At 56.3% G+C, this 44,107-nt stretch carries 44 protein-coding genes and 1 pseudogene (1 of these 45 running past the window's edge); 41 read left to right on the top strand and 4 right to left on the bottom strand.

The window, feature by feature from the left end:
• The 14 genes and pseudogenes from FH08_RS0113160 to FH08_RS0113090 all read left to right on the top strand — a co-directional run.
• Nucleotides 1-218 (top strand): annotated as a pseudogene (locus FH08_RS0113160) (glyoxalase); the annotation flags it as partial.
• Between the two features lie 293 nt (nt 219-511).
• On the top strand, nt 512-2,842 hold the full coding sequence (locus FH08_RS0113155; protein ID WP_031358763.1) for a xanthine dehydrogenase family protein molybdopterin-binding subunit: 2,331 nt from the start codon (nt 512-514) through the stop codon (nt 2,840-2,842).
• On the top strand, nt 2,829-3,710 hold the full coding sequence (locus FH08_RS0113150; protein ID WP_031358762.1) for an FAD binding domain-containing protein: 882 nt from the start codon (nt 2,829-2,831) through the stop codon (nt 3,708-3,710). Before FH08_RS0113155 ends, FH08_RS0113150 begins: the two co-directional genes overlap by 14 nt.
• Nucleotides 3,707-4,183, top strand: coding sequence for a (2Fe-2S)-binding protein (locus tag FH08_RS0113145; RefSeq protein ID WP_031358761.1), 477 nt, complete (start codon nt 3,707-3,709; stop codon nt 4,181-4,183). The genes FH08_RS0113150 and FH08_RS0113145 overlap by 4 nt, the downstream gene beginning before the upstream one ends.
• Nucleotides 4,173-4,973 (top strand): CoxG family protein, encoded by an 801-nt coding sequence (locus FH08_RS0113140; protein ID WP_031358760.1) that lies wholly within the window; start codon nt 4,173-4,175, stop codon nt 4,971-4,973. Before FH08_RS0113145 ends, FH08_RS0113140 begins: the two co-directional genes overlap by 11 nt.
• A 606-nt stretch (nt 4,974-5,579) precedes the next feature.
• On the top strand, nt 5,580-6,878 hold the full coding sequence (locus FH08_RS0113135; RefSeq protein ID WP_035566064.1) for an aromatic ring-hydroxylating dioxygenase subunit alpha: 1,299 nt from the start codon (nt 5,580-5,582) through the stop codon (nt 6,876-6,878).
• 157 nt (nt 6,879-7,035) lie between these two features.
• Nucleotides 7,036-7,995 carry a PDR/VanB family oxidoreductase gene (locus FH08_RS0113130; protein WP_031358758.1) on the top strand — a complete coding sequence of 320 codons (960 nt, stop codon included), beginning with the start codon at nt 7,036-7,038 and terminating at the stop codon, nt 7,993-7,995.
• A gap of 294 nt (nt 7,996-8,289) precedes the next feature.
• The gene (locus tag FH08_RS0113120; RefSeq protein WP_031358757.1) at nt 8,290-8,568 is read left to right on the top strand and encodes a DUF4148 domain-containing protein; all 279 of its coding nucleotides are present in this window, start codon (nt 8,290-8,292) and stop codon (nt 8,566-8,568) included.
• Between the two features lie 502 nt (nt 8,569-9,070).
• Complete coding sequence (locus FH08_RS0113115; protein WP_051888234.1) at nt 9,071-10,114, top strand: porin; 1,044 nt, start codon at nt 9,071-9,073, stop codon at nt 10,112-10,114.
• Between the two features lie 68 nt (nt 10,115-10,182).
• On the top strand, nt 10,183-10,518 hold the full coding sequence (locus FH08_RS0113110; RefSeq protein ID WP_035566061.1) for a BON domain-containing protein: 336 nt from the start codon (nt 10,183-10,185) through the stop codon (nt 10,516-10,518).
• A 427-nt stretch (nt 10,519-10,945) separates the two neighbouring features.
• Nucleotides 10,946-11,245 (top strand): sigma factor, encoded by a 300-nt coding sequence (locus tag FH08_RS54350; RefSeq protein WP_081889462.1) that lies wholly within the window; start codon nt 10,946-10,948, stop codon nt 11,243-11,245.
• Nucleotides 11,246-11,351: 106 nt separating this feature from the next.
• Nucleotides 11,352-12,344, top strand: a complete 993-nt coding sequence (locus tag FH08_RS0113105; protein WP_051888230.1) for a LysR family transcriptional regulator — start codon at nt 11,352-11,354, stop codon at nt 12,342-12,344.
• 576 nt (nt 12,345-12,920) lie between these two features.
• Nucleotides 12,921-13,787, top strand: coding sequence for an alpha/beta fold hydrolase (locus FH08_RS0113100; protein ID WP_051888228.1), 867 nt, complete (start codon nt 12,921-12,923; stop codon nt 13,785-13,787).
• 1,770 nt (nt 13,788-15,557) lie between these two features.
• Entirely contained in the window at nt 15,558-16,496 is a 939-nt protein-coding gene (locus tag FH08_RS0113090) for an alpha/beta fold hydrolase (protein ID WP_051888226.1), read from the top strand.
• A 111-nt stretch (nt 16,497-16,607) separates the two neighbouring features.
• Here FH08_RS0113090 and FH08_RS51850 read toward each other — a convergent pair whose 3' ends face one another.
• Nucleotides 16,608-17,030, bottom strand: coding sequence for a hypothetical protein (locus tag FH08_RS51850; RefSeq protein ID WP_152602817.1), 423 nt, complete (start codon nt 17,028-17,030; stop codon nt 16,608-16,610).
• A 282-nt stretch (nt 17,031-17,312) separates the two neighbouring features.
• Between FH08_RS51850 and FH08_RS0113080 the strand changes: the two genes are divergently transcribed.
• The 3 genes from FH08_RS0113080 (at nt 17,313) to FH08_RS54345 (ending at nt 19,489) form a co-directional block, all read left to right on the top strand.
• The gene (locus FH08_RS0113080) at nt 17,313-18,455 is read left to right on the top strand and encodes a porin (RefSeq protein ID WP_031358751.1); all 1,143 of its coding nucleotides are present in this window, start codon (nt 17,313-17,315) and stop codon (nt 18,453-18,455) included.
• 504 nt (nt 18,456-18,959) lie between these two features.
• On the top strand, nt 18,960-19,316 hold the full coding sequence (locus FH08_RS51360) for a LysR family transcriptional regulator (RefSeq protein WP_160172465.1): 357 nt from the start codon (nt 18,960-18,962) through the stop codon (nt 19,314-19,316).
• Complete coding sequence (locus tag FH08_RS54345) at nt 19,226-19,489, top strand: LysR substrate-binding domain-containing protein (RefSeq protein WP_081889459.1); 264 nt, start codon at nt 19,226-19,228, stop codon at nt 19,487-19,489. Before FH08_RS51360 ends, FH08_RS54345 begins: the two co-directional genes overlap by 91 nt.
• Nucleotides 19,490-19,879: 390 nt before the next feature.
• Here FH08_RS54345 and FH08_RS0113070 read toward each other — a convergent pair whose 3' ends face one another.
• Nucleotides 19,880-20,776, bottom strand: a complete 897-nt coding sequence (locus tag FH08_RS0113070) for a LysR family transcriptional regulator (protein WP_031358750.1) — start codon at nt 20,774-20,776, stop codon at nt 19,880-19,882.
• 181 nt (nt 20,777-20,957) lie between these two features.
• Between FH08_RS0113070 and FH08_RS0113065 the strand changes: the two genes are divergently transcribed.
• The 10 genes from FH08_RS0113065 to FH08_RS0113015 all read left to right on the top strand — a co-directional run bounded on the left by FH08_RS0113065 (nt 20,958) and on the right by FH08_RS0113015 (nt 30,846).
• Nucleotides 20,958-21,725 carry a chlorocatechol 1,2-dioxygenase gene (locus FH08_RS0113065; protein ID WP_031358749.1) on the top strand — a complete coding sequence of 256 codons (768 nt, stop codon included), beginning with the start codon at nt 20,958-20,960 and terminating at the stop codon, nt 21,723-21,725.
• Nucleotides 21,722-22,834 (top strand): muconate cycloisomerase family protein, encoded by a 1,113-nt coding sequence (locus FH08_RS0113060; protein ID WP_031358748.1) that lies wholly within the window; start codon nt 21,722-21,724, stop codon nt 22,832-22,834. The genes FH08_RS0113065 and FH08_RS0113060 overlap by 4 nt, the downstream gene beginning before the upstream one ends.
• A gap of 71 nt (nt 22,835-22,905) precedes the next feature.
• Complete coding sequence (locus FH08_RS0113055; protein ID WP_031358747.1) at nt 22,906-23,610, top strand: dienelactone hydrolase family protein; 705 nt, start codon at nt 22,906-22,908, stop codon at nt 23,608-23,610.
• Complete coding sequence (locus FH08_RS0113050; protein WP_031358746.1) at nt 23,607-24,671, top strand: maleylacetate reductase; 1,065 nt, start codon at nt 23,607-23,609, stop codon at nt 24,669-24,671. Before FH08_RS0113055 ends, FH08_RS0113050 begins: the two co-directional genes overlap by 4 nt.
• Before the next feature lie 111 nt (nt 24,672-24,782).
• Complete coding sequence (locus tag FH08_RS0113045) at nt 24,783-25,817, top strand: AraC family transcriptional regulator (protein WP_051888221.1); 1,035 nt, start codon at nt 24,783-24,785, stop codon at nt 25,815-25,817.
• 376 nt (nt 25,818-26,193) lie between these two features.
• The gene (gene andAc / locus FH08_RS0113035; RefSeq protein ID WP_035566058.1) at nt 26,194-27,441 is read left to right on the top strand and encodes an anthranilate 1,2-dioxygenase large subunit AndAc; all 1,248 of its coding nucleotides are present in this window, start codon (nt 26,194-26,196) and stop codon (nt 27,439-27,441) included.
• 2 nt (nt 27,442-27,443) lie between these two features.
• Nucleotides 27,444-27,920, top strand: a complete 477-nt coding sequence (gene andAd / locus FH08_RS0113030; RefSeq protein WP_031358743.1) for an anthranilate 1,2-dioxygenase small subunit AndAd — start codon at nt 27,444-27,446, stop codon at nt 27,918-27,920.
• Nucleotides 27,921-27,932: 12 nt separating this feature from the next.
• Entirely contained in the window at nt 27,933-28,259 is a 327-nt protein-coding gene (gene andAb / locus FH08_RS0113025) for an anthranilate 1,2-dioxygenase ferredoxin subunit AndAb (RefSeq protein WP_031358742.1), read from the top strand.
• 28 nt (nt 28,260-28,287) lie between these two features.
• Entirely contained in the window at nt 28,288-29,559 is a 1,272-nt protein-coding gene (locus tag FH08_RS0113020; RefSeq protein ID WP_051888219.1) for an NAD(P)/FAD-dependent oxidoreductase, read from the top strand.
• Between the two features lie 291 nt (nt 29,560-29,850).
• On the top strand, nt 29,851-30,846 hold the full coding sequence (locus tag FH08_RS0113015; RefSeq protein ID WP_235210349.1) for an HTH-type transcriptional regulator ArgP: 996 nt from the start codon (nt 29,851-29,853) through the stop codon (nt 30,844-30,846).
• Between the two features lie 200 nt (nt 30,847-31,046).
• Here FH08_RS0113015 and FH08_RS0113010 read toward each other — a convergent pair whose 3' ends face one another.
• Nucleotides 31,047-32,321 (bottom strand): hypothetical protein, encoded by a 1,275-nt coding sequence (locus tag FH08_RS0113010; RefSeq protein ID WP_051888216.1) that lies wholly within the window; start codon nt 32,319-32,321, stop codon nt 31,047-31,049.
• The gene (locus FH08_RS0113005; protein WP_031358738.1) at nt 32,314-33,258 is read right to left on the bottom strand and encodes a fatty acid desaturase; all 945 of its coding nucleotides are present in this window, start codon (nt 33,256-33,258) and stop codon (nt 32,314-32,316) included. The genes FH08_RS0113010 and FH08_RS0113005 overlap by 8 nt, the downstream gene beginning before the upstream one ends.
• A 199-nt stretch (nt 33,259-33,457) precedes the next feature.
• Between FH08_RS0113005 and FH08_RS0113000 the strand changes: the two genes are divergently transcribed.
• From FH08_RS0113000 to virB10, 14 genes are all read left to right on the top strand, one after another.
• Nucleotides 33,458-33,856 (top strand): ACT domain-containing protein, encoded by a 399-nt coding sequence (locus FH08_RS0113000; RefSeq protein WP_031358737.1) that lies wholly within the window; start codon nt 33,458-33,460, stop codon nt 33,854-33,856.
• A 251-nt stretch (nt 33,857-34,107) separates the two neighbouring features.
• On the top strand, nt 34,108-34,644 hold the full coding sequence (locus FH08_RS0112995) for a hypothetical protein (RefSeq protein ID WP_031358736.1): 537 nt from the start codon (nt 34,108-34,110) through the stop codon (nt 34,642-34,644).
• A gap of 125 nt (nt 34,645-34,769) precedes the next feature.
• A complete protein-coding gene (locus FH08_RS0112990; protein WP_031358735.1) occupies nt 34,770-35,003 on the top strand; it encodes a helix-turn-helix transcriptional regulator in 234 nt (77 codons plus the stop codon).
• Nucleotides 34,996-35,280, top strand: coding sequence for a hypothetical protein (locus FH08_RS0112985; protein WP_031358734.1), 285 nt, complete (start codon nt 34,996-34,998; stop codon nt 35,278-35,280). Before FH08_RS0112990 ends, FH08_RS0112985 begins: the two co-directional genes overlap by 8 nt.
• A gap of 332 nt (nt 35,281-35,612) precedes the next feature.
• Nucleotides 35,613-36,188: a hypothetical protein gene (locus FH08_RS49465; RefSeq protein ID WP_051888214.1), complete on the top strand. Its 576-nt coding sequence runs from the start codon at nt 35,613-35,615 to the stop codon at nt 36,186-36,188.
• Nucleotides 36,188-36,841, top strand: a complete 654-nt coding sequence (locus FH08_RS0112975) for a lytic transglycosylase domain-containing protein (RefSeq protein ID WP_031358732.1) — start codon at nt 36,188-36,190, stop codon at nt 36,839-36,841. Before FH08_RS49465 ends, FH08_RS0112975 begins: the two co-directional genes overlap by 1 nt.
• A 50-nt stretch (nt 36,842-36,891) precedes the next feature.
• Nucleotides 36,892-37,233, top strand: a complete 342-nt coding sequence (locus FH08_RS0112970; RefSeq protein ID WP_268810827.1) for a TrbC/VirB2 family protein — start codon at nt 36,892-36,894, stop codon at nt 37,231-37,233.
• A gap of 16 nt (nt 37,234-37,249) precedes the next feature.
• Nucleotides 37,250-37,606, top strand: a complete 357-nt coding sequence (locus FH08_RS0112965) for a type IV secretion system protein VirB3 (protein ID WP_235210348.1) — start codon at nt 37,250-37,252, stop codon at nt 37,604-37,606.
• 1 nt (nt 37,607) lies between these two features.
• On the top strand, nt 37,608-40,046 hold the full coding sequence (locus tag FH08_RS0112960) for a VirB4 family type IV secretion/conjugal transfer ATPase (protein WP_031358729.1): 2,439 nt from the start codon (nt 37,608-37,610) through the stop codon (nt 40,044-40,046).
• Nucleotides 40,043-41,203, top strand: a complete 1,161-nt coding sequence (locus tag FH08_RS0112955; protein WP_031358728.1) for a type IV secretion system protein — start codon at nt 40,043-40,045, stop codon at nt 41,201-41,203. The genes FH08_RS0112960 and FH08_RS0112955 overlap by 4 nt, the downstream gene beginning before the upstream one ends.
• A 16-nt stretch (nt 41,204-41,219) precedes the next feature.
• Nucleotides 41,220-41,915 carry a P-type DNA transfer protein VirB5 gene (gene virB5 / locus FH08_RS0112950; protein WP_031358727.1) on the top strand — a complete coding sequence of 232 codons (696 nt, stop codon included), beginning with the start codon at nt 41,220-41,222 and terminating at the stop codon, nt 41,913-41,915.
• A 213-nt stretch (nt 41,916-42,128) separates the two neighbouring features.
• On the top strand, nt 42,129-42,833 hold the full coding sequence (locus FH08_RS0112945; protein WP_031358726.1) for a virB8 family protein: 705 nt from the start codon (nt 42,129-42,131) through the stop codon (nt 42,831-42,833).
• Entirely contained in the window at nt 42,830-43,660 is an 831-nt protein-coding gene (locus FH08_RS0112940) for a TrbG/VirB9 family P-type conjugative transfer protein (RefSeq protein WP_031358725.1), read from the top strand. Before FH08_RS0112945 ends, FH08_RS0112940 begins: the two co-directional genes overlap by 4 nt.
• Nucleotides 43,653-44,107, top strand: the 5' portion of a protein-coding gene (gene virB10 / locus FH08_RS0112935) for a type IV secretion system protein VirB10 (protein ID WP_031358724.1). 811 nt of this gene lie beyond the right edge of the window; the window shows 455 of its 1,266 coding nt (coding positions 1-455); the start codon lies at nt 43,653-43,655; its stop codon lies beyond the right edge, outside the window. The genes FH08_RS0112940 and virB10 overlap by 8 nt, the downstream gene beginning before the upstream one ends.

Raw genomic sequence — 44,107 nt, 5'->3', positions numbered from 1 at the left:
CGTACTTCTGGTATTTCGACAATCCAGCCGGCGGGTTGATCGAGTATTACTCGGACGAGGATATCTTGACTTCGAAGTGGCAGCCGCGGGAGTTCGAGCCGAGCCCGACGATGTTTGCGGAATGGGCGATCGATGGCGGCCTCGATGGTCACACGCGCCGTCAGAAGAATGCCAAGGCCCCCGACGGACGCTTTATGACTGAGAAAGTGCCTGACTGAGCAATCGGAATGGATCTGCGCACGCGCTCGCAGGGGGCGTGTCGCTACGCGCGCAGGCGTGAATAAGAACAAGAAAAGGATTCGCTCTGCAGTGCTTTCAGGAGGTCCGCACGGATACGAGTTCTCGGACGTTCGGCAACCTTTGAGGGTCTTGCGGTGGTTGCTTGCCGGATTTTCGCTAGCAAGAATGAGTGGCCAACGGCGGTGCCGCACCCGGCCACACACATGCTGCGAGTCAACGGTGCATTCAGGGACAGCGTGTCCTTTAAGCCGCCGCTTCACTGGAGTCAGAAATGAAACAAACAACCATTGGCCATGAGACACCGCAGGTGACTGCGCGTGACAAAGTCATGGGCGTCGCGCTATACGGAGGCGACCTCAAGATGCCGGGGATGCTGCACCTCAAAGTGCTGCGAAGCCCGCACGCACACGCACGCATTGTGCATATCGACACTGCCGCCGCCCGTGCGCTTCCGGGGGTGCACCTTGTTCTGACGGGCGAGGACACACCTGAGCGTCTCTCTGGTGTAATGCATAAGCAACATCGCGTTCTTGCCACGGGCAAGGTGCGTTTTATCGGCGAAGAAGTGGTGGCCGTTGCTGCAGTGGACGAAGATACCGCAAAGGATGCACTCGATTTAATACGCGTCGAATATGAAGAACTGCCCGCTGTCCTGAACCCGGCACATGCCCTATTGCAAGGCACAATAGAAGTCCATCAAGGCACTGGCAACATCGCTCATGAATACGATATCTGCAAGGGCGACGTAGACAAGGCGTTCGAGACCGCAGTTGCCGTGTACGAAGCCACATATGAAACCCATTCTCAATATCCTGGCTATCTCGAGCCGATGGCTACAGTCGCGTGGGTGGGAAGCAATGACCGGCTGAACGTTTGGACTCCGACCCAAATGCCTTTTCTGCAGCGCATGCGGTTTGCCGAGGCGCTGGATCGCCCGGTTTCCAGCATTCGTGTCATTCAGGCGACCACCGGGGGTGGATTTGGGGGGAAGACGGTTGAGGAGTGCAATAGCCTCATTTGTGCATGGGTCGCGACAAAAACACGTCGGCCCGTCCGATTTCTGAACAGTCGCCTCGACGACTTTCAGGGGGCGAGAGCAAGCGTCCCCGAACGCATTTGGCTCAAGATGGGCGTGGATGCGCACGGTGTCATCGTAGCAAAGGACGTGCGAATCATAGCCGAATGCGGGGCATATGCAGGCTTGGCGCCGGAGGTACTGCAAGTGTCGGTGATGCGCAGTGACAACATGCATCACACGCTGAAGAACGTCAGGTCGCACGCCACGCTTGTCTACACGAACTGTCCGCCACGTGGTGCTTTTCGGGGCTTCGGCGGAACGCAGATGACCTTTTGCGTAAGTAGCCATCTGAGCGTTCTGGCGGACAGAATTGGCATGGATCCCATTGATTTGCACACGCTGAACGCGGTGAGGTCAGGTGATGTGACCGTGCATGGGTTCCAGGTCGGCAGCAGCGGCCTGACCGAGTGCCTGGCACAGGTGCGCAAGGAGATGGATTGGGACGAGAAGCGGCGCAGGTCCAAAGGAACTGGTTCTAAGCGCCGAGGCATTGGTGTTGGCGCTGCGATACATGTCAGCGGAAACCGGGCAATGGGCAATTGGGACGGCTCGACCGTCGTCCTCAAAATGAGTCCCGATGGCCGCGTCATGCTATTCACCGGAGAAGCGGACATAGGGCAGGGCGCGAATACGATGCTTGCCCAGATTTGTGCTCACGAGTTGTCGATACCGATCTCCCACGTGACCGTGATGGCCCTTGACACGGATTCGTCGCCCTATGGACTCGGTTCTGTCGCGTCACGGGTGACCGTCACGGCAGGCCCGGCGGCCATCAAGGCTTCAAAGGAGGTCCTTGGCAAGTTGCTCGCCTTGGCCGCTATCAAGCTCGGTGTGCCTGAAGCGAAGTTGCAATTCGAGAACGGCGAGATCTTTGGCGAATCGTCTGGCACATCCGAATCGGGACTTGTGCGAGTCTCTTATGGCGATCTCGCGCGCCTGCACATCTATCGACACGGCGGCGAAGGACTTCAGGTCACGGCGACCTATGATCCACCAACGGTGCTAGCGAACTCGGAACAGTACGGCAATGTCGCGCCCGCTTATTCGTTTGCAGCGCAAGGCGTCGAAGTTGAGGTGGACGTGGAAACGGGCAGAGTTTCGATTGTGGACACCTATATTTCTGACGATTGCGGTAAGGCGTTGAACCCCCTCGCCGTCCACGGCCAGAGCTGCGGAGCTGTCACGCAGGGCATTGGATGGACCCTCTATGAGCATCTCCATTACCAGGATTGCCAGTTGATGAACGGAAACTTTGCGGACTACACGATGCCGACCGCAGATTCAATTCCAACTATTCGATCGGGAATCATTGAGTCGATCGACCCCAATGGCCCCTATGGGGCCAAGGGCGCGAGCGAGACTTCCATCGTTCCGGGCGCGGGTGCCATCGCAAACGCTGTGTTCGACGCCATCGGTGTTCGGATCAATGCACTGCCGATTACGCCTGAAAAGATCCTTGCAGGGCTCGCCGAATTGAAGAAACTAGAGGTCAGCGAGACGGAGTCGGAACATGCGGGAGTTTGAGTATCTCGAGCCGACGTCGGTGCAAGAGGCATGCAAGATGTTGGTGGACCACCAGGACGATTGCCGGATGATCGCCGGAGGAACGGCGCTGATGTTGGCTATGCGCCAGAGGATGCTGAGCCCGGCGTATCTCATTGCACTTGGCAAGATTAGAAAGCTTCGCGGCGTGTCATACGATGAGAAGTTCGGTCTGCACATTGGTCCGCTGACCCTTCATGCCGAGGTCGCCCGTTCGAAGTTGATTGGCGATAAATTTCCGATGCTTGCAGAGATGGCGGCCCACGTTGCCAACCCGCAGGTTCGCAACCAAGGGACGATCGGCGGCAACTTGTGTTATGCCGATCCGGCGACGGATCCGCCGAGTTGCTTGATGGCGCTAGACGCGCGCGTCGTATTGGAAGGCGTTGGCAGACAGCGGGAATTGTCGATCGAGGAGTTTCTCGTCGACTACTACACGACGGCATTAGAGCCTGATGAGATCGTCACGGAAATACGCGTTCCGCCGGCCTCATTTACATCGGGCCGCCACGTGCGGTTTTTACGGACTGCCGCGGAGCATCGCCCGCTTGTCAATGTCGCAATCACCGTCACTCAGGCGGGAGGAGTTTGTCAGGGGGCGCGAGTCGTGGTTGGCGCGTCGACGCCGGTTCCGACCCGGGGACGGCGCTGCGAAACCTTCCTTGCGGGTAAGAGGGTGACGGCCGATGTGGCCGCCGAGGCGGCACATATCCTCGCGAGCGACATCGAACCCATATCCGACATGAGGGGTGCGGGCGACTATCGTCGCAAGATGATCGAGGTGGTCAGTCGCCGGTCACTTCAAGATCTGTTTGACGTACAAAACGCGGCGGAGGACGTTACATTGTGAGTAAGAGTTCGATTGACTTGGTAGTGAATGGCCAGGCGCATACGGTCGAAATACCGTCTCGCCGGTTGTTGTCCGATCTGCTTCGCGATGATTTGCATTTAACCGGCACGAAACGCGGATGTGAGACCGGCGTCTGCGGTGCGTGCACGGTGCTAATCGACGGCGATGCGGTGAAGTCCTGTTTGACGCTGGCGCTTCAGGCAACGGGACGTGAAGTGACGACTGTGGAGGGACTCGCACAAGACGGCGTTCTTCATCCGTTGCAGCAAGCCTTCATGGAGCACGGCGGTCTGCAGTGCGGATACTGTACGCCAGGCTTTCTGATGACTGCTTGCGCAATGTTAAACGACAATCCGAACCCGACGGAGGAGCAGGTGCGTGACGGCTTGAATGGAAATTTGTGCCGCTGCACCGGCTACGTGGGAATAGTGGAATCGATATTGGTTGCTGCGGAGAAGATGCGTGGACTTTGACAAGAAAGTTGTAATCGATGCCCCGATTTCACGAGTTTGGGATCTGTTGCTTGACCCGCAAGTCATGGCGGGATGTGTGCCGGGAACAGAATCCGTCGAGGTGCTCAGCGACGTCGAGTATCTGGCAAGCGTGAAGGTGAAGATTTCATTTATTGCCGCACGGTTCAAGATCAGAACTACTGTGCTCGAGACGAGGGCCCCCTACTACCTCAAAAGCGAAGGAACGGGCGAGGATTCGTCCGTGGGGAGCTCGCTCAAGCAGTCGAGCGAGTTGATGCTGGCGGAACAGTCTGACGGTCGCACCGAACTGACGATGAAGATCAAAGTCGAGGTTTTCGGCCGACTTGGGAGCTTTGGCCTGACGGTCATGAAAACGAAAGCCGACCGCATGTGGGAGGAATTTGGCGCCAATCTTAACGCCCGTGCTCGTGCTGGTACATCGCCATCCCTTGATGCATCATCGGTCGATGCGCCATCTGCATCGCTAGCCAATGGCGTTTCGTCCGGGCATGATGCTGCCCCGACACCTGAGGTGGCCGTGTCCGGCATATCGTCGTCACGCGATCGGTCGCTCGGAGCTCGGACTTCAGCAGTACCGGCTACGCCTAGAGCATCCTGGTGGACGAAATTGATGCCGAGCGCCCGAGGCAGTGGTGACTTGAATGATCTACAGAGGCTCTCCACCGACATCTACATTGAAGTGCAAAAAGGCGACGACACAGTAAGAGTGCTGTGGCCCGCGCAGGATTCGCGAGAATGCGTGGCGTGGCTCAAGGATTACCTGAAATAGCGATTGCGACAGAGCCGGACGAAGACGAAAAGTACTACTAGAAAGCACTTCGATCCGCTGTCTATTTTGAAAGCACTGATCGGCCTGGTAGCCGATCCAGTTGTGCTCGACATTTTCCTGTCAAGTTCATCCCCTCTCTCGCAATACAAATCCTGGCGAGAGAGGGTTTCGTCTCGCTGCCTGCATACGAAAAGATCCCGAAGGCGTTGTGCACGCGCTCCAGTGACTGGGCGATCATTGTCTGAACACGCTTCATCAGCGCATCGTTCGCGGCCCGTACTCTCGATTTTTCTCGCTGGCGAAGCCGGTGTGATTTCTTGCGATAAGAGCCGCCGTACGCGCGGCCTGCGTGGCATTTGAGTTTTTGTTGTCCACTAGTCCAAGGGAGGTATTCGCTGCCGTGGCGGGCGTGTGTCTCCTTATCGCTATATCCAGTGGAATATATCGACGATCCGCAACCCAAACGAATGTCCCGGTGGTTGTGGGCTATTTTTCGGCGAGTGAAGATTTATGCACACTCAGACGGGCGAGCCAGTACGCGGCTTGCGCCGTTGACGCGAGACATTCAAACGTTACGCTGAATCTATTATCCGAGGGTCGTCAAAAATGTTGAGCGAAGAAAAAAACAAACTATTGACTGAAGTTGGACTGGGCAAGCCGATGGGAGACTATCTGCGGCGGTATTGGCACCCGGTTGCAGGTGTGAGCGAGTTCGACGATAAAGCCGTTCGCCCGATTCGCCTGTTTGGCGAAGATCTTGTCTTGTATAAGGATTTGTCCGGCGAGTACGGACTGATGCAACGGCACTGCCCCCATCGTTCAGCGGACTTGGCGTTCGGTTACGTGGAGAAGTGCGGCTTGCGCTGCGCTTATCACGGCTGGGAGTTCGACAAGGCCGGCCAGTGCACGCACCAGCCGTACGAGGAAATCATCGATTCCGAAGCCAGGTTGCGCAAGAAAACCAAGGCCACCGCTTATCCGGTTCGGGCGAAGGCTGGGATGCTGTGGGTTTATATGGGGCCGATGCCTGCGCCTGAGCTGCCCGACTGGGAGCTTTTTAACTATAAAAATGGCTTCGCCCAAGTGGTGCTCGCCGAATTGCCGTGCAACTGGTTCCAGTGCCAAGAAAACTCCATCGATCCGATCCATTTCGAATGGACACACAATAATTGGACCGCGCGCCTGCAGGATCCAACTGCCGAATATGTCCCCACTCACCTCAAAGTTGAATACGAAGAATTCGAGTTTGGCTTCGTCTACAAGCGCTTGCGCGCAAGTGAATCTGAACACCACCCTCAATGGACGATCGGTCGAGTGACGCTATGGCCCAACGGCTTTTATCTAGGACACCACTTCGAATGGCGAGTGCCCATTGACGATCAAAATACCTTGAGTGTCATGTGGGTCTTCAGTCGTGTGCCCAAAGAACAGGAGCCGTATGTCCAGAAATCGATCCCTGCCTGGTATGGGCCGTTACACGACGAGAGCGGTGACTGGATCAAGTCGCACGTCGCGAATCAAGACTTTGCGGCCTGGTTCGGTCAGGGAAGAATCACGGACCGCACCCGAGAAACACTTGGCGCGAGCGACCGGGGCGTAATCATGATGCGAAAGCGGTTCTTCGAGGAACTGGAGGCGACCGCTCAAGGGAAGCTGCCCAAGGGCCTCATCACGGATGCTGCAAAAAACCAGAATGTAGTCTTGCCGTCCGCGTGTCGAGATGAGCTGATCAACGGTATGCCTCGCGCAGAGCAGGCTGCTCATCCCCTGCTGGGGCCTTTCCTGCTCGATTATATCGGCCAGTATGGCCAGCCGGACGCGGTTCGTGAGGCATACGAAGCGGCGATAGGGCAAAAAACGCAGAGGGCGAAGTATTTCGTTGTCCACGGAGCACAAGGTAATTGACTGAGTCGGCGCAGCTTTGTCAACGCATGCGCTGAAATTGCGAAGCATGAGCTGCTTGCGACCGTCTGCCTCCTGCTTCCCCCGATTTTAAATCCGTCGACGGACTCGCACCGTCGACATTTTCTATGCGCTGCCGCAACGCCGGCACCTTAAGATCATGAGCACCAAGCAAGCATTATCCGCACTCATACGCTCCCTGAGGCATGAGGCGGACGGCGTATTGAGCGTCGAACTCGTTCCTGGGCCAGGAGCGCATTTTCCCGGCTTCGAGGCCGGTGCCCATGTCGACGTACACCTTCCCAACGGTCTCGTGCGCAGCTATTCACTTTCCAACTCCTCCGCAGATATCGATCGTTATGTGCTCGGGATCCTGGAGGATCGGCAAAGTCGCGGAGGATCGAAGTACATTCATGCGAATTTCCGATGCGGAATGGCCGTAGCGATCGACGCTCCCCGCAATAACTTTCGGTTGGATGAGAACGCGGCGTCGTCTATCCTGATCGCCGGCGGTATCGGGATCACCCCGATTTTGAGCATGTATCGGCGGTTAATCCAATTAGGGCGGCCGGTAAAGTTAGTATATTGCGCTCGCAGCCGGAAGCAGGCCGGGTTCGTCGAACATTTGCTCGAGATGGGTGGTGACGTACTATTGCACTTCGACGACGAGCATGATGGCGCCCCAATCGATCTGCCTGCACTGCTCGAAAGGGAAAGTAAGGACGTTCACGCCTACTGCTGCGGGCCCGAGGTCATGCTGCGAGCGTTCGAAGAGGCCAGTGGTTTGGCTGGAATCGCGAACGTGCACGTGGAGCGCTTTGCTGCGGACCCGGAGATCAGGCGCACAGACGGAAACAGCTATGTCGTGGAACTTTCAAAGAGCGGAAAAACGCTCGGAGTGGAAGCTGGAAAGACGCTCCTGCAGACTTTGCTGGACGCCAATGTGTATGTGGATCACAGCTGCGAGGAGGGCGTATGCGGATCTTGCGAAACACGGGTCCTTTCCGGAATTCCCGATCATCGCGATTCAGTACTGAGCGCAGCTGAAAGGGCGGCAAACAAGAAAATCATGGTCTGCGTCTCTGGCTGCAAAAGCGGGAAGCTGATTCTCGACCTATAGCAGATCTGCGGGGGGCCTGATGCCGCTCACGCGCTATGTGTCTACGCCGTTGTTCGAGGAAGTCCACCTGACGGCGCAGCCAATTCGAATTGACGGGGGAGTGCCTCAGCCCGGTCGCCAGATCCGCAAGGCCTTCAAACGTTTTTACGTTGTTGCTGAATAAGGAACAATCTATCCCTCGCCAGCTATCTTCTCTTTCAATATCCATTCGGTAAACTGGCTTCATACCGTTACTACTACCGACCTGCGCTGATTACGGTATCCGAGCGGCGCAACCTTCTTTGGATGGATATGATGAAAAAGTTGATCTCTTGCTCTATGTTGGCCGCGTTCATCGGTGCTGCTGCCGTTCCCGTTTTTGCACAGACGCAGAGCGCCGCCGAGGTCACTCGTGCGCAGACCCGTGCAGATCTGGCCGCACTTGAGCGGGTCGGATACTACCCTGCATACGGCCACGGCCCGGATTATCCGCTAGACCTTCAGACCGCCGAGCGAAAAGTAGCTGCGCAAAAGGATGAAGAGGCTCAATATGGGTCGTCCGCCGGAGGTACCTCTGCCGTTGGATCGCGCTGATTTTGGCGGGGAGAATCGCAGTTTGTAAGCCCGCCGCTCACGTGGGAAGTTGCTCCAAACCTTCCTTCGCGGTGGGCAGCAAAGAAAAAAATCCGGTATCGCGCCGGTGGGACATGCCCTCGGCTTGACCTACAGCAGCAGGTCCTTTCTCATTCCGCATCACTCGTCTCTATCCCGTGCTGGTCGTCTATTTATGCGGCCTACACACGGCGACATGTTGTATTCCCCTTGATTTATCCGAAGTTGGACGCCGAGCAACCTATTCGGATGCTGCGGTGGTTGCCATACGTTTTTTCGCGCACAAAAATCTGTCGCATGCACGCAACTCACCGCGTGGCTCGTCAAAGCTGCTTTTTGCCATTTCTTTGCCTTTTCGTTTGTTCGATGCTGCGCCCTGCGGCCTACGGTGAAGCGTCGGTCGAAACTTAATGATCCCCGACTCGTGGTCCATGCGATCTGGCTTATAAGTAAGTATCCCTAACTGTACGACCCGCGAATTAAAATGAAAACCTCTCTCCTTATCGGCTTAGTCACCGCCTCTCTGAGTTTCCTGTCTAACGACGCTAGCGCTCAGTCGTCAGTTACTCTATACGGGATGATGGATCTGGGCGTTCAGTATCTGACGCACACGAATGCAAAGCACGACAGTACAGTGGGCCTCCAGTCCGGAAACGTGTATCCGTCAGACTTCGGTTTAGTTGGAAGAGAGGATCTTGGCGGTGGCTACGCTGCGGTCTTTAGGCTCGAGAGTGGAGTCAATCTTGCAAACGGTGCTCAGCAAAGCCCGACGTCGTTTTTCAACCGTAGTGCTTATGTCGGCATCACCTCACCCTACGGAACCTTCACCCTCGGGCGTCAGTACAAGATCATGTTTGACATGACGGTGTACTACGATCCGACTTTCATGGCTCAGTATTCACTCCTTTCGGCTGGCCTGATTCCTCAGACAAGTGGGGTGACAAATGCAATCAAATATAAGTCGCCAACGGTCGCTGGCTTTAGTGGGGAGGCTGAATATTCTTTCGGTCAAGAACAGCCTGGGCATATGGCGGCTGGTACATACATGGCTGCGGGTCTGGACTATCAGTTCCGCTCTTTCTCGACCCGTGTAGTGTATGAGCAAACCCGAGGAAGCGTTGCCGCGCCTGTCGATACGTCATCGCAAATCGACAAGCGCTTTAGCGCCGCTGCGAAGCTCCGGATTGGCACAGCGACTTTGTTTGCCGGGTATCTCAATGTGAACGGGGCCTTGCATCTCTCGCCCGTTGGCAACATGTATTGGGGCGGTGCGTTTTACCAGATAACGCCCGCGTTCGGTTTGTCCGCATCGGTTGAGCACTACCAGACACGCCAGGAACTTGGAAACCCAAACTGGTTCATCCTGGAAGGGACGTACAACATTTCGAAGCGCACGTCGCTCTATGCTTTCGCCGGCTATCTCGATGTCAACGGAGGCAGGAATTTCACTCTGAATTACTTGGACACGACGTCCCCGGGCAACCTCAACCAGACCGGCGTGATCGTAGGAATTCGACACCAATTCTGATGACCTGCGATGCGAGGTGACATCGCCTTTTCTTTAAACAGGTTCTTTAAACGTATTAGGGGTGAAACATGACTAAAAGCATGTTGGCGGCGATTTACTTGTTGAGTTGTTTTCTTCTTCCAAACACGGTGTTTGCGCAAGGGCCGGGTTCCGCTGTATCGGCATCCGTTTCGAGCAAGGCGGCCAACAGGACGCTGGCCAAGTCGGTGCGGCGCGCTCTAGGTCGTGTCAAAGGCCTTGATCCGACGCGTGTTTATGTAAGGGCGAATGGCGGTGAGATCACGCTCTCTGGGTCTGTCCGCAACCAGATGCAAATTGACCTTGCTGAGAGTACAGCGAAGTCCGTGGTGGGCGTTTCGTCTGTCAGCAACAAGATTACAATCTTCAACGAAGGCGGAGACTAGCCTCGGGCCAAGTGGAGTCGTTCCCGGGTATGAGACTCAAATCCGAGTCGGATGTTATCTCAGGCGAGGTCAAGACTGAGCACATTCACCCGCGGTTCGCAGATCATGGCATGGGAGCTGGTGCGGCAATCGTGGGACTCGCGGTTCGAGAGGAACAGAGACACTCCAAAATATGCGCTGGATGCAAAGTCATAGGCCAGGCCAATTGGACACTTGGCTTCCAAAGCCAAGTGCAAGCTTCTCGACCGTATCTCATAGTGTCGCGAAAACAATTCGAAGCACGACACCTCAAGCCTTGCTGATCCTGTCACACATCCGTTTGGATGTATGACGTAACCCGATCATTCGATGGAGCGAAGTGCCCCTGGGATCCAGCGTTTTGTGAAAGACCGACTGAGGGCGCTCTTCGTTGCGGGTAATGTAGGGGATGTGCTCGCCTACCGCATGTTCCTTTGATGAATTCGCGGGTCATTTGCGTGAATGTCTTAGGAGACAATTTGACTATCTTCAAGACGATATCAAGGACATTGTGCAAGAAATCCTGCTTGCCTTGCACGACAACCTACACACCTATAGGTCTGACAAGCGCCTGACCAATTGGGTGCACCCGCGTGCATGCTATGTCGTGACGGACTTTTTTGCGGCGCGAGATCGCGGTGCGAGACAATCGCCGATCACATCAATATTTTCACTATTCCCGGAGAGGATCCGGGCGGGATACCAGTGATGTTGACTATATCTTTGGCCAGATCGAACAGATGGTTGCTGGCTTACTCGCCGGACGCAGCTTCCGATTGTCCGGCGATTGGCGATGATCCGACCGATACCTGGAAATGCACCTCGCATTGCTGTTCGGTCGGTATGCCCGCCGACTATTATGGGGCGACATTGTGCATGCGAAGGGTGACGGAATGGACCTGATAGAATCGATGACGATCTTCGTCGGGGTCGCTGAAGCCGAGGGCTTTAACCGCGCTGCGGGAAAGTTGGGGTTATCGAAATCGGTCGTAACGCGCGCAATCGCGCAGCTGGAAGCCCGCTTAAATGTCCGCCTTCTACAACGCACTACCCGTCGGGTCACTCTCACCGATATTGGTGCTACCTACCTTAATGAATGTCGCGAGATACTGGAGCATATTGCCTCGACCGAGGCGAACGTCAGTAAAAGCAACGCTGAAACCAAGGGAGAACTGCGGATTGCTGTTTCAACATCCTTTGCGCTCGAGCGATTGCCGCCTTTTCTGAAGGCCTACGCGGATCTGTACCCGGAGGTCGATCTTCGACTGACGTTGCTCGATCGCGAGATCGACATAGTGGATGAAGGATTTGATCTCGCGATCGTTCCTGAACGGTCGATCATGTCCGGGACATCGATTGTCAGGATGCTTGCTAGTTATTCGAACGTCGCAGTGGCTTCGCCAATCTATGTTCGTGCTGCACAATTTCTGGAAGATACGCCGTTGAGTCTGGAGCGGCATGTATTCATTGGACGGGCGATTGATGCGAAAGGCAGGAGCGTGACCCTTGCCGCGGGAGATGATGTCCATACCATTCACCTGACGCCGCGCTTCACGGCTAACAATTTGCTAATGGTACAGAGAATGACAATGACTGGGATGGGGTTCTCGCTGCTTCCCCAATCGTTAATTGAACGTGAACTGGTATCTGGCAGCTTGGTGCGCTTGTTGGCGCACTATGCTATCGCCGAGGACGAGAGCAATATCTGTATTGCCTATCCAAGTCGGAAATACATCCGCGCGGTCGCGCGAACCTTTATCGATCACATATTAAACTGGCCGCCCCTTGTGCCGAGCTGCCCGTCATAGCTTCTGGTCGATCTGGGCGTCAACAGCACACAAGCAAGCGTTCTCCTGATGCTCGCGTCCGCACAATTTCTTCATAAAACGCACCTGCACGTCAGTACGGCATATACGGCAGCGCAGTTACGCGCACGGCCGACCAGCTCGAGCTAAGGCAATTGGTGAGGCGACAGCACTGCATCACTGACAGTCACGTTGTCCATTTACGTTGGCCGGACGACGAAACAAGACGCCGCAGGGGCAAAGGAGATTTCGATAATTTTTACAGAGTGTTCGGTCAACTCCTCAGTGGCATTAGCTATGGGAAATTCTCCGTGCTAGACAGCTTGTTGATGAGAGTTCTCGCCACGCCGAGCGCGATTGCATCATCGCCGAGGCGATAGCACTAGGGCGGTATTGCGAGACGGACGATCAATACCCTATTTTCAGATGTTTGGTCATTGCCGTAGACATTGTGACAAATAAAAATCAGGGCCTTCGTTTGACTCGTGCGATTGACGCCGGCTCATAAACGGCTTCCGGGCGAGTCCGTCCCTTCCATTTGTAGAGCCTGCGTCGAATCCAGGTTCTGTTGAGCATCATTTGAGCACATCATCGTTTCCGCAAGCAGCAGGCACTTTAGCTCGCTCCTATGCAATATTGCCAGATGGCAAGGAAGTTCCCTACCTGGATGTCGGGGCAGGCGAGCCCATCTTGTTCGTGCACGGCTCGCTCTGCGACTACCGCTATTGGGAGAGCCAGGTCAATGTGTTGGCGCTCCATTATCGCTGTCTTGCAGTAAGCCTTAGCCATTACTGGCCAAGCGACCGAAGTCGCATCCTCGATGGCTTTAGCTGGGAGGTGCACACCGAGGAGCTTTCTTCGTTTATCAACGCGCTTGGACTGGAGCGCTGTCACGTAGTTGGACACTCGAGAGGCGGTGCTGTCGCATTTCATCTCGCATTGAGGCATCCGAAACAGGTCACAACGCTGTCACTCGCGGACCCTGGGGGCCCGCTGTCTTTGCGGGAATCGGCATCCAAACCCATGCCTGCCGCGATGAACGCTCTCAGGGCTTGTGTGGCCGAGATGATAGAAGCCGGTGACTACGAGCAAGGGCTTGAACTTTTTGTGGACTCAGTTTCAAAACCGGGCTTTTGGGCGAAGAGCAGCGCTGAATTCCGGCATATGGCGCTCGACAATGCTCATACTTTACCTCTTCAATTTCGTGATCCACTTCCGGCTTATTCCGCAGGTCTTGCGGAAGGTATAAGGTGCCCCACGCTTCTCATCGGCGGTCAAAAGAGTCCGAAAATGTTTCGCAATAACGTAGAGAGTCTTGCGGAATGGGTTCGTTTCGCCGTGCTTCGGACGATCCCCGGCGCCTCTCATGGAATGAACATCTCCAGCCCTCGAACGTTCAATGCCTATATCGCCGAATTTATCGGGGCAAACGCTCACTCCTCTTAGAAGCGGTGCGTGTTCCGCGACTCATCGTCACTGACGTGGAGCAGTGTCCAAAGCACTAAGAGAGCAATTGCTCGAAGATATCGCCTCAAAGCTGCGCCGGGAAGGTCTACAACTAACCTAGGTCGCAGCCGCCGACGCGATATGCACGAGCCGCAGCACTTCCTGCTCTGCGTCGAAAATTGTAAATTTGGCGGCCAAGTGAGCCGTTGCTGATCACCGCGGCTAGTGTTGGACCGATCATCTGAAAAAGTTTTCGTTGGCCACAATCTCTTGCGTCACGGTCACGACGCGCCTCGTGCCGCCCAGCTTATGCGCCCCATCCGCAGGCGGGTCGACCTTGCAGGCGATAGCAGCGATCCGACAATGTTAACCGGAACCGGCTGCCGAACTTCACAGCGCGGACATTTGAAGCCCGATACGCTCGAATGTATTTAAACGTCCGGCCGCATCACGAAGAGTCACGTGCAGCTGTTTCAAGCAGCTCTCGGGCGGTACACCTGTCGAGATGCTGTCAGAACTGTGATAGAGACCTACTTCGACCTTCGGGCGCGCCTCATTCTATCGCGCCGCTAGGCATTGGAATGCGCCGGCGGGAGGTACACATGAATTGATGTCCATCATGGTGGCATTGAAGGTGCGAGACGGCGCAACGCAAAACTTCGCCCGCTCGTCTCGTCGAGTAGCAGAGGCAATGTCCGGGAAGAGACGTTGTCGGTAACGAGCATATCGGCCGAGAAATACTTGCGTGTTATCGAAGACCGGATATCGACGAGGCACCGGATCGAAGAAGATTTTTAGGATGAACCGCAAATAGTCCAGGCCGGCGAGATGTCTCGTTCCGAATATGGTGCATCCATGTCCCGCAGATCAGAATCCGCCGCCCGAGACAAACGGCACGAACTGGGTCGTAATGTCTGGAACGACTGCCGACGCTCGTTGGGGTGTTCGAGACCTTCGTGATCGCGATTTAACTACGACCGAAGGATCGGTCATTCACTAAAACTCGATGCTTACGTGAACTTGATGCTCCTTTGCGAGGTCAGGCGAAGCGTGTGCTGCTCTTGGGAAAATGTGGCGGACAAACCAGAGCAGCCATGGCAGACCTAGGTCGAAGGCGTTGTCGTGCGTATGCACTCAAAGCGCTGTCGGCAAGGGAGACAATCAAGAGGTTGCGACGCCATATCTTCGCGCACTGTGGTCTGTTTATCCACTGAGGGCAATCCGATGCATCCCCTTGGCTGGGCAGCGCCAATTTTTAAAATACCTTCGGTGCTGTATTTTGAGACGCTCTGCACCTGTGCCATTAATTTCCAAGGGACCCCGTGTGCCAGAATTTGCGCAGCATCTCTTTTGGAGGTTCAACGATTCTTCCAGGTATTTTGACGCCACCGCGCCTGCGCTGTACCGCACGCAAGATGCGCCAAAATATTCTCGCCTTAAAAAGTGTATGTTTGCTAGTAATAGTTAGGCGGTCCGTCATTTTGGCATGAAACCCACCATTCGATGTCTTCCTTAGGTCGAACAGTTGATGATTTGATTCGGATAACTATATGTGAAAAAGCGACTCCTGCGGTCAGTTGATGAGCTGATGGATCCGCTAGCGTGTCCACAAGGCTTGGACCAATGTCGTTCCGTGCGACGGAACTCCGCCCCCGCTTTTGTTCTTCGCACAAAATTACCGCTTTGATAAACATATCGAGCAGCGCCATCACTTTTATTAGTACCTCAAAGTTAGGTTAGTTAAATCATAAAATGCACGGGAGTAAAAAGATGAAGCGCAGAAATTTCCTAACCAATTTTTCGGCAGGCGTTGTCGCAACGGGATTGACTATGTCAAACGTTGCCAATGCGGCGAGGGAAGAGAAAAAACCAACATTCGTATTCGTGCACGGCGCTTGGCACGGCGGATGGTGCTGGGCGGAAGTGGTCAGATTGCTGGCCGAGAATGGCTATGATGGCGTGACTCTAGACTTGCCCGGGCACGGCCTTAATGCGAAGTTTCCGGCCTCTTATACGGTCACCCCTCAGAACGCGGCAGGACTCAGCACTGAAGTCTCTCCGCTGGCGGCTGTTACGCTGAATCACTATCGCGATCATGTGCTGAGCATAATCAACGGCCTGGTCTCCAACGGCAGCGGCCCCGTGATTCTAGTCGGGCATAGCCTGGGCGGTGTAACGCTCAACGCAGTCGCGGAAGCTCAACCCACGCTCATCAGACGCCTAGTTTATCTGACTGCTTTCGTCCCTATTGCAAGGCCGACCGTGCTGGACTATCTGTCGCAGCCCAATTTCTTAGCATCCCAGCTTCCACCGCTGTTTTTGGGTGACCCCACCCCATTGGGAGCGGCGCGCATCAACCCGAATTCGAACGATCCGACCTATGTTGCCAACGTTAAGAATGCACTATATCGCGATGTCAAGGACAGCGTCATTACCGCGACGATGAATATGCTGACTCCAGATGAACCTCTCCATGGATTGTCTGATCCGGTGATTGTAACTCCTGGACATTGGGGTAGTGTGCCACGTTCCTTTATTCGTTGTACAGACGACCACGCCATTCCCATTGCTGGGCAAGATCAGATGATCGCTGAGGGTGATAAGCTCACCCCGCTAAATCCATTTTTGCTGAAGACCCTTGACAGTAGCCATTCAGCATTTCTCGCGCAACCAGAGGAAGTGACGAGGTTGTTGCTTGAGATGGTGTGACGGTTAATTCCTCAGCGAGGACTATTATTGGTAGTCCCTTGTATTTACGGATGCCTTGGCAAGAATGCAATGCTGACACCGGATTAAAATCCGGTGCCGGGCATACTATTGCTATTTTAGTTCCATAGGAATGTTTGGACATAGGGCGATAGGTATTGGCGAGATGCGAAACACACCCAAAAGGCTGCAACCGAACCGGCGCAGAGTCCCGTTGGGCGACACTGACTGCACCACCGCGGTGGAAGCACGGCGTGATCCTGATATGACTTCGTTGCCAGCGATCATAGGGGTAAGTTCCGGCGAGAACGCGACCCCATCCGATTCTTTGCCCGCGTAAGCTAAGCTTCGCGACAGGCGACGTTTTCTAGATTGCCCTATCACAGAGATGGCGCGCGGCGTCCATTGATATTCCTCGTCCAATCGATCCTTCGGTTTCCGCTTGCCACAGGAAACTATCTCAGCACGACGCTGAAAATCCAAAAGCTCCATGATTTCGTCAATCGATGCCTTCGTTATCGCATCACGGGCGCTCATCGATGGTCCTTCGTGCAACGGCGAAACGCACGCGATCGAGGGCGTGCAAAGAAAGAGCTCTCACGGTCGCAATCCCCCTTCATTGACTATCAAAAGGATGCCGTTCGTTTAGTGGACATCCAATACGCCAAAATTCGCTATCCGGATATCCGGCGTTTTTCGGCCTTCATAGACTCGTCTCAAACAAGTCCAAGCAATTGAGCACGGTTCCCAAGTAATGCATTACTTGCCCACGATCCGTGCTTCGAATGCGAATTTTGATAATCCGGTTTGGAGATAAGGATGAAGGCATACCCGAAAGCACTTTTGTTTTGTTCATTGTTCGTATGCGGCGTCATCCCCGCCGCTGCACAAAGTAGTGTAACCCTGTACGGTATTGTCGATTCAGGTGTGGAATTCGTGTCCCGCGCAGGGCCGGAGAACGGAAAGCTTTTTCGGGTGCCATCCACAACTGGTTCTCTTCCGTCGCGCTGGGGATTTCGTGGGAGCGAAGACCTCAGCGGAGGCTATAAGGCGACTTTCGTTCTTGAGAGTGGTTTCAGCCCCGCTTCCGGTACGCTCGCTCAAGGCGGGCGTCTTTTCGGGCGTCAGGCTTGGGTAGGAATTGAGTCGCCTTACGGTACCCTCAGCTTTGGTCGGCAGTATTCGACTACTTACATTGCCGTATTAGAGAACGACATCATGGGGCCCGCGATCTACGGCATCGCTTCCCTTGATGCATACATAGCGAACGCTCGCGCGGACGACAGTGTCGCCTACAAGTTTAGCGCCCGCGGCGTTACCGTGTTGGCAACGTATTCCTTCGGAAGAGATGCGGCCGGGACCGGCAATTCTCCCGGCCAAGGAACCTGTGCCGGGCAGATACCGGGCGCATTCACACAGTGCCGCGACTGGTCGGCTATGTTGAAATACGACTCGGACCACTTGGGTGCGGCGGTGTCGTACGAGGAAGAACGAGGCGGCGTCAACGCGGCTGTCAATTTTTTTGATGGAGTGGCGCCGACATCACTATCTACCAGTAACGGGGTCGACGCACGGTTGTACGTCAACGCATACGCAAAGTTCCTGGGTGCTTGGATATCGGGTGGATGGCTCAACCGACGAGTAGAGGTAACCAACTCGAATTCGCCGGTTGTTACTTCAAATATGTATTTCCTTGGTGCACGATACTTCTTTACACCCTCTTTCCTGATGGATGGTGAGGTATTCAGAATCGTGAATGCCATGCACGATACAAGAGCAACTTTGTCCACAGTCCGAGCAACGTATCTCCTATCAAAACGAACTGCCGTTTACGTGCAGAGCGCTTATATTTTCAATAGCGCCAAAGCAGCCTACGGGGTAAGCGCTGGCGGTCCCGGATCATCTCCTGCGGCAGGTGTAGGTCAAGCAGCAGTCATGCTAGGGATTAGACAATTGTTTTAGAGGGCCTTTTCGGCAGGCGTACATCGACATCGACCGAAACATCGATGTCGAACCATCAAGTCAACTAATGGATAAGATATGAAAATGGCTTTGCAAGGCAGACGTTGTTCTAGCGCTTTCGTAAAAGGCATGGCGAGTAGCTCCAGTCGTCGCGCGCTGGGAAGCCAAGTTGAGCGGGTAGGCTGGGCACTCGTCGTCATTTCACCGCTGTATGAGGCGCGTAGCGCGCTCGAAGTGTCGAAGTATTACCTAGCAGCAGTCGATCTAGGCTCAGAATAAATCAACGTTAGATCTGGCAAGTTTCGCTGAGGAGTTTGCAGATTTCCGCTGGATCTCTCTAATGCATACACGAGACTCAAAAGGACGTTCTTCTTGGAGGCGCGGCGAGCCGGGAGGCTGGGAAGGTTCGGGAAATGAGTCGGTGACGATTTTGCTGTGGTTATATCTTCGGCCAACATGTTGTTCGAATGCACTAACACGAAAGCTATGGACAGGCTCCAATGCATGCGTGTCTTCGTCCAGGCTGTAGATTCGGGCGGCTTCAGCGCAGCGGCTGTCAGACTGGATATTTCGACTGGATCGATCTCTAGGGCGATCGGCGTTCTTGAGGAGCATCCTCGAACCCGCCTTCTACAGCGGACGACAAGAAGGACAATACTCACCGAAGCAAGCGAGGCCTATCTTAATCGATGTCGGAGAATATTTGAGCAGATCGAGGAGGTCGAGGCCGAAGCGGCCGGCGCCAAGCTGCGCCGCAAGGCCGTCTTCGGATACATTCGATCTCAAATTTCGGCCAACACTATATCGTCCCCCTTGTCAGCAAGTATCATCACATATTTCCCGATGTTAGGATTGATTTGACACCGGGGCCGTATGTTCCGAATGTCATCGATGAACGCTTCGACGTATCGATCGTTTCGGCGTCGCGAATGGACGACACTTCGCTCGTTTCTCAACGCATCAGAAGTGTCTTCAGCCTTCTCTGTGCAGCACCGGTATATATCGAAAAACACGGCCAGCCGGAGCTCTTTTAAAATCTTTCGAACCATTGCTGCTTGCAGCTTGTGGCGCCAGTGTTTTCAGGGACGAAATGGCAATTCGACCGCCAAAATGGAGAGGATTCCATAGATATAACCAATCCCGTTTCAGTATGAACTTCGCCGGAAGCGATGGCGGTCGCAATACGGCAGGGCCTTGGTATAGGATTTCTTTCTGCTGCCCGCTGCACTCGATGATTTACGTCGCGGATCAATGGTTCGCGTGCTTGCGCCTTACACGTTTGAGAAAATGACGGTGTACGCACAATATCCGTCCCGAAGACACCTTAACGCGAAGGTTCGCAGTTGGCTCGAGTTCCTCCAGGTTACGTTGCCGCCGATCCTGAAATCGGACAAACGCATACACCACCAATTGGCCGGGAGACCCTAGCTTTCGTCCATTCCTTTTGCGAACGAGGCGACAATCTGTAACGCCGAGTCGACAATGGGACTGCGTCGGTGTGCGCGGAAAACGCAGCTTACAGGAACCGACAGTTTATGTGGATCGAGCTCGAGAAACGTCACGCCAGGCCAGCGAAGGTGGGCGACGGAGGTCGGTACTAGCGTCGCGCCTATTCCTGCCGCTGTGAGCGCAAGGGCTGCGGTCACATCCTCAACCTCGGCAGCTACTTTTAGCTCAACTCCCTCGGTTCTAAACAGAGAGACCACTTTATCGGCGAAACTTGGTCTGTCTGCGCGCGGATAGAGCACGATAGGCACACCGACTAAATCAGAGACCGTTCTCGCGCCGGAGACACACTTATCCCACGGGTCGGCAACGGCAACATGAAGCGTTTCGACGCCGATGTTCCAAATTGTGATCTCGTCGGTGGGGGAATAGAATCGCCCGAAACCAATATCAACCACTCCGGAAAGAATAGCCTCCAGCTGTGCCTCTTTGGTCATATGAGACACGGAGATCGTGGCGTCAGGAAACCGCGCAAGGAAGCGCCTAACAAAGGTCGGCACCGTTTCGAAAACGGATGTGCCGAAATATACCAGGTTCAATTCTCCAGACTCGCCTCGCGCAGCAGCCTGCGATCGCCGAGAAGACCGCGCCCTAAGCGCCAGCAACTGACGTGCATCGTCGAGGAATACGGTGCCCGCTGCGGTGAGCTCGACGCCACGCGCCGATCTTTCGAAAAGCTTCACCCCTAAATCGCGCTCTAACGCCTGGATCTGGCGAGTAAGGGGTGGTTGAGATATGTGCAGCCTCTGCGATGCGGCACCAAACCCCCGCGCTTCCGCAACGGCAACAAAGTATCTAAGCTGGTTAAATTCCATTTTCTGTCCCTATTTTTTGCTTAGAACCGACAAGTGACGTTTTTAGACGGATTGGGTAGGACATACCGAATCGGTATGTAGGTCTGGTAACAAAGGTATTGGACGGTATGTGTCACTGCTTTCTATCATGACTTTAGGGCGGTTGTCGCCCATACGAGCAACTTTTAGTCGGAGAGAAACCGTGAACAAGCGAGTTAAGGATGTCGTCGAAGCGATCGTCGGGGCAGTGCAGCGTGTGCTTGACGAAAAAGAAGTTTCCGAATCGGAGTATCGGAACGCGCTGCATTACCTTATGAAAGTCGCAGAAACCGGCGAGACGGCGCTGCTTTGCGACGTCTTCTTTAACAGTACGGTGGTGGCGACCAAAGCTCGTACTAGCGGCGGATCGACGCCGGCTATCGAAGGGCCGTACTACCGCGACGATGCGCCACTGGTCGACGACCGGCTCAAGACATACGCCACTGACGATCACAAGCCCTTGCTCATTAACGGAACCGTTAAGGCGGTCGACGGGACCTTAGTCGAAAATGTAACGATCGATGTGTGGCATTCGACGCCGGATGGCAAGTACAGCGGCTTTCACGACGATATTCCGACCGATTTCTATCGCGGGAAATTGCGTGTCGGCAAAGAGGGCAGTTTTCGCGTTCGCACGACCATGCCGGTTCCATACCAAATTCCAGATCAAGGGCCCACAGGCGCGTTGCTCGAAACGATGGGCGGTCATTCATGGCGGCCGGCGCATGTTCATTTCAAGGTCAAGGCGCCCGGTTACGAAACGTTGACCACTCAGTATTACTTCGAAGGCGGCGATTGGGTCACGGACGATTGTTGTAATGGCGTCGATTCGAGCCTGATCGCTCCAGATCTGGTGGAAGAGGGATCGCGCGTTATGAATATCGATTTCGTCATTGAACCCGCACGCGAACAGATGGGAGCGCAAGCATGAAGATTGACGCGATAGAGGCTGTAATTGTGGACGTGCCGACTAAGCGGCCAATCCAAATGTCGATCACCACGGTGCACCAACAGAGCTACGTTCTTGTTCGCGTCTTGGCAGATGGACTGGTTGGTGTCGGAGAAGGCGGGAGTGTGGGCGGTCCCGTGTGGAGCGCAGAATGCGCGGAGACGATCAAGATCATCGTCGAACAATATCTGGCGCCCCACCTTGTGGGAACGGATGCATTTAATATCTCAACGGCTCTTCAAACGATGGGGCGAGCGGTAACCGGAAACGCGTCTGCTAAGTCCGCTGTCGAGACGGCACTATTGGATCTGAAAGCTCGCGCGCTGGGAGTATCAATTTCGGAGTTGCTTGGCGGGAGGCTGCGCAGTTCGATTCCTATCGCTTGGACTCTGGCAAGTGGCGATACCCAACGCGACATCGATTCCGCGGTGGAAATGATCGAAAGAGGACGCCACAATCGGTTCAAGGTAAAACTCGGTTTTCGCTCTCCCCGGGACGACCTCGCGCATATGGAGGCCCTCGCAAACAGTCTGGGATCGAAAGCCTTCCTGCGCGTCGACGTCAATCAAGCGTGGGACGAACACGTCGCATCCGTGTACATCCCGATGCTTGAAGCGCTAGGGGTGGAGCTCATCGAGCAGCCCGTTGCCCGAGAAGACACGCGCGCATTGAAGCGACTCTCTGATGCCAACCGAGTGGCGATCATGGCGGACGAGAGCTTGAGTACCTTAGCTTCGGCATTCAATCTTGCGCGCGACAGAAGTGTGGATGTGTTTTCGCTGAAGCTCTGCAACATGGGCGGGGTCTACGCAACGCAGAAAGTCGCGATAGTGGCCGAAGCGAGCGGGATTGCATCGTACGGCGGAACGATGCTCGACTCGACAATCGGCACATCAGTTGCACTTCAACTTTATTCCACCGTTCCTTCGCTTCCGTTCGGGTGCGAACTCCTAGGTCCGTTTGTACTGGCTGACACGTTGAGCCAAGAACCGCTCGAAATCATCGATTATGAGCTTCAGGTCCCCGTGGGGTCCGGTCATGGCATGACACTTGACGAAGACAAAGTGCGCAAGTACGCACGAAAGAGCTAGGTGGAGCGACGGCGGACATGCGGTGAGCTTCCTCGTAAAACACGCCTTGCACCTACAACTGGAGAATTCACATGCTTACAGATGGCGTTGAGATCACGTCTGTCTCGGGTGCCCGCTTTGGCGCCTACCTTGGCAAGCCGACGACTCCCTCTGCACCGATTGTCGTGATCGCACAGGAAATTTTTGGAGTCACGCCGTTTATTCGACAAACGGCAGATTGGTTGGTCGGTGCAGGTTTCGGTTGCATTTGCCCCGATTTGTACTGGAGACAGGCGCCGAATACCGAGCTTGACGCAAATGCACCGGAAGAGCGGGAACGGGCGCTTGCCTTGTTTCGAGATTTCGATTTGGAGGCAGGCGTCGACGATCTCGCACGTACCATCGAATATGCTCGCACACTTCCATTTTCGAACGGCCGGATCGCGGTTGTCGGTTATTGCCTCGGAGGTGCGCTGGCTTTTGAAGTGGCAGCGCGGTCATTGGCCGACTGCTCTATAGGTTATTACGGTGTGGGACTTGAGAAGAAAGTTTCCAGCGTGCCGAGCATTGTCCGGCCATCGATGTTTCACATGGGTACTGAGGATCACTACGTCTCCTCGGAAACACGCACTATCCTCGTCGAGCATTTCGTCCGAAACAAGAACGTGGAACTGCATTGGTATGCAGCGGGACATTCATTCGCGCGTTCGTCGAGCCCCAATTTCAATCCGACAGCAACCGCTGCGGCTAATGCTCGGACGCTGGAAATGCTCGATAGTTTGAAGACCTCCTCATGAAAAAATTCACTTTCGACTATTTGAGTCCTAGGGTCGTCTTCGGACCCGGTAGCGTGTCTGCGTTACCAGATGAAATAGAACGGCTTGGATCACGTCGTCTCCTTGTGCTGAGCACGCCCGAGCAAGTTGAACTTGCAGAAAATATTGTCGATCCGCTCGGCGACAAGGTAGCAGGCTTTTTTGACGGCGCAAAGATGCATGTTCCTGTCGAAGTGATACAAAAAGCCAAGCAGGCCTTTGCTAACGCCGATGCCGATTCAATCATCGCCATCGGCGGAGGGTCGACCACTGGCCTAGCAAAAGCTCTTTCGATGAGTCTGGGCGCGCCTAGCGTGGTAATTCCAACGACCTACGCTGGTAGTGAGATGACCACGATCTGGGGTATCACGCAAGACGGAATAAAGAAAACCGGCAGGGACGCTAAGGTCCTGCCGAAGACGGTGATTTACGATTCGTTGCTCACTGTCAGCCTCCCGCTTGCTATTACCGTGACCAGCGCCTTGAACGCGGTTGCTCACGCCATGGAGGGATTGTATTCGACCGAACTTAATCCCGTTATCGAGTCCATGTGCAAACAAGGCATTTGCGCCTTGTTCGATGCCATTCCACGGCTTGTGCAACGGCCAGCCGATGTTGATGCACGTACGGACGCGCTATTTGGAGCGTGGATGTGCGGCACGGTATTGTGTCATCTCGGAATGGGACTGCATCACAAACTCTGCCATACGCTTGGCGGAACACTCAACCTTCCCCATGCGGAAACACACGCGGTCGTGCTGGCCCACGCTCTCGCTTACAACTTGCCGTACGCCGCGCCGACCAAACGGTTGCTTGAGGAGATTCTCGGCACCGATGATGTTCCGGGGGCTGTATACGAGCTCGCCAAAAACGCTGGCGCACCGCTCAGTCTGGCCGAGATTGGTATGCGAACAGAAGATATTGCGCAAGTGCGCGATTTGGCACTAAGAGATCAGTATCCGAATCCTCGTCCGCTGGAAGCGGACGGGCTTGAGGCGCTTCTTAATAATGCGTTCCATGGACGGAGGCCGGCCTATCATTGAGGTTATCGCTCTGTCTTGCTGCGGTCCATTAGGAATCAGCGCCGACTCTCAGGGTTTATGGCCGGATTACACTGATTCGGGAATTACCGTCAGATAATTTCGGAGCTTACGATGAACGCGAACCCGATCAATCTCTCCCCTCTTTATCATCGCTGCATTTTCAGGTCGTCGTCCCGTGTCGATTGTCATGAGGAGGCTGCTCGAGAGCTTGCCGAGCATCGGCTTCGTTGGCGCGAGGGTAACGCCGACATGGTTCTGCACAAAGCTAACCTCCGGGGAATAGGGGTCTACTTGCTGCGGTACGGGGCTGAAGTCGAAGTGACGCCGCGCCCGTCCAACGATTTCGTGGTTTTCCATTGGTCGTTGTGCGGGCTTGTCGAGATGGTATGCGACGGTCAGCGAGCCGTGTTACTTCCGGGCCAAACAGGTTGGATGTTCCCGCGCCGATCATGGAATATGCGCTGGCAAACGGGCTCCGAACAACTCATCGTTAAAGTGCCCACATCTCTGATTAACGCAGGCCGCAGGTTGGACAACGAGGTCTTGCCCTCATTCGGATTGCTCCCTGCGAAATTTGAGCCGCAGTGGCTTGTGCTCGTCCAGACCTTACTTGCGACGATTTCGGGTCCAACAGAGGCCGAGGGATACGATGCCTGGTCATCCCAACTTGAGAGACTCATAGTCGATTTTCTGCTGATGGGAGCGGCCAGCGTGGTCGGCCGCGGTCGCAACCACCAGCCTCAAGCGCATCCAACTTTAGGGACGAGCGCTTCCGGGCGCGATAGGCACCCGATCGATCGAATGGAAAACATCGTCGCTGATCGTCTCGGAGCGCCGTGGTCGCTTAACGATCTCGCGGAAGCGGCGGGCGTAAGTCCCCGCGTGTTGCAGATAGCCTGCCTGCGCGAACGAAATTCTTCGCCGATGGATGTTTTGCGCAATATGAGACTGGACGCCGCTCACAGGCGTATGCAGGCTTCATGCTTCGCGAGCGTAACAGAGACCGCGCTAGACTGCGGATTCGGACATCTCGGGCGATTCTCGACTTATTATCGCGAGAGGTTCGGGGAGTTGCCTAGTGAAACTTGTGCACGTCGAAATGCGAAAAATCCGGTCTCGCGGCTTGAGGCGGCGACTCATTCGTAGCGTCGACTCTAAAAATAAAAGACGGCAAAGTATGTATCGAAAAATGACGGGATCGACCGAATTGGGGTCGCCGGGGGCTGTAATTGTTTGATTAAGGTCAGCGTTATCTCGTTGAACAACCGCAAGGTTACGGTCGCGCTCGAATCGACGCCGATCAAGCGCCTGGCTATTGCGCTGCAAGGCGCAAGCTGATTCAAGCGCCGACAGCCATACCCGTATGAGCACGCGGCCGTTCGGAAAGCGAATAGACCGTTTAACCAATAAGCCTTCGTAAATTGGATAGGTGGTTACCCGAATGCTTCGGGAACTGGCTAGTTACGATATTTTCAGGTTCTTAGACTTCGTTGTGTGAAGCCAAACATGACGGAGCTATTAAATGCAAAGCAGCCCTACATTACATGATTTTCCGACATTCCCGCGAGATGACGGATCATCTGTTCCCTATGAAGTATTCAGTTCTAACGCAGTGTACGAGAGAGAGCAGGAACGCATTTTTCGAGGTCCTTACTGGTCGTTCGTTGCACTGGAGTGTGAGATTCCGGCTTCGGGTGACTTCAAGAGCACTTTTGTTGGTGACACTCCGGTTGTAGTGACCCGGACTGCGGATGGCATTGCATGCTGGGTGAACCGTTGCGCGCACCGAGGAGCGCAACTGTGCAGAGAAAAGAAGGGAAACGCGACCTCTCATACTTGCGTCTATCACCAATGGAGTTACAGCCCGGCCGGTGATCTTCAGGGTGTTCCATTTCGTAGGGGGCAGAAAGGGATGGCGGGCATGTGCAAGGACTTCGTCCCGGCCGAACACGGGTTGACTAAGTTGCGAGTGGATTCCTATCGAGGTTTGATCTTTGCCACATTTAGTAACGAGGCGCCCGCGCTGGTTGACTATATCGGGCCGAAGATGCGTCCATACATCGATCGGATTTTCCATAAGCCTATCGTCTACCTTGGATGCACTCGTCAATACTCGAAGTCTAATTGGAAACTTTATGTTGAAAACGTAAAGGACGGTTATCACGCGAGTCTGCTACACCTATTTCATACGACATTCAATATCTTTCGCGTCGGAATGCAAGTGAGGTCGGAGGTGGCTGAAAACGGCCTCCACAGCATATTTACATCGACGAAGCCTAAAATAACGGAGGATACCGGGGCCGCCTATGCCGCCGAGAAGATTCGGACGATGGATGAAAGCTTTGTTCTTGAAGACCCGTCGCTGCTTGCGCAGATCCAGGAATACGACGAGATCACGACAAATAACATCCAGACCATCTTCCCGCAATTGGTCGTCCAGCAAATTCACAACACGCTTGTCGCTCGCCAGTTGCTGCCGAAAGGACCGGGGAACTTCGAGTTGGTATTCCATTATTTCGGGTATGAAGACGATACGCCGGAAATGCGTGAGTTAAGGTTTTTACAGGCGAACCTTGTCGGTCCTGCCGGGTACATTTCCATGGAAGACACCGAAGCGACGGAACTTGTCCAGCGCGCAACAGCGCGAGACCCGAATGTCACGTCATTCATGGGGATGGCTCGTGATGTTCCTCCGGAAGAAAACTCCGCCATCACCGAAAACATGATTCGGATGTTCTGGGTCGGATATCAAAATCTCATGGGGTTCTGAAAATGGACGACAAACTGAAAAGCTGGCTTGAAATTAGTACTTTAGCCCATCAGTACATCAGCGCGCTGGACAATGACCAACTCGAGGAATGGCCTACCTTCTTCACTACAGATTGTCACTACGAGATTATTCCGAAAGAAAACTTCGACGCTGGTCTGAAGGCGCCGGTTATCTATTGCACCAATCAGAAGATGCTGCGTGATCGGGTCGTTTCTTTGCGACATGCGAACATTTATGAAAAGCATACGTACCGTCACATGATATCGGGGCTAGTGCTCGGTAAGGAGCATGACGGTCAAATTACGACTACCTGTAGTTACGTCGTTATCCTTACGGATCAGGAAGGTGAGAGCGTGGTGTACCAAACCGGCGCTTACCACGACACCGTGGCACGCAGCGATGGTGTGCTCAAATACAGTAGAAAAATCGCAGTCTATGACACATTACGGGTGCAGACACTTTTGGCAACGCCCATCTAAGGAGACACTGGAATGACGCAATGGCACCGAGTTGCTGGATGCGCCGACGTCACCGACGACACGCCTGTAGGAGCTTTGGTGGAAGGGGTCCCGGTCGCACTTTTCTCCGTGGAAGGTGAGTATTACGCGCTTCATGATTTATGCACACACGGAGCGGCTAGGTTGTCTGAGGGGTTCGTCGAGAATGGGTGTATCGAATGTCCACTACATCAGGGGTTGTTCGATCTGAAAACAGGGTCGCCACGTTCAGCGCCGGTGGTCGAACCAGTGAGGACCTATCCCGTTAGAGTTGTCGACGGCCATATCGAAGTCTGTCTACAAGAGAAGTATCAGTCGTGACAGGAAAGAACCGTCGGAGCATACTTTCATGAACACGGGTCCAAAGTCGACCATCGCGGCATCGTACGTCATTGTCGGTGCCGGTCAAGCTGGACGCCGAGCCGCAGAGACGATCAAAGAATTGAAGCCCGACGTCGACGTTCTGTTGATCGGAGATGAAGAACATCTACCCTACGATCGTCCCCCTCTGTCAAAACAGGTGCTGCTCAACGAGGAACACGAGGAGGGCGCGTTCATTAGAAAACGGGAGTTCTACGAGACCTCCGGTATTCGCTTACTTCTCGGCCGGTCCGTACAATCAATTGACCGGGATGCCCATCGAATCTATCTCACGGATGGTGGCCACGTTATTTTCGGTAAACTGCTGCTTGCAACCGGATCTCGGTCACGTAGGTTGACGTGCAATGTGGGAGAAGCATCCAAGGTTCACTATCTTAGGTCGCTTTCCGACGCGCGGCTGCTGCGAAAGGAGATGATTGACGGTCGAAGGATTGCCATTCTTGGGGGCGGTTTTATCGGGTTGGAGGTTGGAGCGGCGGCCCGGGCCTTGGGCTGTGACGTCACAATCGTTGAGCCTCAGGAACGACTGCTGAAGCGATCTTTGCCGGCGATCCTCGCGTCCAGCGTGCAGAAGCTACATGAGGCGATGGGTGTCAGATTTCTGATCGGGCGAACTCCGGTGTCGGTCGAAAGAAATGGCGATAATCAGGAGGTCGTCGATCTTGATGTGGGTGTCGTTACTGCGGATGTGGTTATCGCTGGCATTGGATCGCAACCAAACACGGAACTAGCCGAGACGGCTGGTCTAGAAGTAGAGAATGGCATCGTTGTCGACACCCGCTGCCGAACCTGCGATCCTGATATCTACGCCGCGGGTGACGTTACAGCGCACTTCAGTAGCCTTTTGGGTCGCCGTGTCCGCATAGAGGCCTGGCAGGTAGCGGAATATCAATCAGTCGTTGCCGCCAAAAATATGCTTGGCGATGACCAGGAGTACGAAGAGCTACCCTGGCTTTGGTCGGATCAGTATCAATGGAACATTCAGGCATTGGGATCCTTCGATCTTCCGGGAGAGATCTACGTTCGAGGCGATTCTGCTTCGAGTTGCTTTAGCGTGTGGAATGTCGGTCCCGAGGGGCAGGTGTACGCAGTAGCCGCCGTGAACAACGGCCGGGACATATCGGTTGCACGGAGGCTTCTTAAAGGTGGGGCTCGGCTGATCCCATCGAAGTTGCAGCAACCCGCATTGTCGCTGCGTGAATGCTGTAGTGGGCACACGAGAATGGCTTCAACCCCCTAGCGATTGAGCGTCAGTTATCCCACGTGGAGACAAACGTGGTGAAGCGGTCGTATAACCAAGCTGAATTCTTGTCAGAGCGTCAGAAGCTAATGCAAGTGTGGGCTGATTATCTCGACTCGATATATCAATGACGCGACTGTGCGTTAGCGTCCGTCAAGGTCCGTTTGCCAGTTAGCCCTAGTCCAACGGGGCCGCTCGCGCGCTGCCAGACGTGCAGCAACTCAATTGAGCGTTTCGGAGGTTGCCCGCTTTTTTTCTGCGATTAAGAATCGGAGCTGGAGCCGATAGTCCGTGTATCAATTCATGAATCCCTCCCAACTGCGCGTCTTTACATCAATTGCCGACACCGGTATGAGTTTTGATAGACACCAACTCGAAACATTTTCCGTGGTGATCGAGACGCGGCATTTCGGTCGAGCGGCTCGTTTGTTGAACGTAACTCGTGGAGCTGTATCGCAGCGGATCATAGCGCTAGAGGAAGCGTTAGGAACCCCTTTACTGGTACGTGACGGGGCTACGCCGACTCCTGCTGGGGAAACGGTGCTTCGGCATATCCAAGCGCTTAAGCTGCTCGAGGCAGACACCCTTCAGCGAATCAAACCAGAAGGAGCGACGCGGACAAGGATTTCTATCGCGGTCAACGCAGATTCATTAGCGACTTGGTTCGAGCCAATTGCCTGCACGATTGCCAAGGAAAACGTCGCACTCGAACTGATAGTGGACGATCAGGACTTCACCTTACCTGTGCTAATACGGGGTGAGGCGATCGGGTGTGTATCGACAGCGAGTAGAGCGCCCACCGGATTTGTGGCAGATGCCGTCGGCGCTATGAAGTACGAGTGCGTGTCTACGCCCTCATTCCGTAGAGCGCATTTTCCGCAAGGACTTACTCTGCACGATATTCTGGCTGCGCCTGCTGTGCTGTTTAATCGCAAGGACGGTCTACACACATTATTCGTCGAGCGCTTACTTGGATTTCCCATAAGCGGTTATGCCGCGCATTATTTTCCGTCGCCGGTAGCATTGCTTATGGCAGTGCGCGCAGGAGTGGGATACGGTCTCGTGCCGTCTATACAAGTTCAACCGCTCCTCGATTCAGGAGAACTGATTGCGCTTGCGCCAAATGACAGTGTGTTCGTCAATCTGTATTGGCATCACTGGGAAAAAGCACCGCCAAATGCTCAAGCTATCAGCGAACTGGTAATGCTTCATGCGCGAGCGGTTCTGACTCAACTGACTTCCGGCTCGACTGAAAGCCATGGCTCAAGCGGAAAGGAATCTGTTTGAGGAATCTCTGCGCCTCTCAAGTGTTGCTTGGCGAAGGGCGACAACGGTGCGGAACTGAAGCTACCTTGCCCATGGCCTTAAGCTTAAAACGCGCGAAAATTATTGACAAAGCGGCGTCGATTTTCCTTGCCGCCCGCGTTTGTCCGCATTGCACGGCGTCCTTGATCGCCCGCTGATGTTCATCAAGGGAAGGTTTCGGCTCAACGAGGATCGACTGGCTGATTCGATTTGCTTGAGGCAAACGCAGTCCACATCTGAGGCGCAAGCAAAACCGCGAGACAGAGTGGAGGCGACACAAACAGCGGAGTCGCTTCGGGCATCGCCACAACACCCGTCCAGCGTATCAAGTAGCAAGTGACTGCGATACCGCATCCGGTGGCGATCGAAGCATTCGCGGCCTTGTCGGACACGCGTATGCGCATCAGCCCGAGTCCTAGCAGCGGGCCGACGGCGGCGAGGTACACCATACCAAGGTCGACCATCGTATCGACAATACTCTGACCACGCATGGAGACGAGGGAGGCAAGGACGATCGGCAAGCTGCGCGACCACAACGGTTTTGTGATGAAGCGTGGGCCGAGCGTGGCAGTAGCATCAGACATCACCCGCAAAATTGAACAGCCGGAACCCAGGGCGGTTGTGAGCAGGATGACGGTGACGAGATCTCGGGTAGCGCTCGTTGGATGAAGCGACAAGCCGCGCATAAGAACGATTGGAACGGTCTGCGCTGGGTCGGCTACCACGTCCAGATGCCAGATCGGGTCCGCTGCAATCACTGCCGAAGCCGGAAGAAACCCAATTGTGAATACGACCATTGCCGCAAGCAAGGCGCCGATACGAGCCGTGGCCGGGGTGCGGGCTGCAATGATGAATTGCTGGTAGTCGGTGCCGCATATGACCATCGCCACGACGGACACCACAACATATACGCTATGGGAAGGAGGAAGAGGCCGAAGTGCATCGATAAATTGAGCGGGGGCGTGTAACCAGGCGACGAGTCCACCCGTTTCGACCAGTGAGTGCACGAGTACGACATTGCACGCGAGCATACAGAATGCAAATCCCGCGGAAAGCCATGAAAGCCGCATAAGTGACAGGCCAACCAGAAGCAGATCGGTCAACAGGATTGTGGAAGCCGGAGGCACGGTCGCTAGGGCAAGTAGCGATGATGCTCCGCGAATCTGTGCAGCGAGCACCCCGGTCATCCAGACGACCGATAAAAGCGCTACGTGGCTGCTGACGGAGGGACCGTACAGCTCAGCAAACCAATCCAAGAGGGATTGTCCGGCCGCCCAAAGCAAGGGCGCATAAAATGCGAGCACTGTCAGACCTAATGCGGTTGCTATCGCATACAGGCAGCTCGCCATACCTTGATGAATGGCTAATTCGCCGGTACCCAGAAGAAAGCCGATGCCGCAACCGGTCGAGACAAGCAGGCTCGCAACCTGCGCGGCGTTCAGGGTGCGATTAGTCATGATGTGCTCCCCAGCCGTTCACGCAAGCACGTGATCCTCTCACGTATGCCTCGCAGACAATGGATCGCTTTCTGAAAAGCGACACCTTCTGTAGTTGGGCGTGCACACGAGGCAAATGATGGTATGGGATGCGTGGAAACAGATGGTGCGTAAGGTGATAGCCGTTGTGATGCGGATGGATTAAGACCGACAGGAGACCGAGAGACGGAGTCTCACGTGTACGCAGAAAGATACCTCCAGACTCAAGCCCATAGTGGTCGATCATCTCCCGAAAGGCCGTGATGGCGTGAAACACACTGGCCTTCGCAGCTATCCATAAGGCGAGGAAAAAAATCGCGAAGTGCATGCCGACAAACATGTCGAGCATGCCTTCATAGGCAATCCACCACAAAGTAATCGCGAGCCATTGCGCGAGTGAGAGTCGCTTGCCGACAAGGTGTCCGAGTAGCGACGCAATCCAATTGGCTGGATCGCAGAGCACGCGAGCATAAGTGCTGAACCAGTGCCGTTGCTCATATTTGGCGCGGGGCAGATAGTCGGGATCGCGAACCGGATCGCCGAGCCAGGCATGGTGCTGCGCATGTTGAATACGATATCGAGTAAGGTCGCTGAAGAGTGGGGGAGCCAGTAGAAGCCGGGCTATCCAGTCATTGACTTTGCGCCGGGCGCTGAGGATTTGATGGCTGGCTTCGTGTAAAAGATTGCCTAACGCTCGTTGCCTGTTTCCGATTGCGAGGAGCGCAAGCACGGCCATGCATGCGCCGATCCGGTACGTGATCCATGCGGCAAAAATTATAATCGCCCAATCGAAGAAGATGGTGGCTAGCGATCGCAAAACGCTAGGAGGGCTGATCTGCCAGCTGGTGTGGGTCAATGCAACAGCGGCATGCATAGCGGACTGGTCCGCGATAACGGATGAAGATGAACGAAAACTCATGGTAGGTCCTCTCAATTAACAGAGTTCCCCCATGGCTTAACGCCCGAATTTGTAGTGCGAACGATTCGATAATAGGGTTCCGGTTGCGGCAGAGAGGGGTGGTTTAGTATTTAAAGACAGGGTGTAAAATTTCTAAACGAAGCAGGGTGAGCGTCACTCCGACCGCACGGTCGTCAGTGTGCTTGTAGAGGAGGATCCGTTGAGCGAAAGAGATCTTGTGAAGCTGTGCGCAAGCCTGAATTCTGTCATGGCGCAGCCGGTCTATGTCTACTGTTCATTCATTGACTTCAGTTTGCCCGCTGGGCTGGCGGCTTTCTGCACCGTTCGAGAGGAGGAAGGCCTGACTGCAGTTGTAGAGCGGTCGGATGCAGAGCGCTTGCGTCTGCCATATACCTTCGAGTCGCGGTTGATTACGTTGTCGGTCCATTCAAGTCTTGAAGCAGTTGGATTTATCGCGGTGATCAGTCGCACGCTCGCTCAGGCCGGTATCCCCTGCAATGCAATTGCAGGCTATTGCCATGATCACATTCTCGTCCCCGTCGACAGAGCCGAAGAAGCGATGAGCCTTCTGAATGAGATTGCAGCTGGATCGAGGTGATAGCCGTCAGCTTCGGGATTGCGACACCCTAGCGTTGGATGCGGTTATTTTTTCTGTACTTCGGTCAATATTTGTAGCGCTTACATAATCAATCTTGCCTCAGTGTGGTGCATTTAATAGATTAGAGGAATGCAGTCTCAGTCGGGGCGGTTCTCGAGGAGGCAGCTATTAGCGCTTTCCGGTAGAGCCACGCCGTGATCTGTGTCCGTGTCGCTGTTGAATGATCACGCAGAACTGAAGGGCAGGGAAATATGTGCGAATCGACTAACAACAATCAGGGCCCGGTATTTCACGAGACTGATGCGCAGCACGAGCTTGAAAACTCGCGGCGCCGAGCCGAGGAATCTCATGCCTTGATCGGCCGCCTGACGGCTCGTCTTAGAGGGCGTGATCGACGTATCCAGTTGCTGGAACTCGCCATTGCGAGGACAGCAGTCATGCATCATGTATGGTCCGCACACCTCGAGCGCAAGCTGGAGCGGTCTCCTGTGGCTGACACCGCGGGACCGGCCGTCAAACCCGTTATCGCGCCCGAGCACGAAAGCGGCGTGATCGTCCATCTTCCCCACTTGACACGGACGCTCGAGGCGCTATTCGACGTTATGCGGGAGCATTGGACGGAGTGGGATCCCGAGCGACTACCGAAATCGTCCACCGTCGCCCGTGCGATCGACCAGAGGCTGGGCCTGAAGGGACAGGTCAACGGCGAAGCCTCGCGCAGCGCCCAGACCTTTGCGGCCGCCCTGAGGCCGGATTCGGTCAACGACACGGACGGTCGCCATCGCTGAACGCGTGCTGAACTCTCTTCCCGACGGGACATTCCGACGACATGACGGAATTGTCCGTCAGTGCCTCCTGCTGTTTGAATAGGACCTGTGCAGCAACTTATTCAAGCGCAGTGGCGGAGGTGGGAATGACAGTTCAATTGCGAGGGGCCGGCGCGATATTGCGACGCGGCCAGGTCGAAAAGGAAGTCGGCCTGAAGCGCTCGACCATCTACCAACGGATGCAGGAAGGGACGTTCCCGCGTCCGATCCGTCTTGGTGAGCGGGCTGTTGGCTGGCGGGCATCGGATATCGAGCAATTTCTCGAAGACCCCGCTGGTTATCGTGTCCCCTTTCTGGAAGACGAGGCGCGCGATGCTTGAGCAGCGCGCGTGGCGTTCGCTCGACGCCCGCCTGGATAACTGGGCCAATGCGAATCGCGGTACCTATGATGCGATCGATGCTGCCCGCATCGAGCGGGCGTGGCAAAGGCTTGCCACGCGTGAACGGGATGTGCTGCGCATGGTGTATCTGTGGCACGCCGGTCGTGAAGTGGTCTGCCGCCGACTCAAGATTCCAAGGCATCCGTGGTGTCGGTATGAGTTTGAACTGGCATCGGCCAAGCAGGCGTTAGCGAGTTCGCTGGCGAGGACATCGTGAAGTAGCAAGGCCTAGCAATCTGCTAGAAAAACGGAAGCCGATGTCCCACGGAAGTCACTCGCGTGTCGACAGTATCGCTCCGCTCGTAACCTGACAATCTGTTCCGGTCAACGTGCCAATCTACGATGGGTACAACCGAGTACGCGTAAGCGGCCCCGACGTAATAACGGATGCGTGTATAGAGGACATATCACGACCGGAACCTGCATTCGCAGGCTTCCTGTTCCTCCCGACTGATCCCCCTTGAGCCCGCGGTCAGCCTCCCGGCGCCGCGGGTTCCTTTTTCCCGCTTCCGTTTGCACACGTCGGTGTTGCATGGATGGAAGCCGATCATGAAACGGTTCACATGGGTAGTGGAAGTGTTGCCAGCGCAAACGACGGGCGGGTTCCTGCGCCGGTGGTCGCTTTCCCTGTCGGTGCTCGGCGTCGCGTCGATCTTTGCGCCGTGCGCGGCGTACGCCGACGACTGGGGCTGTCAGGTGCTGCTTTGCCTGTCCAATCCCGGTGGACCCGAACAATACAGTGCGTTTGTGCCGCCCATCGAGAAGCTTTGGAGCGCGTTGCGCCACGGTGACCCCTTTCCGACCTGTGCTTTTGGCATAGGCGGCTCGCATGGGACGTCAGCGACCGACACCTTCGCGAGCGGCGGCTATTGCCGGGAGGATTTCCTGTATTGGGGCGGTCCCGAGCAAAGCGAACTGCTGTGCCGCGCTACCGGGGCGATCAATGTCGATATCGACAATCAACTCTACACCCGAGTCTGGTGGGATGTCATCGGCCAGGACCGCACGATCACAGAGTTCTACGGAGCAGGCAGCACGCAGATGCCGTATGACCCGTCGCAGTCCGCCGCGCTGTTTCTGAGGCAGACCGAACAGCAAAACAACTTCGGCGGCGGAGGCCAATGATGCTCCCGTTCGACTTCATCACGCTCTCGCAGCAGTGCGCGCCGCTGGTTTCACCGGTCACGATGGCGGCGATTGTCCGCACCGAGTCTGGCTTTAACCCGTATGCGATTGGCGTCGTGCGCGGCCGCTTGGTGCGTCAGCCGGCGAGCTTGGCCGAGGCGGTGGCTACGACGCATGCACTCGCTGCCGGTGGCTGGAACTTCAGCGTAGGACTCGCGCAGATCAACCGTGCGAACTGGGCTCGATATGGATTGAGCGAGCAAAGCGCCTTTGACCCATGCCGCAACCTGGCAGCGGGCGCCGCGATCCTGCAGGGCTGTTTCGAACTGGCGCGGCGTGCGCGAACCGATACGTCGAGTGACTCGCAGTCGGTCCTCTTCGCGAGCTTGTCCTGCTATGCCAGTGGCAATTTATCCACGGGCTATCGCACCGGTTACGTGCAGCGCGTGGTCGATAGCGCAGGAACGGTGGCGCGGTCATCGACGGCTGTCGTCGTGCCAACGATTACCGCAATTCGCGTCGTTCCGGTCGACTCAGAGGTGTCTACCCAGCCGGCGCGATCTCAACCGGCCAGACATCCGGTATCGGAACCTTCAGAAATCGTACCCAGTAGACCCGACGGTGATTTGAACCGCAGCGCCGTGGTTTTCTAGCTCGGCCTTCCAACTAAAGCAAAGTCATTTCAAACAGATAGGAGTTTATCGTGAAATTAGGATCACTGATTAGTAAGTGGGGTAATTCGTCCCCCGAAAAACGGGTTCGTGGCAGCAACCGTGCGATACGGCGCACCGTTGCCACGTGCGCGGCACTCCTGATGGCTTCTCCTGCCTGGGCACAACTGTCCCAAGTTAACACGCTCCTGAGCACGATCCAGACAACCCTGCTCGGCGTGGGTGGCGTGATCTGCTCGATCTCGATCATCTGGGCGGGCTTCCGGATGATGTTCCAGCATGCCCGCTTCGGCGACATCGCGAACGTGTTTATCGGCGGGGTCTTCGTTGGGTGCGCGACTGTGATCGCCGGCATGTTGATTCCGACGACCTGATCCGGGGCAACGAATCATGAATCCGCTCATGAACCCGCTTATGAACTCACTTACCAACCCACTTAGGGATCCCGTCTTTAAGGGCTGTACGCGCCCGGCGATGCTCTGGGGCGTACCACTCGTGCCATTCCTCATCGTTGGCGGCGGCATGCTAATTCCAGCCATCTGGGCGCTGCTCGCGAGTCCGCCGCTTGGCGTCGGACTGCTGTTCTTGATATTTCCAATGTTCGTTGCGATGCGCATCATCACCCGCCGCGATGATCAGCGTCTCGCGCAATACGCACTGCGCCTGCGGTTGGTCTTCCGCCAGCGCAACCGTCGCTTCTGGGGCAGCCATGCCTATCTGCCCGTCCGCCTTAAGAGGAGGGCGTAACATGCCGGCCAACCTGAAATACGGCAGCGTTGCGAATCGTGAGGTTGCGCTTGCCGACACGATCCCGTACTCGACCCATGTCACGGATCGGATCATCAAGACGCGCGAAGGCGACTATCTGCTGATTTGGAAACTGGCGGGCATCGCGTTCGAAGCAGCTGATCCGGCTGACATCCTTGCGCGTCACGACGGCTTCAATCAACTGGTTCGGGCGCTGCCTGGCGGCCACGTGGCACTCTGGTCGCATCGTCTGCGCCGACGTGTTTCGGACCACTTCGCCACGCCGTACGGGAATCGCTTCTGCCAGGAGCTCGCCACACGCTACTACGCGAGCTTTGCCGAGTACCGGATGATGGCCAACGAGCTTTATCTGACCCTCGTCTATCGGCCCCACCGCACAAAGGTCGGACGCGTCTTCAGCCGCGCCGTTCGCCGTACGCGCGAGGACATCCGGCGCGACCAGCAGGAAGCACTCAAGGCGATGGACGAACTCGCCGCGCAGGTCGAGTCAAGCCTGAAACCCTATGATCCGGTGACGCTCGGGGTCTATCGCAAGTTGAGCCCGAACACGAAGCGGCTCCGCCGGTTCTCGTCGGCGCTGGAACTGCTCGGCTATCTCGTCAATGGCGTCTGGGAGTCGGAGCCTGTTCCCGCCGGATCGATCCGTGAAGCGTTGCCGACTTCACGCCTCTTTGTTGGCGTCGAAAAGGTCGAGATCCGCATGCCGGCCGCAACGCGTCACGCTGCGCTGCTCGACCTGAAGGATTATCCCGAGGAAACCGAGCCCGGCATGCTTAACGGCTTGCTGTACGGCGACTTCGAATATATCGAGACGCAGAGCTTCACCATTCTCGACAAGCCCAGTGCAAAGGAAGCGCTTGAGCGGCAGCGCAACCAGCTTATCGCTGGAGAGGATGTGGCCATCTCCCAGGTCGAGGCGATGGATCAGGCGCTCAACGACCTGATTAACGGCGATTTCGTGCTTGGCGAGTATCACTATTCGCTCACGGTGCTTGCGGACACGGCCGAGGAGGTGTCGAAGCATGTCGCGAAGGCACGCACGCAATTGGCCGGTGCGGGGTTCCAGACGGCACTGATCGATCTCATAGCCGACGCCGCGTGGTTCGCGCAGTTACCGGGCAACTGGCGCTACCGGCCAAGGGAGGCGAAGCTCACGTCCCGCAATTTCTGCGGCCTGTCCAGCATGCACAATTTTGCGACGGGTAAACGCGACGGCAATCCATGGGGCGAGGCGATCACGATCGTCAAGACGCCGAGCGGCCAGCCGTTGTATCTCAATTTCCACGTGACGGCGGAGAAACAGGACTCGGCCGACGAGAAGGCGCTTGCCAACACACAGATCATCGGCCAGGCCGGTGCTGGCAAGACGGTGCTTGAGTTGTTCCTGCTCGCCATGGCGATGAAGTCTGGTTTGACCGCCGTGCTGTATGACAAGGACCGGGGTACCGAGATCGCCATCCGAGCGATGGGCGGTATCTATACGGTATTTCGCCGAGGTGAGCCGACCGGACTGAATCCGTTCCAGCTGATGCCCGACGCATCGGTGCTCGACTTCTGGGAGCGGCTCGTGCGCAAGCTCGTCGACATGGGTACGCCGTTGTCCGCGAGGGATGAGCTCGACATATCGCGCGCAGTGCACGAAGTCGCCCGCATGGATAAGTCGCTGCGGCGGCTCTCAATGGTTCGGCAACTGCTGCCGAATGTGGGGGAGAACAGCCTGCACGCGCGGCTCGCTAAATGGTGCGTGGGCGGACGGCTTGGCTGGGTGCTCGACAATCCAGCCGATTGCGTGGATCTCACGCGCGCGAGTCTCTTCGGTTTTGACGATACCGAACTGCTCGACGATGCAGAAGTGTCGACGCCCGTCACGATGTACCTGCTGCATCTGACGGAAAGCCTGATCGACGGTCGACGTTTCATCTATGTGATGACGGAGTTCTGGAAACGGCTCGGTGACCCCGTCTTCACGGACTTCGCGAAGAATAAGCAAAAGACGATCCGCAAGCAAAACGGCTTGGGAATTTTCGACACACAGTCCCCGGCTGACGTGCTGCGCAGCGATATCGCGCGCGCACTGATCGAACAAAGCGCGACGTTCTTCTTCCTGCCGAACCCGCGGGCAGACTTCGATGATTACGTGCACGGCTTCAAGCTTACCGAGGCCGAGTTCAACATTGTCCGCAATCTTGGTGAGAACAGCCGCATGTTTCTCGTCAAGCAGGGCCATCGTTCGGCCATCGGCCGGCTCGATCTCGCGGGGCTGGGCGATGTGCTTGATGTGCTGTCCGGCACGACCGATAACGTGGAGCTGCTCGATACGATTCGCGCGCAGGTCGGGGACGACCCCGATGTGTGGCTGCCAGTCTTCCACGCCGAACTTGCAAAACGTCGCGCGGCGCAGAAGGGAGGTGTGCGATGAGCGGCCTCTTTAGCGCGATCGGCGGCACGCTCGAAAACGGCATGTCGACCTACGTGACGAACGTGTCGTCGGCTCTCGCCAGCGCACTCGTTCCAGTCGCGACCACGGCCGTCACGATCTGGGTCATTGCCTATGGTCTGGCGATCGTGCGGGGCGAGGCGCACGAGGCGGTGCCGGCCTTCGCATGGCGTGGGCTCAAGGTCGCCGCCATCCTCGCGTTTGCACTCGGAAGCGGCATCTATCAGGAGCAGGTCGTGGCCGCGGTGAGCGGCGCGACGTCGGGCCTCGCCCAGACGATTCAGAACGCGGCCAATACGACGGGTGGCGGCAATCCCGGATGCGGGTCGCTCAGCGGCAGCAGCGTGACGGCGGCGAGCGCCAACAGCATCTACCAGACGCTCGACTGCTATGACCAGCAGATCGATCTCGTGCTGGACGCTTACTCGGAGAAGGCCACGCACGAGGCGTTCAGCCCCAGCGGGATTGCCGCCGCCATTGGCGACACGGTGTGCGGGTTCGTGGCAGCGATTGGCGGCGCAATTTTCCTGATCGTGCTCGCGTTCGAGGTCGTGATGGGCCGCATGCTGCTCGATCTGGTGCTCGGGCTCGGACCGATCTTTATTGCCTGCGCCGCGTTCGCGCCGACTGCGCGCTTCTTTGAGGCGTGGACCGCGAAGGTCGCGAACTACGCCCTACTGCAGGTGCTGGTGGCGGCGTTCCTGGGCATGGCCCTCACGGCTTTTTCAACCGAGCTCGCACCGTTCCAGGTGACGACATCATCGCCCGGTGCAAATGCATCCTCACTCGTCGCGGCCGGTCAGGCGGCATTGGAAGCGTCGGCAGCGTGGGGCGCGGCACTCGGCATGTTTGCGACCGCGATTTTCCTGGCAATGGTCGGTTGGCAATTGCCGTCCGTGGCGTCAGGGCTATCGGGTGGCGCCACCGTATCCGGATTCGGCGCGTTCGTGGCAGGCGTCGCATCGCGCCGCTTTGCGACAGCGATTGGACAGGCGCTGACCCGCGGCGGAGGTGGCCCGCGCTCAGGCGGCAAGATTCGCGGCCAGAACGGTCCGGGGGGCGGTGGAATGGCGTCAAGTAATGGGGCGTTACCCGCGTACCAACGGGTCGCGCGCGCCAATCTGGGACAGGGCAGTTGAGTGTGAGGTGACGATCATGACAGGACGATTCAAGGTAGCCGGTGCGGCAATCGCGGGGGCAGTGCTTTCCTCTGTTGGCCACGCCCAGGGCATCCCAGTATTCGACGCACAGAACGTGATCCAGGCGATTGCGACGGTGGCGCAGCTTGAGCAGCAGGTTCAGCAGGAGATCCAGATCTACCAGTCCACGGTCGGCACGCGCGGTTTCGGTGCGCTACTGACCAATCCGGTGGTCGCGAACTCGCTGCCGTCGAACTGGCAGAGTGTCTACACGGCGGTACAGAAAGGAGGTTACGCCGGGCTCACGGGCGGCGCCCAGGCGCTGCGTTCGGCGAGCGAGATCTACAACTGCGCAGACCAGGCCGGCATCGACCAGCAGGTGTGCCAGCGTGCGCTGAACAAGCCGTTCCAGGACAAGGCGTTCGGCATGCAGGCGTATCAGACCGAGTTGCAGGAGCTGAACCAAATTCAGAGCCTGATGCAGCAGATCGACGTCACGCAGGATCCAAAAGGTGTGGCTGAACTGCAGGCGCGCATCCAAAGCGAATCCACGACGGTGGGCAACGAGATGACGAAGCTGCAGCTTTTCCGGATGTTGGCCGAGACGGAAGACAGGCTCGTCGCCGAGCAGCAAAGCGAACTAGTGCTGAGCCGGGCAGGGAACACCACCCGGTTGCAGGACAAGATGGTACCGGCCTCGTTCGGTAACTGAGGATACGATCATGCGCAAATTCCCATCTGTATTTCTCGCAATAAATTTCGTTATCTTTACGAGTGGATGCTCTTCGGGACCACCGAAGCCCGCCCTGCCGGACGGATCCCATCGGATGCCCGTCAACAGCGTGCGCGTCAACCGCGTGCCACCGGTTCCGGCGTCCTCCGTTTCGCCAGCCTTGCCTGACGCACCGGCCCACGGAGGTGGACGATGAGCCCGCCCGACGACTACGGGCGCGTCCTCGACATCGAGGCGTCCCTCACGCACCTGCAGGAGCGCTCTGAGCGCCGAGCCTGGCATGTCGCTTACGGCGCGGCCGGCGTGGCGGTATTGAGTGTCATGGCACTTGCCGTCATGGTGCCGTTCTACCGGGTTGTGCCGTTACCGATCGAGGTTGATCGGCTGACGGGCGAATCGCAGGTGATCGATGTGCTCGACGCGCGCCACGTCCATACGAAGGAGATCCAGGACAAGCACTGGGTCGAGGCATACGTGCGCACCCGCGAGCGCTACGACTGGGGCCTGCTGCAGATGGATTACGACAGCGTGCTGGCCATGAGCGATGACGTGGTGGCGCGCGACTACCGTGGCGTCTATAGCGGCCCGGATGCGCTGGACCGGCAGATCGGGCCAACCACTGAGCGGCGCGTGCGGATTATCTCAACCACGCTGCCGCCCGACGAACCGGGTCGTGCAATCGTGCACATCGAGCGCACGACGTTCAAGAACGGCCTCGCGAATGCGGAGCCCCCGCAGCGCTTCGTGATCACGCTCGCGTACACCTACCGGCCGCCAGTCTTTACTCGCGAAAGCGTTGCCGTTGCAAACCCGTTCGGCTTCAAGGTAACGGCCTATAGCCGCGATTCCGAATACACGCCACCGGCCTCGTCCGCGGCTGCGGGAGGTACACCATGAAACCGCTTTCTCTGATAGTGCTCTGGCTCGTCGGGCTAATGATTACGAGCCCCGTTGCTCGTGCCTATGACTTGCCAGGCTGGTCCGACGATTCGCGCGTCCGACAGATAGTGTATGCACCCGATGCTGTCGTGCGTATCCAGGCTCAGCGTGGCTTTGCCACCCATATTGCGCTCGATCCGCATGAGCAGATCCAGGTCGTGGCGCCCGGTGATCGCGACGGCTGGCAAGTGGTGGCGAACAAGGGCGACCACGACGTGTACCTGAAGCCACAACTCGCCGCCCACGACTCGAATCTCGAGATACGCACCGACAAACGCAGCTACAGTTTCGATCTGTTGGTGCTGCCCGTGAAGGCGAAGTTCGGTGCCGGCGACGAGATGTATCGCGTGACGTTCGTGTACCCGGACGAGGTGAAAGCGAAGGCGCACGCCGAAACGGATGCTGAAATTGTCGCGCGGCGCGTGGGCGAGCCGCCCGTGGTGCGCAACACCCGGTATTCGATGCAGGCGATGTTGCATTCCGACGACATCGCGCCTACGGCGGCGTGGGACGACGGACGGTTCACCTATATCCGCATCCCGAACAATCGGCGCGTTCCCGCAATCTTTCGAGTCGCGGATGACGACACCGAAAGCGTGGTCGACCGGCACATGGAGGACGACACGATCGTGGTCCACGAGGTGGCTAAGCGGTTCGTGCTGCGTCTCGGTGACGAGGTCGTCGGTATCTGGAACGACGCGTACGACATGGACGGCGTACCACCGCATGACGGTACGACGGTCGTGGGTGTGAAGCGAGTCTTGCGGGGTCACGGCGATGAATAACGATACCCGCAACACGATCGAGCCGGATGATTCCAGCGACCGTAGTCAGGCTGGGCACGACCGGGATTCCGCTAGCTCGTCCGAGGTGCTCACAGATCGTGGCATGCCGGCTCTCGGACAGTACCGGAGGACGCGCCCGCGGGCCTGGTGGCTGACACCCCTCGTCGTCATCCTCCTAGCGGGCGGCGGTGCGATCTGGACGATCCATGCGTTCCTAGCCCGTCATGATGCAGAAAACAAATCTCGTCGGGATGCGATGGCGCAGACGCCGGCACAGGGCCGGGTGTTCAGGGATGGTCCGGTCGCAGCGAGTGCGGCATCCGCATCGCTCGTGGCGAGTGCACCTGTCCCGACGTCAGAACCGAGGCAGGTGCCGACCGTGGTCCGATCGCCTGCAACGGTTGCGCATCCAATATCTGCGCGCAGCTACTACGATGCGCCGCTGCT

This window comes from Caballeronia sordidicola (assembly GCF_000729995.1).
Taxonomy (GTDB): Bacteria; Pseudomonadota; Gammaproteobacteria; order Burkholderiales; family Burkholderiaceae; genus Caballeronia; species Caballeronia sordidicola_A.
The sequence above is the reverse complement of the archived record's forward strand: the minus strand, read 5'-3'. Positions and strand labels throughout refer to the sequence as shown.

What these genes read in the sequence shown, in the direction of transcription:
- FH08_RS0113155 (WP_031358763.1), top strand. Translation starts at nt 512, where the DNA reads ATGAAACAAACAACCATTGGCCATGAGACACCGCAGGTGACTGCGCGT.
- FH08_RS0113150 (WP_031358762.1), top strand. Translation starts at nt 2,829, where the DNA reads ATGCGGGAGTTTGAGTATCTCGAGCCGACGTCGGTGCAAGAGGCATGC.
- FH08_RS0113135 (WP_035566064.1), top strand. Translation starts at nt 5,580, where the DNA reads ATGTTGAGCGAAGAAAAAAACAAACTATTGACTGAAGTTGGACTGGGC.
- FH08_RS0113130 (WP_031358758.1), top strand. Translation starts at nt 7,036, where the DNA reads ATGAGCACCAAGCAAGCATTATCCGCACTCATACGCTCCCTGAGGCAT.
- FH08_RS0113120 (WP_031358757.1), top strand. Translation starts at nt 8,290, where the DNA reads ATGAAAAAGTTGATCTCTTGCTCTATGTTGGCCGCGTTCATCGGTGCT.
- FH08_RS0113115 (WP_051888234.1), top strand. Translation starts at nt 9,071, where the DNA reads ATGAAAACCTCTCTCCTTATCGGCTTAGTCACCGCCTCTCTGAGTTTC.
- FH08_RS0113110 (WP_035566061.1), top strand. Translation starts at nt 10,183, where the DNA reads ATGACTAAAAGCATGTTGGCGGCGATTTACTTGTTGAGTTGTTTTCTT.
- FH08_RS54350 (WP_081889462.1), top strand. Translation starts at nt 10,946, where the DNA reads ATGTGCTCGCCTACCGCATGTTCCTTTGATGAATTCGCGGGTCATTTG.
- FH08_RS0113105 (WP_051888230.1), top strand. Translation starts at nt 11,352, where the DNA reads ATGCACCTCGCATTGCTGTTCGGTCGGTATGCCCGCCGACTATTATGG.
- FH08_RS0113090 (WP_051888226.1), top strand. Translation starts at nt 15,558, where the DNA reads ATGAAGCGCAGAAATTTCCTAACCAATTTTTCGGCAGGCGTTGTCGCA.
- FH08_RS51850 (WP_152602817.1), bottom strand. Translation starts at nt 17,030, where the DNA reads ATGAGCGCCCGTGATGCGATAACGAAGGCATCGATTGACGAAATCATG.
- FH08_RS0113080 (WP_031358751.1), top strand. Translation starts at nt 17,313, where the DNA reads ATGAAGGCATACCCGAAAGCACTTTTGTTTTGTTCATTGTTCGTATGC.
- FH08_RS51360 (WP_160172465.1), top strand. Translation starts at nt 18,960, where the DNA reads ATGCGTGTCTTCGTCCAGGCTGTAGATTCGGGCGGCTTCAGCGCAGCG.
- FH08_RS0113070 (WP_031358750.1), bottom strand. Translation starts at nt 20,776, where the DNA reads ATGGAATTTAACCAGCTTAGATACTTTGTTGCCGTTGCGGAAGCGCGG.
- FH08_RS0113060 (WP_031358748.1), top strand. Translation starts at nt 21,722, where the DNA reads ATGAAGATTGACGCGATAGAGGCTGTAATTGTGGACGTGCCGACTAAG.
- FH08_RS0113055 (WP_031358747.1), top strand. Translation starts at nt 22,906, where the DNA reads ATGCTTACAGATGGCGTTGAGATCACGTCTGTCTCGGGTGCCCGCTTT.
- FH08_RS0113050 (WP_031358746.1), top strand. Translation starts at nt 23,607, where the DNA reads ATGAAAAAATTCACTTTCGACTATTTGAGTCCTAGGGTCGTCTTCGGA.
- FH08_RS0113045 (WP_051888221.1), top strand. Translation starts at nt 24,783, where the DNA reads ATGAACGCGAACCCGATCAATCTCTCCCCTCTTTATCATCGCTGCATT.
- andAc (WP_035566058.1), top strand. Translation starts at nt 26,194, where the DNA reads ATGCAAAGCAGCCCTACATTACATGATTTTCCGACATTCCCGCGAGAT.
- andAd (WP_031358743.1), top strand. Translation starts at nt 27,444, where the DNA reads ATGGACGACAAACTGAAAAGCTGGCTTGAAATTAGTACTTTAGCCCAT.
- andAb (WP_031358742.1), top strand. Translation starts at nt 27,933, where the DNA reads ATGACGCAATGGCACCGAGTTGCTGGATGCGCCGACGTCACCGACGAC.
- FH08_RS0113020 (WP_051888219.1), top strand. Translation starts at nt 28,288, where the DNA reads ATGAACACGGGTCCAAAGTCGACCATCGCGGCATCGTACGTCATTGTC.
- FH08_RS0113010 (WP_051888216.1), bottom strand. Translation starts at nt 32,321, where the DNA reads ATGACTAATCGCACCCTGAACGCCGCGCAGGTTGCGAGCCTGCTTGTC.
- FH08_RS0113005 (WP_031358738.1), bottom strand. Translation starts at nt 33,258, where the DNA reads ATGAGTTTTCGTTCATCTTCATCCGTTATCGCGGACCAGTCCGCTATG.
- FH08_RS0112995 (WP_031358736.1), top strand. Translation starts at nt 34,108, where the DNA reads ATGTGCGAATCGACTAACAACAATCAGGGCCCGGTATTTCACGAGACT.
- FH08_RS0112990 (WP_031358735.1), top strand. Translation starts at nt 34,770, where the DNA reads ATGACAGTTCAATTGCGAGGGGCCGGCGCGATATTGCGACGCGGCCAG.
- FH08_RS0112985 (WP_031358734.1), top strand. Translation starts at nt 34,996, where the DNA reads ATGCTTGAGCAGCGCGCGTGGCGTTCGCTCGACGCCCGCCTGGATAAC.
- FH08_RS49465 (WP_051888214.1), top strand. Translation starts at nt 35,613, where the DNA reads ATGAAACGGTTCACATGGGTAGTGGAAGTGTTGCCAGCGCAAACGACG.
- FH08_RS0112975 (WP_031358732.1), top strand. Translation starts at nt 36,188, where the DNA reads ATGCTCCCGTTCGACTTCATCACGCTCTCGCAGCAGTGCGCGCCGCTG.
- FH08_RS0112965 (WP_235210348.1), top strand. Translation starts at nt 37,250, where the DNA reads ATGAATCCGCTCATGAACCCGCTTATGAACTCACTTACCAACCCACTT.
- FH08_RS0112960 (WP_031358729.1), top strand. Translation starts at nt 37,608, where the DNA reads ATGCCGGCCAACCTGAAATACGGCAGCGTTGCGAATCGTGAGGTTGCG.
- FH08_RS0112955 (WP_031358728.1), top strand. Translation starts at nt 40,043, where the DNA reads ATGAGCGGCCTCTTTAGCGCGATCGGCGGCACGCTCGAAAACGGCATG.
- virB5 (WP_031358727.1), top strand. Translation starts at nt 41,220, where the DNA reads ATGACAGGACGATTCAAGGTAGCCGGTGCGGCAATCGCGGGGGCAGTG.
- FH08_RS0112945 (WP_031358726.1), top strand. Translation starts at nt 42,129, where the DNA reads ATGAGCCCGCCCGACGACTACGGGCGCGTCCTCGACATCGAGGCGTCC.
- FH08_RS0112940 (WP_031358725.1), top strand. Translation starts at nt 42,830, where the DNA reads ATGAAACCGCTTTCTCTGATAGTGCTCTGGCTCGTCGGGCTAATGATT.